The sequence below is a fragment of the Streptomyces tardus genome (genome assembly GCF_018101125.2).
Lineage (GTDB): Bacteria > Actinomycetota > Actinomycetes > Streptomycetales > Streptomycetaceae > Streptomyces > Streptomyces tardus.
In genome coordinates this window covers 2,777,801-2,826,401 of sequence record NZ_JAELVF020000001.1, presented here as the reverse complement: position 1 = coordinate 2,826,401, position 48,601 = coordinate 2,777,801, and the positions used below count along the sequence as shown (strand labels likewise).

The window sequence follows — 48,601 nt, the reverse complement described above, 5'->3', positions numbered from 1 at the left end:
CCCTTGCGGGCAGGCCCCGTCGGGCCGGACGCCGCATGGGCCGCGCCGGATTCGTCGGCGCCGCCGCCTTCGCGCTGGTCCTCGCCGTGCCGGGCGTCGCCTCCGCCGAGCCGCCGGGCAAGCTGCCGGAGCAGGCGAGCGAGTCCGAGCAGAGGTTCCAGCCGGTGTACGACTACGACACCGACGGCTGCTACGCCACCCCCGCCATCGGACCGGACGGCACCATCGCGGGCGGCCTGGGCATCGGCGGCGACATGAACGGCCAGTGCCGGGACGACTGGGACCTGGACAACGTCAACACCTACTCGCGCGAGAAGTGCAACAACGACTGGTGCGCGATCGTCTACAGCTCGTACTTCGAGAAGGACCAGGCCGCCCACGGAGGCGGCGCCGCGGGCCACCGCCACGACTGGGAGCACGTCGTAGTCTGGGTGCACAACGACGAGGTGCAGTACGTCTCCACCTCCGCCCACGGAGGCTTCGACGTGCACAACCGCGACTCCGTACGGTTCGAAGGGCCGAACCCGAAGATCGTCTACCACAAGGACGGCATCACCACCCACTGCTTCCGCCTGGCCAACGACAACGACGAGCCGCCGGAGAACCACCGCGGCGACTGGCGTCAGCCGGATCTCGTCGGCTGGGACGGATACCCCGAGGGCCTGCGCGACAAGCTCGTCCAGGCGGACTTCGGCAGCGCCACCCTGGGCATCAAGGACGACACCTTCAACTCCCACCTGGAGAAGGCGATGCCCGACGACATCCCCTTCGACCCCCACGCCTGACCCCGGGCACTCCCGGGCCCGCACCCCACCACCCGCCCGAGAGACCGAACCGCCGACTCCGCTCCGGAACGGCCCGCCCCGCGCGGGTCCGCTCCGGGGCGGAGTCGTTTCGGTGCGGACCCGCGCGGGGCGGACCCGTACCCACGACCCGTGACCGACGCACGCACGCACCCGCCACCCGTCCCGGGAATCGACTTGAACCTGACGCAGGTGTAGGTCCTAGCGTCTTCCACGTCGCCGGAAACCGACGACAACCACCCATAGAGGATGGTTCGACACCAACGAGGACATCATGGAGTGGAAGGTCGGCGAGCTCGCCCGGCAGACCGGACTGACCGTCCGCGCGCTGCACCACTACGAGCGGATCGGACTGCTGGAGCCCTCGGAACGCACCGCGGGCGGGCACCGCCTCTACGACGAGGCGGACGTCGCCCGGCTGTACCGCATCGTCACACTGCGCGGACTCGGACTCTCGCTGGAGTCCGTACGCACCGCGCTGGACGGGGAGTTGCCGCTGGCCGACCTGCTGCGCGAGCGACTGACACAGGTCGACCAGCAGCTCGACGCCCTGCGGCTGACGCGCAGCCGACTCCTGCTGCTGGCCGACGGCGAACGCGCCCACAACTCCGCCGATCTCCTCGCACTCATGGAAGAGGCGCACACAATGGACCAAAAAATGGGCGAGTACTTCTCCGCCGAGCAGTTGCAAGCGATGCAGGAGCGCCGCAACGAGGTCGGGGAGGAGGCCGTCGCCGCCGTGGAGCAGGAGTGGCCGGTGCTGATGGCCAAGGTGCAGGCGGAGATCGACGCCGGCACCGACCCGGCCGATCCCCGCGCCCAAGCGCTCGCCTCCCGCTGGATGGAGCTGGTCGCCTCCTTCCACGGCGGCGACAGCGCACTGCGCGACTCGCTCTACCGGATGCAGGCCGAGAACGCGGAGGCGCTGGCGCAGAACTACGGCGGCCCCACCCCGCAGATGCTCTCCTTCATCCAGCACGCCCAGAACACCACCCCCTGACCCCGACCCGACCACCACCCACCACCACCGCACACAACGACGGGGCCCGGGGACGTACGCCGGGACGTACGAACTCCCGGGCCCCGCGGCCGAGTCGACCCCGACCGTGCCGCGAACTAACCCCGAGGCATCGATCCGGCCACCGCCACACCCCAGAACTCAGTGAGCACTCTCAGCGCATCGGCAAACCCGCTACCCGTCTCCGTGAGTCCGTCCTCGATCTTCGGGTAGGCCACTTCCCAGTTGGGAGGAAGCTCGGCGGCACCACCCTTGAGGACCCAGCGAACTGCCGAGTCGGAGGCTAGGCGGGAGGCGACCCGCTCGAAGACGACGAGTCGACGGTGCCGTGCCAGGTCCGTACCGCCGTCCGCGGCGCTCGCCTTGAGGCGGGACTCCAGGGCTCTGCGCAGGGCCGTCGCGTCCTAGTACCGGCCGGTCACCGGGCTGCCCTGACCGCTCGCTCGACGGCGAGCTCTGCCCGGCTCCCGAGCCCCTGGGCGGCGTGCACGAGCCGCCGCCCGGTGGTGAGCCCTCGTTCCATCGCTTCGGTGACGGCGGAGTCGACGGCCTCCTGATCCAGCAGATCCTCTGCGCTCTCCACGATCGCCCGTACCGGCACAGTGAGCCGGTAGCCCTCCCTCTCCCCGATGTCCGCTTTTTCGAGCACCGCCCGGTGCAGCACCACGCTCGCGTGTCTTCTGCAAAAGCCCGGAGGAACGGTCAGATGCACCTTCGCGGGGTTTCCCACCCCGAGGTCGTGAACGGAGAGCGCCGTCGTGTGGGAGACCACGGCGCGTCCCTTGCTCCACAGGTGCCAGCGCACCAGATGGTCGTGCTCCCCCTGGGGCATGGCCTCGAACTCGCGGAAACGGTACGTACCGCGCTCGACGGAGAGCCAGTCCCCCTGCCGTGCGTGGTAGCTCTGCGACTGGTACGAGTAGCCCGCTACAAGGGCCCGTGCGGCGGTAAAACAACCCCGCTGCCGGCACGCGACGTCCCAGAGAACGGCTCTGGCACCCGGGGCTCTGGGTGGCATGCGATCTCTAGAGGCACGAACCTCAAAAGGATTCTGAGGTTCGTGCATCCGGCCTGCAAGAAACTCAAAATCTCTTTGAGGTTCTTGCAGCCCCGCCCGACCGGACCCACCCAGCCCGGCACCAGCGCACCCGGCCACCACTCACGACCACCGCACACGAAAACGGGACCCGGGGACGTACGCCGCGACGTACGAACTCCCGGGCCCCGAAGCCGAGTCGGCCCCGACCGTGCCGCGAACTAGCGGACGAAGACGCCCGCCGTGGAGGCGAGGTCGAGGAAGTACTGGGGCATGATGCCCAGCACCAGGGTGACCACGACACCGATCGCGATGGCGCCGGTGGTGAGCACCGAGGGGATGGCCACGGTGGGCCCGTCCGGTGCCGGCTCGCTGAAGAACATCAGCACGATGATCTTGACGTAGAAGAACGCGGCGATCGCCGAGGAGAGCACACCGACCACGACCAGCGGCGCGGCACCGCCCTCCGCCGCCGCCGCGAAGACGGCGAACTTGCCGACGAAGCCCGAGGTCAGCGGGATACCGGCGAAGGCCAGCAGGAAGATGGCGAAGACCGCGGCCACCAGCGGCGAACGCCGCCCGAGACCCGCCCACTTGGACAGGTGCGTCGCTTCGCCGCCCGCGTCGCGCACCAGCGTGACGACGGCGAAGGCGCCGACCGTGACGAAGGAGTAGGCGAGCAGGTAGAAGAGGACCGAGGAGATGCCCCGGTCGTTCATGGCGACCACACCGGCGAGGATGAAGCCGGCGTGTGCGATCGAGGAGTACGCCAGCAGGCGCTTCACATCGGTCTGGGTGATCGCGACGACCGCGCCGACCACCATCGACAGGATCGCGACGCCCCACATCACCGGCCGCCAGTCCCAACTCAGGCCCGGCAGTACGACGTAGAGCAGTCGCAGCAACGCGCCGAAGGCGGCGACCTTGGTGGCCGCGGCCATGAAGCCGGTGACCGGGGTCGGGGCGCCCTGGTAGACGTCCGGCGTCCACATGTGGAACGGCACGGCGCCCACCTTGAAGAGCAGACCCATCAGGATCATCGCCATGCCGACGAGCAGCAGCACGTCGTTGCTCATCGAGGCGGCGAGCGCCGGGGACGGGCTCTGCACGGTGCCGTCGACGACGTCCGCGATGACGGGGTACTGGACGCTGCCCGCGTAGCCGTAGACCAGCGCGATACCGAAGATCAGGAACGCCGAGGAGAACGCGCCGAGCAGGAAGTACTTGACCGCCGACTCCTGCGAGAGCAGCCGCCGGCGGCGGGCCAGCGCGCACAGCAGGTAGAGCGGGAGCGAGAAGACCTCGAGCGCGATGAAGAGCGTCAGCAGATCGTTCGCCGCCGGGAAGAGCATCATGCCGCCGACCGCGAAGAGCAGCAGCGGGAAGATCTCGGTGGTGGTCCAGCCGGCCTTGATGGCCGCCTGCTCACCCTCGCCGCCCGGCACCGAGGCCGGCTGGGCCGCGAAGGAGTCCACCCGGGCGCCGTGCGCGACGGGCTCCAGCCTGCGTTCGGCGAAAGTGCCGACCGAGACGAGCGCGACCACCAGGATCACGCCCTGGAGGAAGAGCGCGGGGCCGTCGACCGAGAGCGAGCCGATACCGACGACGGCCGCCTTGTCGGTGGCGTATCCGCCGACCGCCAGGCCCACCGTCGTGGCGAAGCCGCAGGCCAACGCCAGTCCGGACAGGCCCACTTGGAGGTAGTAGCGGGCGCTGCGCGGGGCGAATGCCTCGACCAGGATCGCCACCACCGCCGCCCCGAGCACGATCAGGGCCGGGGACAGCTGGAGGTACTCGATCGAGGGCGCTTCGGCGGCGTGTGTCCACAGGTTGTGGACAGCGCCGTCCGGGCTTGCGTTCAGTGCGCTCACTTGGCCGCCTCCGCGTCCGACTGTGCTGTTTCAGGGTCGGTCTTGCGCACATCCGACATGGTGTGCTCGACCGCCGGGTTGACGATCTCGGTCAGCGGCTTCGGGAAGAGACCGAAGAAGATCAGCATGGCGATCAGCGGTGCCACCACGGCGATTTCGCGGGGCCGCAGGTCCGGCATCTTCGCGATCTCGGGCTTCTCGACCGGCCCGGTCATGGTCCGCTGGTAGAGCAGCAGGACGTAGACGGCGGCCAGCACGATGCCCGCGGTGGCCACGATGCCGGCGACCGGATAGCGGCTGAAGGTACCGACCAGCACCAGGAACTCACTGATGAACGGCGCCAGTCCGGGCAGCGACAGGGTCGCCAGACCGCCGACGAGGAACGTGCCGGCGAGCACCGGAGCGGTCTTCTGCACCCCGCCGTAGTCGGCGATCAGACGCGAGCCGCGACGGGAGATCAGGAAGCCCGCCACCAGCATCAGCGCCGCGGTGGAGATGCCGTGGAAGACCATGTACAGCGTCGCGCCGCCCTGGCCCTGGCTGGTCATCGCGAAGATGCCGAGCACGATGAAGCCGAAGTGGGAGATGGACGCGTACGCCACCAGGCGCTTGATGTCGCGCTGGCCGATCGCCAGCAGCGCGCCGTAGATGATGCTGATCAGCGCGAGCGCGATCACCGCCGGAGTGGCCCAGGCGCTGGCCTCGGGGAAGAGGCCGAGGCAGAAGCGCAGCATCGCGAAGGTGCCGACCTTGTCGACCACCGCGGTGATCAGCACCGCGACCGGCGAGGTGGACTCCCCCATCGCGTTCGGCAGCCAGGTGTGCAGCGGCCACAGCGGCGCCTTGATCGCGAAGGCGATGAAGAAGCCGAGGAAGAGCATCCGCTCGGCGTTGGTACCCATGGTCAGCTCGCCCGAGGCGCGCGCCTCGGCGATCTGCTGCAACGAGAAGGTGCCCTCGCCGAGTTGGTCGGCGGTGACGACGTACAGCCCGACCACCGCCGCGAGCATCACCAGGCCGCCTGCGAGGTTGTACAGCAGGAACTTGACCGCGGCGTAGCTGCGCTGCTTGGCGCCCTCCTCCTCGCCGCGGCTGTGCGCGCGGTCGCCGAAGCCGCCGATGAGGAAGTACATCGGGATCAGCATGGCTTCGAAGAAGACGTAGAAGAGGAAGACGTCGGTCGCGGCGAAGGAGATGATCACCATCGCCTCGACCATCAGGATCAGCGCGAAGAAGCCCTGGGTGGGGCGCCAGCTCCGACCGGTCTTCTCGCCCTCGACCGGATCCGCGTCGTTCCAGCCGGCTGCGATGACGAACGGGATGAGGACGGCGGTCAGCGCGATCATCGCCACGCCGATGCCGTCCACGCCCAGTTCGTAGCGGACGCCGAAGTCGGCGATCCAGGAACGGGACTCGGTGAGCTGGTACCTGTCGCCGCCCGGGTCGAAGCGCATCGCCACGACGAGGGCGAGCGCCAGGGTGCCGAGCGAGACGGCGAAGGCGAGCCACTTGGCGACCGTGCGCCGCGCTGCCGGGACCGCCGCAGTGGCGACCGCGCCCAGCGCCGGCAGCACGGCTGTCGCGGTCAGCAGGGGAAATGACATGTCAGCCATGGATCAGACCGCCCTCATCAGCAGGGTGGCAGCGACGAGCAGTGCCGCACCGCCGAACATCGAGACCGCATAACTGCGGGCGAAGCCGTTCTGCGCCCGCCGCAGCCGCCCGGACAGTCCGCCGTAGAAGGCGGCGGTGCCGTTCACCGCACCGTCGACGATCTTGTTGTCGACGTACACCAGCGAACGGGTCAGGTGCTCGCCGCCGCGTACGAGGACCACGTGGTTGAAGTCGTCCTGGAGCAGGTCCCGTCGGGCCGCACGGGTCAGCAGGCTGCCGCGCGGGGCGACCACCGGGATCGCGGCGCGGCCGTACTGGAACCAGGCCGCGCCGACACCGATGAGCAGCACCACCACGGTCAGGCCGGTGATCACCGGAACGCTCAGCGGCGGGTGCCCGTGCTCGAACTGGGTGACGGGCTCCAGCCAGTTGACGAACGCGTCGCCCCACTTGAAGAGGCCGCCCGCGAAGACCGAGCCGAAGGCCAGCACCACCATCGGGATGACCATCGTCTTCGGCGACTCGTGCGGATGCGGCATGTTGCCCTCCGCGTCGGGCTGCCAGCGCTTCTCACCGAAGAAGGTCAGCAGCATCACGCGCGTCATGTAGTACGCGGTGATGGCCGCGCCGAGCAGCGTCACCACGCCCAGGATCCAGCCCTGGGTGCCGCCCTTGGCGAAGGCCGCCTCGATGATGGCGTCCTTGGAGAAGAAGCCGGAGAGGCCCGGGAAGCCGATGATGGCCAGGTAGCCGAGGCCGAACGTGATGAAGGTGACCGGCATGTACTTGCGGAGGCCGCCGTACTTGCGCATGTCGACCTCCTCGTTCATGCCGTGCATGACCGAGCCGGCGCCGAGGAAGAGACCGGCCTTGAAGAAGCCGTGCGTCACCAGGTGCATGATCGCGAAGGCGTAGCCGATCGGGCCGAGTCCGGCCGCGAGGATCATGTAGCCGATCTGCGACATCGTGGAGCCGGCGAGCGCCTTCTTGATGTCGTCCTTGGCGCAACCGACGATCGCACCGAAGAGCAGCGTCACGGCGCCGACCACGACGACCACGGTCTGGGCGTCGGGTGCGGCGTTGAAGATCGCGCCGGAACGGGTGATCAGGTACACGCCCGCGGTGACCATGGTGGCGGCGTGGATAAGGGCCGAGACCGGGGTCGGGCCCTCCATCGCGTCGCCGAGCCAGGACTGGAGCGGCACCTGGGCGGACTTGCCGCAGGCGGCCAGCAGCAGCATCAGGCCGATGCCGGTCAGCGTGGCCTGGCTCGCGCCGCTCGCCTCGACGTCGTCGAGCACCGGCCCGAAGGCGAAGGTGCCGAACGTCGTGAACATCAGGAAGATCGCGATGGCCAGGCCGGCGTCACCGACGCGGTTGACCACGAACGCCTTCTTGGCCGCGGTCGCCGCGCTCTTCTTGTGCTGCCAGAAGCCGATCAGCAGGTACGAGGCGAGGCCCACACCCTCCCAACCGACGTACAGCAGAAGGAAGTTGTCCGCCAGGACCAGCACGAGCATGGAGGCGAGGAAGAGGTTCAGGTAGCCGAAGAAACGGCGCCTGCGCTCGTCGTGCTCCATGTAGCCGATCGAGTACAGGTGGATGAGCGTGCCCACACCCGTGATCAGCAGGACGAACGTCATCGACAACTGGTCGAGCTGGAAGGCGATGTCCGCCTGGAACTCGTTCACCGGCACCCAGCTCCACAGGTGCTGGTGCAGGGCCCGGTCGTCGGTGTCCCGGCCGACCATGTCGAAGAAGAGCACCGCGGCGACCACGAACGAGACCGCGGCCAGCGCGGTGCCGAGCAGATGGCCCGTACGGTTCAAGCGTTGCCCGCCGCACAGCAGTACGGCTGCGCCCAACAGGGGCGCGGCGACGAGCAGTCCGATCAATGACTCCACTGGTTGCTACCCCTTACAGCTTCATCAGACTGGCGTCGTCGACCGAGGCCGAGTGACGGGAGCGGTACAGCATGACGATGATCGCGAGACCCACCACGACCTCCGCGGCGGCGACGACCATGACGAAGAACGCCATGATCTGGCCGTCGAGGTTGCCGTGCATGCGGGAGAAGGCGACCAGAGTCAGGTTCGCCGCGTTCAGCATCAGCTCGATGCACATGAAGACGACGATGGCGTTCCGCCTGATCAGCACACCGAAAGCACCGATGGTGAACAGAAGGGCGGCCAGATAGAGATAGTTCACCGGGTCCACTAACGGGCCTCCTCGCCGCTCGACTGCCCGTGGTCTGATTCACCGTCACCGGGCTTGTGCCCGGGCTCGACGCGGACCTGGTCCTCGGTCGGGCTGTCCTGCTCGGCGCCCGCGCGACCCTGGTCCGTACCGCCGGCGACGCCCTGGCTGCGCTGCCCGTAGCGGGGCTGGCCGTGGTAGTCGGCCGTGCGCTGTTCGAGGGCGGCAACCTGGTTGAGCTTCTCCGGGGAGACTTCGCGGATCTGGTTCCTGGCGCGCAGCGTCGGGCTCACCGTCAGCTCGGACGGAGTGCCGTCGGGCAGCAGTCCCGGCCGGTCGACCGCGTTGTGCAGGGCGTAGACGCCGGGGGCCGGCAGCGGCGGCAGGTGGTCGGAGCGGGTGCGCTCCTCGGCCTGCTGGCGCTGGGACTTGGCCATCTCGGTGCGCTCGCGGTGAGTCAGCATCGTGGCACCGACGGCCGCGATGGTCAGCAGCACGCCGGTGACCTCGAAGGCGACGACGTACTCGGTGAAGAGCCGTTCGGCGATGCTCGGGACGTTGCCGCCCTGCGCCTCGTTCGCCCGCTCGATGCCGGTGAAGGTGCCGAGCGCCGCCTGACCGATGCCCGCGACCAGCAGGATGCCCAGGCCCAGCGCACAGATCGCGGCCATCAGGCGCTGGCCCTTGAGGGTCTCCTTCAGGGAATCCGCGGCGCTCACGCCGACGAGCATCAGCACGAAGAGGAAGAGCATCATGACCGCGCCGGTGTAGACGACGATCTGGACGACTCCCAGGAAGTACGCACCGTTGGCGAGGTAGAAGATCGCCAGGATGATCATCGTGCCGGCCAGGCACAGCGCCGCGTGCACGGCCCGGCGCAGCAGGACCGTGCCGAGAGCACCCGCCACGGCGATCCCGCCGAGCAGCCAGAACTGCACTGCCTCGGCGCTGGAGGTGGTGGAAGCCAGCGTGCTCATGCCCCGGCCTCCTTGCTCGCGGCCTGCCGCTCGGCGGACCGCTCCTCGGCTGCCTCCCGGTCGGCGACGTCGTGCTGGCTGCGGGCCGCGGAGTCCACGTCCGCCTCCGGGTCGGGCGTCACCTCGCCCTTGGTCAGGGCGACTTGGCGCTCGGTGCCGGGGGCGGCCTCGGTGACCAGACCGCTGTAGTAGTCCTTCTCCGTCATGCCGGGGAAGATCGCGTGCGGCGAGTCGACCATGCCCTCGGTGAGCCCGGCCAGCAGCTCGTCCTTGGTGTAGATCAGCGACTCGCGGGTGCGGTCGGCGAGTTCGTACTCGTTGGTCATGGTCAGTGCCCGGGTGGGGCACGCCTCGACGCAGAGTCCGCACAGGATGCAGCGCAGGTAGTTGATCTGGTAGACGCGGCCGTAGCGCTCACCGGGCGAGTAACGCTCCTCCTCGGTGTTGTCCGCGCCCTCGACGTAGATCGCGTCGGCGGGGCAGGCCCAGGCGCACAGCTCGCAGCCGATGCACTTCTCCAACCCGTCGGGGTGACGGTTGAGTTGGTGCCTGCCGTGGAAGCGCGGCGCGGTCGGCTTCTTGTACTCGGGGTACTGCTCGGTGAGCCGCTTCTTGAACATGCCCTTGAAGGTCACGCCGAAGCCGGCAACCGGATTCTCGAAATCAGCCATCGTCGGACTCCTTGCTGGCGGCGCTCTTCGGCTCGGCGGCACCGGTTTCCGAGCCGCCCGCGGCGACGGTCACCGGCTCACGGTCCGCACGGGACCTCCTGCGCGGCACGGGTGGCAGGGTCTGCCCCGGCAGCGGCGGTACGGGGTAGCCGCCGGCCATCGGGTCGAAGGGCTTGGCCCCCTCTTCCTCCTCCTCGGCCGACCGCAGCGACTCCTCGGCCTTCTCCCTGCGGTCGCGGAACAGGTCGACGATGAAGGAGATGACCAGTACACCGAGCACCGCTCCGGCGACCCAGAGGATGACCTGGGTGAAGTCGTGCCCCTCGTTGCGCATGGCGCGCACGGTGGCGACGAGCATGAACCAGACCAGCGAGACCGGGATCAGGACCTTCCAGCCCAGCTTCATGAACTGGTCGTAGCGGATACGGGGCAGGGTGCCGCGCAGCCACACGAAGAGGAAGAGGACCATCAGCAGCTTCACGACGAACCACAGCATCGGCCACCAACCCTCGTTGGCGCCCTCCCAGAAGGTGGAGATCGGCGCCGGTGCGCGCCAGCCGCCGAGGAAGAGCGTCACCGCGAGCGCGGAGACCGTGACCATGTGGATGTACTCGGAGAGCATGAACATGGCGAACTTGATCGACGAGTACTCCGTCTGGAAACCCGCGACCAGGTCGCCCTCGGACTCCGGCATGTCGAACGGCGCGCGGTGCGCCTCGCCGACCATCGCCACCATGTAGATGAGGAAGGAGATCGGCAGCACGACGGCGAACCAGGTGTCCGCCTGCGCCCCGACGATCGTCGAGGTCGACATCGAGCCGGAGTGCAGGAAGACGGCGGCGAAGCTGAGCCCCATCGCCACCTCGTAGGAGATGATCTGGGCCGTCGCACGCACGCCGCCGAGCAGCGGGTACGTCGAGCCCGAGGCCCAACCGGCCAGCACCACGCCGTACGCGGCGATGGAGGCGGTGGCCAGGATGAAGAGGATCGCCACCGGCATGTCGGTCAGCTGGAGCGCCGTACGGGTGCCGAAGATCGACACCTGATTGTCCGCCGGACCGAAGGGGATCACCGCGATGGCCATGAAGGCCGGCGCGGCGGCGAGGATCGGCGCCAGGACGTAGACCAGCTTGTCCGAGCCCTTGACGATGACGTCTTCCTTCAGCATCAGCTTGATGCCGTCGGCGAGCGACTGGAGCATGCCCCAGGGACCGTGCCGGTTGGGCCCGATCCGCAGCTGCATCCAGGCGACGACCTTGCGCTCGAAGACGATGCAGACGAGCACGGTCACCATCAGGAACGCGAAGCAGAACACCGCCTTGAGGGCGATCAGCCACAGCGGGTCCGTGCCGAACATCGACAGGTCCTCCGCGGCGAGGCTCACCGCGGGGGCGTGGGGGACGGGGCTCACTCGTGCACCTCCGGCGCGTTGTCACGGATGGCCGGTGCGCTCTCGTCCGCCGGTTCGGCCGGGGCGATCCGGACCAGCTCTCCGGTCCGGGCGCCGGTGTCGGCGGTGACGCCGCGGCCCGCGGAGTTGAGCGGGAGCCAGACGACCCGGTCGGGCATCTCGGTGATCGCCAGCGGGAAGCCGGTGGTGCCCGACGGTCCGGTCACCTCCAGGAGTTCGCCGTCGGCGACGCCGATCTCCCGGGCGGTGGCCGGCGAGAGACGGGCGACCGCTGCGTGCCGGGTGCCGGCGAGCGCCTCGTCGCCGTCCTGGAGGCGGCCACGGTCGAGCAGCATCCGGTGCCCGGCGAGCAGAGCCTCGCCGACGCCCGCGGCGGGCAGTGCGACCGCCGCGGTGTCGGGCCCGTCGGCGTGGCCGCCGGTCCAGCCGCCGAGGCGGTCGGACTCGGCGCGGATCGTACGCACGTCGGGCAGGCCGAGGTGTACGTCCAGCGCATCGGCCAGCATGTTGAGCGCGCGGGCGTCGGGGAAGACGAAGCGGCGCGTCATCTGGTCCGGCTTGATCGCCGCCTCGAACGGCCTTGCGCGGCCCTCCCAGTTGAGGAAGGTGCCGGACTTCTCCATCACCGCGGAGACCGGGAGCACGACGTCGGCGCGGTCGGTGACCTCGCTCGGCCGCTGCTCCAGGCTGACCACGAAACCGACGGCCTCCAGCGCCTCGCGCGCCCTGACCGGGTTCGGCAGGTCGATCACCTCGACGCCGCCGACGACCAGCGCACCGAGCTCCCCGGTGGCGGCGGCCTCGACGATCTGGTCCAGGTCCCGGCCGGGCGTGCTCGGGAGTTCGCCCACGCCCCAGGCGGCGGCGGTCTCCTCGCGGGCCCGCGGATCGGTGTCGGGACGACCGCCGGGCAGCAGCCCGGGCAGTGCGCCCGCCTCGATCGCGGCCCGGTCGCCAGCCCGGCGCGGAATCCACACCAGAGTGGCGCCGGTGGCCTGCGCGGTGCGCACCGCGGCGGTCAGACCGCCGGGCACGGCCGCCAGCCGCTCGCCGACGATCAGCAACGCCCCCTGCTCGCGCAGGGCTTCGGCGGCGCGCGCCCCGGGCCCGTCGAGCCCACTGCCCTCGGCGAGGGCGGCCAGCCACTCGGGCTCGGTGCCGGGCGCGGCCGGCAGCAGCGTGCCGCCCGCCTTGGTCAGACCCCGGGTGGCATGGGTGGCGAGGGAGAAGGTGCGCTGGCCGTGCACGCGGTGCGCCTTGCGCAGCCGCAGGAAGACCCCCGGCTCCTCCTCCTCGGCCTCGAAGCCGACGAGGAGCACGGCCGGGGCCTTCTCCAGCGCGCGGTGGTCGATGCCGGTGCCGTCGAGGTCCAGGCCGCGTCCCGCGATGTGCGAGGCGAGGAACCCGGCCTCCTCGGCGCTGTGCCGACGGGCTCGGAAGTCGATGTCATTGGTGCCGAGCGCGACCCGGGCGAACTTGGCGTACGCGTAGGCGTCCTCGTACGTCAGCCGGCCGCCGGGCAGCACACCGGTGCGACCCCTGGCGCCGGCCAGGCCGCGGGCGGCGGCCTCCAGCGCCTCGGGCCAACTGGCCTGCTCCAGCTCGCCGTTGTCCGGGTTGCGGACGAGCGGGGTGGAGATGCGGTCGGGGCGCTGCGCGTAGCGGAAGCCGAAGCGGCCCTTGTCGCAGATCCACTCCTCGTTGACCTCGGGGTCGTCCGCCGCCAGCCGCCGCATGGTCTTGCCCCTGCGGTGGTCGGTGCGGGTGGCGCAGCCGCCCGAGCACTGCTCGCACACCGACGGCGAGGAGACCAGGTCGAAGGGGCGCGAACGGAAGCGGTACGCCGCCGAGGTGAGCGCGCCGACCGGGCAGATCTGGATGGTGTTGCCGGAGAAGTACGACTGGAAGGGGTCGCCCTCGCCGATGCCCACCTGCTGGAGCGCGCCGCGCTCCAGGAGTTCGATCATCGGGTCGCCGGCGATCTGGTTGGAGAAGCGGGTGCAGCGTGCGCACAGCACGCAGCGCTCGCGGTCCAGCAGCACCTGCTTGCTGATCGGCACCGGCTTCTCGAAGGTGCGCTTCTTGCCCTCGAAGCGGCTGTCCGCGTCGCCGTGCGACATGGCCTGGTTCTGGAGGGGGCACTCGCCGCCCTTGTCGCAGACCGGGCAGTCCAGCGGGTGGTTGATGAGCAGCAGCTCCATCACCCCGCGCTGGGCCTTGTCGGCGACGGGCGAGGTGAGCTGGCTGCGCACCACCATGCCCTCGGTGCAGGTGATGGTGCAGGAGGCCATCGGCTTGCGCTGGCCCTCCACCTCGACGATGCACTGGCGGCAGGCGCCGGCCGGGTCGAGCAGCGGGTGGTCGCAGAAGCGCGGGATCTCGACGCCGATGAGCTCGGCGGCCCGGATGACGAGCGTGCCCTTGGGAACGCTCACCTCCACGCCGTCGATGGTCAGCGTGACCAGGTCCTCGGGCGGTGCCGCGTCGCCTTCGCCGCCGGAGGCTTTGGCGCTGGTCGTCACAGTCACGCGTTCACCTCCAGGTGAGCGTTGTCGGAGCCGTTGTCGGCCCAGACGGTCGACTTGGCCGGGTCGAAGGGGCAGCCGCGGCCGGTGATGTGCTGCTCGTACTCCTCGCGGAAGTACTTCAGCGAGGAGAAGATCGGGCTCGCGGCACCGTCTCCCAGCGCGCAGAACGACTTGCCGTTGATGTTGTCCGCGATGTCGTCGATCTTGTCGATGTCGGCCATCTCGGCCTTGCCGGCCTCGATGTCGCGGAGCAACTGGACGAGCCAGTACGTGCCTTCGCGGCAGGGCGTGCACTTGCCGCAGGACTCGTGCGCGTAGAACTCCGTCCAGCGGGTGACGGCCCGCACGACGCAGGTCGTCTCGTCGAAGCACTGGAGCGCCTTGGTGCCGAGCATCGAGCCGACGCCGCCGACGCCCTCGTAGTCGAGCGGCACGTCGAGGTGCTCCTCGGTGAGCATCGGGGTGGAGGAGCCGCCCGGCGTCCAGAACTTCAGCCGGTGTCCGGACCTCATCCCGCCGCTCATGTCGAGCAGTTGGCGCAGCGTGATGCCGAGCGGGGCCTCGTACTGGCCGGGCGTGGTGACGTGCCCGGACAGCGAGTAGAGCGTGAAGCCCGGGGACTTCTCGGTGCCCATCGAGCGGAACCAGTCCTTGCCCTTGTTGATCAGGGCCGGAACGGAGGCGATGGACTCGACGTTGTTGACCACCGTCGGGCAGGCGTAGAGGCCCGCGACCGCCGGGAAGGGCGGGCGGAGCCTGGGCTGGCCGCGGCGGCCCTCCAGGGAGTCCAGCAGCGCCGTCTCCTCACCGCAGATGTACGCGCCGGCGCCGGCGTGCACGGTGATGTCCAGCGGCTTGCCGCTGCCGAGCGCGTCCGGGCCGAGGTAGCCGGCCTCGTACGCCTCGCGCACCGCCTCGTGCAACCGCCGCAGCACGGGGACGACTTCACCGCGGAGGTAGATGAAGGCGTGCGAGGAGCGGATCGCGTGGCACGCGATGATCATGCCTTCGATCAGCGAGTGCGGGTTGGCGAAGAGGAGCGGGATGTCCTTGCAGGTGCCGGGCTCGGACTCGTCGGCGTTGACGACGAGGTAGTGCGGCTTGTTGTCGCCCTGCGGGATGAACTGCCACTTCATGCCGGTCGGGAAGCCGGCACCGCCACGGCCCCGCAGACCCGCGTCCTTGACGTAGGCGATCAGCGCGTCGGGGTCCATGGCGAGCGCCTTGGCCAGGCCCTCGTACCCCTCGTGGCGCCGGTAGGTCTCCAGCGTCCAGGAGTCGGGCGCGTCCCAGAAGGAGGAGAGGACGGGAGAGAGCAGCTTCTCCGGTGATTCGGTGGCCGTCATCGGTCCCCCTCGGTGGAGTTGCCGGTGGTGCCGGGGCCCGCGGGGTCCGACTCGGAGGTCTCCTGCGGAGCGTCGTGCGAGCTCGGGTGGCTCGCCGGCGGCTGGTCGTCGGCCGGCAGGTCGACCTCGGGCACGGACTCCGCGCGCGGGCTGACCACCTTGGGTGCGCTGACCTCGCCCTTGGCCAGTCGCAGACCGGCCAGTGAGGCGGGGCCGGCACCGCCGGTGGCCTCGACGGCGCCGGGGCGCTCGTCGGGGAAGCCGGCCAGGATGCGGGAGGTCTTCTTGAAGTCGCAGAGCGGGGCGCCGCGGGTGGGTCGCACCTCGCGTCCGGCGCGCAGGTCGTCGACGAGCTGCTTGGCGGACTCGACGGTCTGGTTGTCGAAGAACTCCCAGTTGACCATCAGCACCGGGGCGAAATCGCACGCCGCGTTGCACTCGATGTGCTCCAGCGTGACCTTCCGGTCGTCGGTGGTCTCGCCGTTGCCGATCTCCAGGTGCTGCTGGAGCTCCTCGAAGATGGCGTCGCCGCCGAGCACCGCGCAGAGCGTGTTGGTGCAGACACCGACCTGGTAGTCGCCGCCGGCCTTGCGCCGGTACATCGAGTAGAAGGTGGCGACTGCGGTGACCTCGGCGGTGGTGAGTTCCAGCGTCTCCGCGCAGAACCGCACACCGGTGCGGGTCACATGGCCCTCCTCCGACTGCACCAGGTGCAGCAGCGGCAGCAGCGCGGAACGGCTGTCGGGGTAGCGGCCGACGATCTCGGCGGCGTCCGCGGCGAGGCGCTCGCGCACCTCGGCCGGGAAGTCGGGGGCGGGCAGCTGCGGCATGCCGAGGCTGACGTCCGTCATCGGTCGACACCTCCCATCACGGGGTCGATGGACGCGACGGCCACGATGACGTCGGCGACCTGGCCGCCCTCGCACATGGCCGCCATGGATTCCAGGTTGGTGAAGGAGGGGTCGCGGAAGTGGACCCGGTAGGGACGGGTGCCGCCGTCGGAGACCATGTGCACGCCGAGTTCGCCCTTGGGCGACTCGACCGCCGTGTACGCCTGTCCCGGCGGTACCCGGAAGCCCTCGGTCACCAGCTTGAAGTGGTGGATCAGGGCTTCCATCGAGGTGCCCATGATGTTCTTGATGTGGTCGAGGGAGTTGCCCAGGCCGTCCGGGCCGAGCGCGAGCTGCGCGGGCCAGGCGATCTTCTTGTCCTCGACCATCACCGGGCCGGGCTCCGCCAGGCGCTCGATGCACTGCTCGATGATCCGCAGCGACTGGTTCATCTCCTCCAGGCGCAGCAGGAAGCGGCCGTAGGAGTCGCAGGTGTCGGTGGTCGGAACCTCGAAGTCGTACGTCTCGTACCCGCAGTACGGCTGCGCCTTGCGCAGGTCGTGCGGCAGGCCCGCGGAGCGCAGGATCGGGCCGGTGGCGCCGAGTGCCATCGCGCCGGCGAGGTCGAGGTAGCCGATGTCCTGGAGCCGCGCCTTGAAGACGGGGTTGCCGGTGCAGAGCTTGTCGTACTCCGGCAGGTTCTTCTTGATCTTCTTGAGGAACTCGCGGAGCGCGTCGATGGTGCCGGGCGGCAGGTCCTGGGCGAGTCCGCCGGGCCGGATGAACGCGTGGTTCATCCGCAGGCCGGTGATCAACTCGAAGAGGTCCAGCACGAGTTCGCGGTCGCGGAAGCCGTAGATCATCACGGTGGTGGCGCCGAGCTCCATGCCACCGGTGGCGATGCACACCAGGTGGGAGGAGAGGCGGTTGAGCTCCATCAGGAGCACCCGGATGACGTCGGTGCGGTCGGAGATCTGGTCCTCGATGCCGAGGAGCTTCTCCACGCCCAGGCAGTACGCCGTCTCGTTGAAGAACGGCGTGAGGTAGTCCATCCGCGTCACGAACGTGGTGCCCTGCGTCCACGTGCGGTACTCGAGGTTCTTCTCGATACCGGTGTGCAGGTAGCCGATGCCGCAGCGGGCCTCGGTGACCGTCTCACCGTCGATCTCCAGGATCAGCCGCAGCACTCCGTGGGTGGAGGGGTGCTGGGGACCCATGTTGACGATGATCTTCTCGTCGTCGCTCTTGGCCACGGCGGCGGCGACCTCGCCCCAGTCCCCACCGCTGACGGTGTAGACGGTGCCTTCGGTCGTCTCGCGCGCGGTCGCCTCGGAGGCGTGGATCTCCCGCTCCGAAGTGTGCTTTTCCTGTGAGGTGCTGCTCATCAGCTGTACGACCTCCGCTGATCGGGCGCCGGGATCTGGGCGCCCTTGTACTCGACCGGAATGCCACCCAGCGGGTAGTCCTTGCGCTGCGGGAAGCCCTGCCAGTCGTCGGGCATCATGATCCGGGTGAGGGCCGGGTGGCCGTCGAAGATCAGACCGAAGAAGTCGTAGGCCTCCCGCTCGTGCCAGTCGTTGGTCGGGTAGACCGAGACGACCGAGGGGATGTGCGGATCGGCGTCCGGGGCGCTGACCTCCAGCCGGATGATCCGGTTGTGGGTCAGCGACCGCAGGTGGTAGACGGCCCGCAGCTCGCGGCCCGTGTCGCCGGGGAAGTGCACCGCGCTGACGCCCGTGCAGTACTCGAAGCGCAGGGCGGGGTCGTCGCGCAGCGTCTGGCAGACGCGCACCAGGTGCTCGCGGGCGATGTGGAAGGTCAGTTCGTCGCGGTCGACGACCGTCTTCTCGATCACGCTCTCCGGCTCGACGTCCTGCTCTTCCAGGGCGCCCTCCAGCTCGTCGGCGACCTCGTCGAAGTACGAGCCGTACGGGCGGCTGCTGCCGCCGGGCAGGCGCACGGTGCGCACCAGCCCGCCGTAGCCGGAGGTGTCGGTGCCGTTGCGCGCGCCGAACATGCCCCGGCGCACGGCGATGACGTCGCCGAGGTCCTCGCGCTGTGCGGGCACCGTGCTCTCGGGGCCCTCGGGCTCCTGAGCGTCACCGGCGGACGCGCCGGGCGAAGAGCCCTTCTTCTCGGGCGACTTGTCCGCGCTCATCGCAGCAGCCCCTTCATCTCGATCGTCGGCAGGGCCTTCAGGGCCGCTTCCTCCGCCTCGCGGGCCGCCTGCTCGCGGTTCACGCCGAGCTTCTCCTCCTGCATCTTCTGGTGCAGCTTGAGGATGGCGTCGAGCAGCATCTCGGGGCGCGGCGGGCAGCCGGGCAGGTAGATGTCGACCGGTACGACGTGGTCGACGCCCTGGACGATGGCGTAGTTGTTGAACATGCCGCCCGAGGAAGCGCAAACGCCCATGGAGATGACCCACTTGGGGTTCGGCATCTGGTCGTAGACCTGCCGCAGCACGGGCGCCATCTTCTGACTGACGCGGCCGGCCACGATCATCAGGTCCGCCTGCCGGGGCGAACCGCGGAAGACCTCCATGCCGAAGCGGGCCAGGTCGTACCTGCCCGCGCCCGTGGTCATCATCTCGATGGCGCAGCAGGCGAGGCCGAAGGTCGCCGGAAAGACCGATGACTTGCGCACCCAACCCGCGGCCTGCTCCACCGTGGTGAGCAGAAAGCCACTGGGCAGCTTCTCCTCAAGTCCCATCTGAAATCGCCTCTGCTCTCAGGTCCTGGGTGCTGTGCGTGTCGTCGCGCGCGGGGCGCGGGGGTGGCGCGCTCGGGTCAGTCCCACTCCAGACCTCCTCGCCGCCAGTCGTAGGCGTAGGCGACACCGATGAGGCCGACGAAGATCAGCATCTGCACGAGGCCGAACATCCCGAGGGCGTCGAAGTGGACGGCCCAGGGGTAGAGGAAGACGATCTCCACGTCGAAGACGATGAACAGCATCGCGGTGATGTAGTACTTCACCGGGAAGCGCCCGCCGCTCTCCGGCATGGGGGTGGGCTCGATACCGCACTCGTAAGCGTCGAGCTTGGCGCGGTTGTAGCGCTTGGGCCCGATCACCGAGGCCGCCACCACGGAGAACACCGCGAAGGCCGCACCCAGAGCTCCGAGCACGAGGATGGGGACGTACGCGTTCACCGCTCCTCGCTCCTTCCAGTCGCCGCTGACTAGTGGGTATGCGGGCCCGCTCACCGCTTCTCGCCGGGGTGGCGATACGCCAAGGTCGCGCGTATGTGAGGCAGTTCACAAGCCCAATGCGCCTCGCATCCTATGCCCCGGACCTTGTGACCTGCGACACGGGGTGCAGGACTCAGTTTGTGATCTCTGCCACCCGGCTTCACTTCAACTTTACTCGCGCGTAACGATCTTCATACGCAAAGCACCCAATTACTCACGACGGGTGAGGAGTTCGTTTGTCTTTGCAGCTCAGAGCCCGAATCACCTACCTTGGCTTGGTCAATACATGCAACTTTGCAATGTGAGAGAAGGCGTGTTAGGTAAGCCTTCCTTCACCTCGGCGGGAGCCTCCGCGGCGGCCTCGCGAAGAGCCGTCGACCGCGTTCACCCGCAGTCGCGACGCATCGGCCCGGACGCGGGGAAGCGGGCGCAATGTCACAAGGCGTCACCGTTCGTGAATGCCCGCACATTCACGAGCAGACGAGGCGCCCGACCCACCCCGTCGGCGCGGGTCGGAACGACTCGTTCGCGGTGTCGCACCCACCCCCGGTTCGACTCCCTCTCCTCCCTCCCCTTTGCCCCTCTCCCTCCGGACGTTTGCGTCGAGAAGAAGCGAGAAGGAGAGGAGGAGAGCCACGGACTCGCGGCACACATCGACCGGTTGCCCCACTCCGCACGCACCCCTCAGACAGCGCCGACTGCGAGCCGGCCACGGAACGCCGGGCCCGTCGTTCAACTCCGTTCGTGGCGCGGGCAGTTCACCGCAGGGATCCCCTCACAGAGCCGCCCCCGGAAGCTCCGGCGGGGCTTCGCCGAGCCGAGCGAGGCGGGAGCGAAAGGGGGTAAAACGCCCCACAGTTCGCGCCTGAAGTGCCCCCGAGTGGGGCCTTTTTGACTCAGTGGGAGATTTGCGCAGCACTCGATGCCGCCCGAGATGTGACCTGCAGCACACCCCGGCGTCGACAGTGACTGTCGTGCTGGCGTTATCGGGCCGAGACATGCTAGGCGTGTCGCGCGAGCCGACATATCGGGCAACTGCGTGGTCACGGCACCGTAGTTGGACATTGATCAGGTAAAGCTGACGACGTGACGGATACTCAAACACCCCATATCGGACGGCGGCACGCCCGTTGTGGCGCAAACCACCTTGCTTGAGCGGAACGTTCTCCCCCTGGTAGCCAGGACCCCATGTCCTCGAACGCTCACATACGCCGCCACCGGAAGCCCCGTGTTTCCTCCCGGAACTCGCTCCTCACCGCGGGTGTTGCCGGTGGCGTCTTCACGACCCTCGCGGTGACCGGCGCATCCGCCCCCGTCGCAGCCGAGAGCGGCGACCACGCCGACACCGCCGAACTGCCCACGCTCGGCTCCCAGGTCTCCACCGGCACCAACCAGGCGGTCTACGCGACGCAGAGCATCGCGGTGCAGTACGAGCTGGACGCTGCCAAGGCGGACGCCCAGCAGGCCGCGCAGAAGACCGCCGCCAAGGCCAAGAAGGCCGAGGAGGCGAAGAAGGAAGCCGCCAGGAAGGCAGCCGCTGAGGCAGCCGCCGAGCGCGAGACCGAACTGCGGGCCGCCCGCAGCGCCGAGCGCACCGCCCCGGACGGCCAGGGAGGCGGCTCCTCGGAGGCCGCCCCGTCCACCCCGGCGAGCGGAACCGCCGCTGCGGTCGCCAACTTCGCCCGCGCGCAGGTCGGCAAGGCGTACGTGATGGGCTCCACCGGCCCCAACGCCTACGACTGCTCCGGACTCACCACCGCCGCCCTCAAGCAGGCGGGCGTCAGCCTGCCGCGCACCTCGCAGGCCCAGTCGTCGGCCGGCACCGAGGTCGGCCTCGGCAACCTCCAGCCCGGCGACGTCCTCTACTGGGGCGGCAAGGGCAGCGCCACCCATGTGGCCATCTACGTGGGCGACGGCCAGTACGTCGGCGCCCAGAACCCCAGCTCCGGTGTCGCCATGCACCCGCTCAACTGGGGCGGCACCCCCTCGGGCGCCGTGCGCTTCCTCTGATCGGAGCCCGTGCCGGACGGCACCGCGCCCGGCAGCACCCGCCCGGCAACACCGCGTCGGGGCAGCACCGCATCGGGCAACACCGCGCCGGGCGGAATTGGTTGCGGGACACTCGTGCCGAGCGTTGCGTTACCGGATGTACTCGATCGCGCGGCCACGCCTTCGGGTACGCCTCAGGCCCTCGCCGGGAGACCGGCGGGGGCCTGTCGCCTGCCCCGCGCCCGTAAACGCCGCCCGTACGCCGCCCCGTGCCGCGTACGGGCCGCACGGAACGCCGCAGCACGGAACGCCGAACGGCGTCGTCCGTGCGGGCACGGACGACGCCGCGAGGGCGGGACGGGCGGGACGGGCGGGACGAGCCCGTCAGGCCTTGGGGGCCAGCTTCGTCAGCCCGTTGATGACGCGGTCCATCGCGTCGCCGCCGCTGGGGTCGGTGAGGTTGGCCAGCATCTTCAGCGTGAAGCGCATCAGCATCGGATGGGTCAGACCGCGCTCGGTCGCCAGCTTCATGATCTTCGGGTTGCCGATGAGCTTCACGAAGACGCGGCCCATCGTGTAGTAGCCGCCGTAGGTGTCCTTGAGGACCTTCGGGTAGCGCTGCATGGCCAGTTCGCGCTGGGCCGGGGTCTGCCGCGACTGTGCCTGGACGATGACCTCGGCCGCGATCTGGCCGGACTCCATGGCGTAGGCGATGCCCTCGCCGTTGAAGGGGTTGACCAGCCCGCCCGCGTCGCCGACCAAAAGCAGGCCGCGGGTGTAGTGCGGCTGCCGGTTGAACGCCATCGGCAGCGCGGCGCCGCGGATCGGCATGGTCATGTTCTCCGGGGTGAAGCCCCACTCCTCGGGCATCGAGGCGCACCACGCCTTGAGCACCTCGCGCCAGTCCAACTCCTTGTACGCCTTGGAGCTGTTGAGGATGCCCAGGCCCACGTTGGAGGTGCCGTCGCCCATGCCGAAGACCCAGCCGTAACCGGGCAGCAGCTTGTTCTCGCTGCCGCGCTTGTCCCACAGCTCCAGCCACGACTCCAGGTAGTCGTCGTCGTGGCGGGGCGAGGTGAAGTAGGTGCGCACCGCGACGCCCATCGGGCGGTCCTCGCGCCGGTGCAGGCCCATCTTCAGCGACAGTCGCGTGGAGTTGCCGTCGGCCGCGACGACCAGCGGGGCGTGGAAGGTGGTCGGAGTGCGCTCCTCGCCGAGCTTGGCGTGCACACCGGTGATGCGGCCCGTACGGTCCAGGATCGGCTCCTGGACGTTGCAGCGCTCGTACATCCGGGCGCCGGCCTTCTGCGCCTGGCGGGCGAGCTGCTCGTCGAAGTCGTCGCGCTTGCGGACCAGTCCGTAGTTCGGATACGCGGCCAACTCGGGCCAGTCGAGCTGGAGTCGGTGACCGCCGCCGATGATGCGCAGCCCCTTGTTGCGCAGCCAGCCGGCTTCCTCGGAGATGTCGATGCCCATGGACACCAGCTGCTTGGTCGCGCGCGGGGTGAGCCCGTCGCCGCAGACCTTCTCCCGGGGGAAGGCGGTCTTCTCCAGCAGCAGGACGTCGAGTCCCGAACGCGCGAGGTGGTACGCCGTGGCGGACCCGCCAGGCCCGGCCCCGACAACGATCACATCGGCGTGCTGCTCAGAGGCTGGTTTCGTGAGGGGCTCCGCCACGAGGACTCCCGCGAGATAGAGGCGCTGGACATCTGAAGTCTATGGGTCCCCCGCGCGCCGGTGGACGAGTGGGGCGCCGGCCCGGGTGGTCCGCCGGCCCGGGTACGGCGATGCGGGTACGGCGATGCGGGTACGGCGGCCCGGGTACGGCGATGCGCGGGCCCCGGTCAGTCGGCCCGGTGGCCGCGGTGCAGCGCGACGATGCCGCCGGAGAGGTTGCGCCAGGCGACCCGCTGCCAGCCCGCGTGCTGCAACCGCCCGGCCAGCGCGGGCTGGTCGGGCCAGCTGCGCACGGACTCGGCGAGGTAGACGTAGGCGTCCGGGTTGCTGCACACCGTGCGTGCCAGCGGCGGCAGCGCGCGCATCAGGTACTCGGTGTACACGGTGCGGAACGGCTTCCAGACCGGCTGGCTGAACTCGCAGATCACCACCCGCCCGCCCGGCTTCGTGACCCGCAGCAGCTCCGCGAGGGCGAGGTCGACGTCCTGGAAGTTTCGCAGCCCGAAGGAGTTGGTGACCGCGTCGAACGTGCCGTCGGCGAAGGGGAGTCGGGTGCCGTCGCCGGCGACGAAGGGCAGCTGCGGATTCCTGTGGCGCCCCTCCCGCAGCATCCCGAGCGAGAAGTCGCAGGCCACGGTGTACGCGCCGTCCTCCGCGTAGGGCAGCGCGGAGGTGCCCGTACCGGCCGCCAGGTCCAGCACCCGCTCGCCCGGGCGGGCGTTCACGGCGCGGGCGACGGCTCGGCGCCAGAGCCGGGCCTGGCCGAGGGAGAGCACGTCGTTCGTCAGGTCGTACCGGGCCGCGACATCGTCGAACATCGACGCGACCTCGTGCGGCTGCTTGTCCAGCGAAGCGCGAGTCATCTCCCCATTCTCCTCACCGCCACGGCCGGCGGCGCACCACCCCCGCCGCCGCGTGCCGCGCCTCACCGCTGTCGACGGCGGTGCGCGGCGACCCGGGTCCGGGTGGCACAGCCGGTCGAGCAGTAACGGCGCGCGCTGCCCGGCCCGGTGTCGAGGAAGAGCGTGCGGCAGCCGGCCGCGGCGCACTCCCCCCAGGCAACGCGTCCGCGCTCGGTGAGCAGCTGGGCCAGCGCCAGCGCGCCGGAGGCCAGGAACCACTCGCCCCAGCCGGCCTCCTCGCCCCGGTCGACGTGCAGATGCCAGGAGTGGCCGTCGTGGCGGGAGAGCCGGGGCGGGGCGCCGTGGCGCAGGAGCAGTTCGTTGAGCGCGTCGGCGACGCGGTCGGCGTCGCGCTCGGCGAGTACGTCGGCCAACGTGCGGGCGGCGTCCCGAAGTTCGTCGGCGTCGGCGTCGCTGAAGGCGTCGGCGGAGACGTCGGCGGAGCGTTCGCCGTGCCGCACCAGCAGCGCGGCCAGCTCCGCACGCGGGAGCAGCGGCGAGCGGCGTACGGCGTTGGCGGCCTCGACCAGCCGCTCGGCGGGACGGAACCCCCGCGGTCCGTCGTCGGCCGGTCGGTCCGGCTGCTGCGGCACGGTGCTTCTCCTTCCGGCTGCGCCCCGCCTGTTCCGCGAGGGCCGGGGGCTCACGACGGGTCGGGTCGGGTCGGGTCGGGTGTAACGTCTTGTCATGCTAAGCCATTACGCTGCGTACGGGCCGTGGGCAGCTCGGACCGTGGGCAGCACGGGCACCGCAGCTCGGCCCGTGGGAGCAGCCCCCACCGGACGAGCGGACACGACGAGCGAAGCCGGCGGCTGAACGGAGCCCGGCGAGACGTACGTACGGGGAGGCGTGGCGGTGCGCGGAGAGCGGGCGGGTGGGCTGCGCGACTGTCTGGCCACCGCGCTGCTCGCCCGGTCGGCGGACGAGGGCGTCGCCGTCGCGGTGGTGCTGCTGGCGCTGCACCGCACCGGCGGGGCGGCCGAGGGCGCGTTCGTCCTCACCGCCTGGATGGCGCCGCACGTCGTGGCCGCCCCGCTCGCGGGCGCCCTGCTCGCACGCGCCCGACGGGTACGACGCTGGTACGTTGCCGCGCTCGGCGGCTTCGCCGCGGCCATCGCGGTGCTCGCGGCCTGCCTCGGACAGGCCCCGGCACCGCTGACGCTCGCGGTGGCCGCACTCGGCGGCGCGTGCGGACCGGTGGTCTCGGGCGGACTGTCCAGCCTGCCGGCCGAACTCGTCCCGCCCGAACGCCTCGGCAGGGCCTACGGCTTGGACGCCGCCTCGTACAACGCGGCCTCCGTCGGCGGACCGGCAGCGGCCACCGTGATCGCGGTCGCGACCTCCCCCGCGTACGCGCTGCTCGCCCTCGCCGGCTCTGCGGCGCTGGCGGCCCTGCTCGCCCTGCGCCTGCCCGCCCGACGACCCCCGCCCGTCCCGCACCCGACCGCACAGCCGACCGGCGGCCACACGACGACCGGCAAACGCGAGGCGGCCGGCGGACGCGGACCGGACGGCGAGGCGCGGTACGGCGAGGCGCGGCCGGGCAGCGAACACGGGCCGGACGGCGAGGTCGGGCGGCAACTTCCGCCCTTCCGCGCGGATCTGGTCGCCGGGCTGCTGGCCGTCCGGCGGATTCCCCAGCTGCGCGCGATCACCACGAGCACCACACTGGCCTTCGTCGGACTCGGCGGGCTCGGCACCACCGCCGTACTGCTGGCGGAGGGGCGGGGTTCGCCCGGTGCGGGCGGTCTGCTGGTGACGGCGTTCGCGATCGGCGCGCTGTTCGGCTCACTTGCCTGCGCACGCTGGTGGCCGCGGGCGCCCGCACCCGCACTGGCCTCCTGGAGTCTGCTGGGCCTCGGACTGGCGCTCGCCGCCGCCTCGTTCACCTCGCACTGGGTGCTGTGCGTCGCGCTCTTCGCAGCGGCCGGTACGGCCGAGGGCCCGCTGCTCGGCGCCACGCTGCGCATCCGCGCCGACCACTCCCCGGCCCGGTTGCGCGCCCAGGTCTTCACCACCGCCGCCGGGCTCAAGATCTCCGCCGCCGCGGCCGGGGCTGCGCTGGTCGGTGTCGCGGCGGGCAGCGTCTCCCCCGGCACGCTGCTGCTGTGCCTCGCCGCCACCCAGCTCGCGGCCGTACCGCTGGGACTGCTCGCAGGCCGCGGGCGCCGCCCCGCCCGCTGAGGTACGCCGCACGAGACCCACCACGAACGCCCCGCACGAGCGGCGCCACACCCGCACCGACAGCCCGCACCGACGCGCGTACGGGCCGCCGACCAGACGGACAGAGCGGACAGAGCGGGCAGAGGGGGGCAGTGGACAGACCGGTCGGCAGGGGCTGCGGACCGACCGACCGACCGGCGCACAGGCGGCCGGTACCGCGTCGACGTCCCCGCCCGACGCGCCGCTCCCACACCCGCGTACCGTTTGTCCCGGCCTGTCGAGACTCCCGAGGTACTTCCTTGATCGCCCGCATATCCAAGCTCTCCCGCCGTACGCGCGTCCTTGTCGCGGTGGCGCTGGCCGCGCTGGTCGTGGCCGGCGCGCTCACCGTGCGGGCGGTGACCGCGGACGGTGGTTCCGGCGTCGATGTGGAGCCCGCCCCGCTGGCCGACGACCCCGCATGCGCACGGATCGAGAAGGGCTACCCGGACCGGCTGGACGGCATGGAACGCGATGCCACGGACGCGGCCGGCGCCGCCTCCTGGGGCGACGGCAGCGTCGTGCTGCGCTGCGGAATGAAGCGGCCGATCCCCTCGGCCGACTCCTGTGCGACGGTCGACGGCGTCGACTGGCTGTGGCGGGAGCGCGAGAGCGGCGACGGCCGCAAGGTGCTGCTCACCTTCGGCCGGGAGCCCGGAGTGCAGGCAACCATCGCCGACGAAGTCCCCGCACTGGATTCGGTGTTGATCGAAATCGGCAAGCTGGTCGAGCCGATCGAGCAGCAACGCGAGTGCCTGGACTGAGCCCCACCGCAGGTCCCGGCCGCGAAGTGGAGCGGCGAGGCTGCACGGGCCGCGCAGCCGGAGGAGCCCGGCGAAGAGGTCGCCTGCCACCCTCAACTCCTCAGCACCTTCGCGCCGTTCATGACGGCGGCCGGGCTTGAGGCTCGTCGCAGCGAGCAGGCAGAACACCCGCACAGGGTGTCAACTTCCGGAAAGGAAGACTCGCAGGGCGAAAGCCGTCCGGCCAACTCCCTTCAGCAGCTGCCCAGTTGAGGAAGACCGTCACAAATCGCACTTCGAGTGTGCGTGCGACCGCACACAGTTAAGTTCATGTGACACGCGTAGAAACATCTACCACCACGCGAGAGGACTCTGCATGAACAGGCGAAGACTTGCGGTCGCAGCGGCAGCGCTCGGGATCATCACGCTCATAGGCGCTGCCCCCGCGTTCGCGTATCAGACCGCGACGCTCAAGGGCACCGGCCAGGCACGGGTGTACAGCAACTCCACGAGCAAAGCCAAGGTAGGCGCGTGGGACGACGTTTCGGACCACAACCCGGTCTACGCGCGCTACTACCGCAAAGCGAGCCCCTCGACCCAGAGGAGCCTGTGGAACAAGGCAGGGGGCGGCACCGAAAGCTACTCGGGCACGGGAAGCTCGGTACTCAAGGCGAAGATCTGCGAGTCCCAGATGGCGCAGCCCGATGACTGCTCGGTGTACGTGGCGATGAAGTACTGACCGCGCGTGGGGTCGGGCCGCTGCGGCAGCACTGAGCCCGGCCGCCACCGACAGAAGCGTTCCGAGGTACCCGTCGCGTCGGGCCTGAACGAAGGCCGAGAGAACCCTGGTGAGGCAAGTGAACCCCGTACTGGAAGTCCGCGATCTGCGCTATTCCGTGGCAGGCAGGACACTGCTCGACGGGGTAAACCTCCTTCTTCCCGCCGGTCGGTCCCTGGCCGTCACAGGTCCCAGCGGATCGGGCAAGAGCACTCTGCTCAACTGCGTACTCGGCCTGATCCGCTGCGACGAGGGTGAAGTGGTCGTCGCAGGCCGGGACTTGACCACGCTGACGCCGAGGAGCCTGGCCAGGCACCGGCGAAGCACCGTGGGCATGGTGTTCCAGTTCGGCGAGTTGCTGCCGGAGTTGACGCCGGTCGAGAACGTCGCGCTCGCCGCGCTTCTGGCCGGTGTCAAGAGGGACGAGGCGTTCGGCCGGGCGCGCCGGCTGCTCACGGACCTCGGCGTGCCCGTGGGGGGAACGCCGACGGCGGAGCTGTCCGGGGGCGAGCGGCAGCGAGCCGCCGTGGCACGCGCCCTGGTCAACCAGCCACAACTGCTGCTGGCCGACGAACCCACGGGTTCGCTGGACGCACAGAACCGCGAGGCCGTGGCGGATCTTCTGTTCTCACTGCCGGAACAGTGGGGGTGCGCCGTACTGGTCGTCACACATGACACCTCCGTGGCGGCCCGCGCCCATGGCTGCTTCACGCTCCACGAAGGAAAGCTCCTCTCCCAGGGGTCCGCGGCGGAGAGCCGGCCGACCCTCGCCGAAGGCCGTGGCCGGTGAGTTCCGACAGGTCGCTGAACAGCCAACTGCTGCGCATGGGACGGTCCGCCGGCCGCGCCTCGGCCGACGGGCGCATCCGCTTGACGGCCTTGGTCGTCGCCACGTTCGCCACTGCCGTGACGCTGTTGTCGGTGGTGGCGGCGTGGGCCACCTACGAGCAGCGTTCGGAACGCGGCGCGGCTCGTACACCCGTGGTGCGGCTGGACGAGGGACAGACCCGCCAGGACGCACCACTGCGGATGCAGTTGTTCATGGACGACGTCCACGACCGCCAGGTCGAGGTCTTCTACGTGGATCCGGTGGACTCCGACGCACCGCTCCCACCCGGTGTCGAATCCTGGCCGCAGCCCGGTGAGGCAGTCCTGTCCCCCGCCCTCGTCACGGACGGAGTCGGAGACCGGTACGGAGACGTCATCGGCACCATCGCACCCGAAGGACTGGCGAGTCCGGGCGAGCGCTACGCCTACGCCCGGCACAGCAGTGAGCGCCTCGAAGCCGACAACTCCATCCTGGCGACGCACTTCGGGACAGAAAGCACAGGCGCGTTCGGTGTCGGCGGGTTCGGCGACCTCGCGCTCATACGCCCGCTCTCCACTTTCCTGATCCTCCTGACCGGAATGCTCGGGCTGCCTGCCGCCATGTTCGCGGTGGTGGCGACGCGGCTGGGAGCGGCGGGGCGCGACCGGCGGACCGCGCTGGTGGCGTCGCTGGGCGGCTCACGGCGCCAGCTCGCGCTGCTCAGCATCGGTGAGGCCGCCCCCGCTCTGCTCGCGGGCACCGCGCTCGCCGCGCCCCTCCTCCTCGCGGCGCTCGCGACCGATCTCACGGTTCCGGGCGTCGGCTACGTGCTTGCCGCTGCCGATCTGCGCGCCTGGGCCTGGCAGTTGACCGGTGCGCTGTTTGCCGCGCCCCTGCTCCTCGGGGCCCTGGTGGTGCTCATGCACCAGAGGTCGGGGCCGGGCCGGTCCACCAGGCCGCGAGCTCAGAGCCGGGGACGCCTCGTTCGGACGGGCGCACTCCTGTGTCCGGTCTTTCTGGGCATTCTGAGCTGGACGCCCACCGCCCTCGCCACCCACGGCGCCAGTACATCGGTCGTCCTGCTGTCCCTCCTGGGCACCGTCGGAGCCCTGGCGACGCTGCCCGCGGCCATCGCCGTGCTGCTGGCGGCTGCCGGGCGCGGTGTCGCGGCGCTCGGCCACCGGAAGGGGTACGCCGGTGCGCTCCTTGCGGGCCGATGGACCGGGAAGCACCCAGGCTTCCTCTCCCGCCTGGTCGCGGGGGTGGTCATCGCGGTGGGCCTGCTGAGCGTGGTCCAGGTCTACCCGAGCATGCACAGCGAGTCTGTCCGTGGGGCGCTGGAGGTGCGCGAGCGGTTCGGCCACAGCGTCGTCACGGTCGAGGTGCCGCGCGGCGCCGAGCGCGGGGCCGGGACCTGGCTGAGTGGGCTGCCCCGGGACTCGGAAGTCGCGGTCCTGGATTCGACTCTCGGTCTCGCCAACGGGGCGGGCGAGGTGAGAGAAGGGCCGAACGGTGAGCTTGTCGAGGTGAAGCAGGCCGTCAAGGTCCACGGCAGTTGCGACGCACTGCGAGGCCTCGGTCTGGACTGCCCTGCTTCGCGAAACGCGCGGAGCGTTCCCCTCTCCGACGCCACACCCGCCCTGCGGGCCCTGCTGCCCGACTCGGTCACAGAGGTGGGCGTGGCCCACCGTCCGCTCACCCCACGGGACGGCAACACGCTCGTCGTGTACTCCCCGAAGGGGGCGGCGCTGCCCCTGGGCGACCTGAAACGCGACGCGCTCGAAGCGATGGGCTCCAGCACCCTGGTGCAGGCAGTCGGACAGAGCTGGATCGGCGGCACTGCTCTCCTGTCCGCGCAGCTCCGCTGGGTGACGCTGCTCGGTGTGGTCGGGGTGGCGCTCGTGGCGCTGGCTTCCGCGCTGAACTGTCTCGCCGAAGTCATGCGGTTCGCCCGCTCGCTCGCGCCCGTGTCCGTGGTGAGCGGCAGTCGCCGGGTGTACGCGTCGGTCGCCGCGTGGACGCTCGCCCTGCCGCTGTGCGCCGCCGCGGTGCTGGGCACGGTGAGCGCGGTCTGGATCACCCTGCCCTACGTCACTCCGCCCCGTAACGGTGAGCTGCCGCCGCAGATGTTGACCGCCGCTCTGGCGGTGCTGAGTGTGCTGGCGGTCGTCGTCGCGAGCCTCGCCGCGCTGGCGGCGGTGCGGGAGTCGGGGCGCTGGCGCCCGCGCCACGACTGAACGCAGGCCACCGGCCGGTACGTCCCGTGCATCCCGTGCCGGGGGCTGCGGGGCGTCGGGCCGGGTGGGGGTCAGCGGGTGCGGTGGAGGAGGCGGCCGGCCAGGGCCGTGGCCAGGCAGCGGCCGTCGGCGGCCAGCACGGTGAAGTCGGCCCGGCTGCCGACGGTGAGCCGCGGCGTGTGGCCGAGGTCCCGGACCGGCAGCCCGGCACGGCGTACCGCGTTGCGGGCGGGCTCGGTGGTGAGCGGGCCCGCGAGGCAGGTGACGCCCGAGGCAAGCAGGCCCCGTACGCCGCGCCGGGCCGACTCGCCCCAGCGGGTCGGGGTCAACTCCAGTGCGGCCAGGGCGGCTTCGTCGGTGATCGGTGCGGAGCCCAGCTGCTCGGCCTCGCGCGGATCGGGATGGTAGGTGCGCTCCAGGCACCCGGCGGGGTCACGCTCGCAGCGGCCCGCGTCGAGGCGACCGGGCCAGCGGCGCGCCCGTGCCGCCGGGTGCGCCGCGGCCAGCTGCTCGGCCGGGCCCAGCGCGGCGATCAGCTCACCGTCGGCGAGCAGTGCGAGTCCGTCGTCCTCGCCGATGTGCAACGTCCGCACGGCGCCCCTCAGTTGGCGTCGACGAGCTTCAGCCCGGGGTGTGCGGTTCCGCCCTCGATCGCGGTGGAGGAGATGTGCGAGACCGCGCGGTCGTCCACCGGGTCGTTCTCCGGGTCGTCGTGGACGACGAGGTGCTCGTAGGTGGTGGCGCGCTGCGCGGGGACCCGGCCGGCGGCGCGGATCAGCCGGATCAGCTCCATCCGGTTGGAGCGGTGCCGGGCGCCTGCGGAGGAGACGACGTTCTCCTCCAGCATCACCGAGCCCAGGTCGTCCGCGCCGTAGTGCAGGGAGAGCTGGCCGACGTCCTTGCCTGTGGTCAGCCAGGAGCCCTGGATGTGCGCCACGTTGTCCAGGAAGATCCGGGCGATCGCGATCATGCGCAGGTACTCGAAGAGAGTGGCCTGCGTCTGCCCGCGCAGCTTGTTGTTCTCCGGCTGGTAGGTGTACGGGATGAACGCCCGGAAGCCACCGGTGCGGTCCTGCACCTCGCGGATCATCCGCAGGTGCTCGATCCGCTCGGCGTTGGTCTCGCCGGTGCCCATCAGCATCGTGGAGGTGGACTCCACGCCCAGGTTGTGCGCGATCTCCATGACCTCCAGCCACCGCTCGCCGGACTCCTTGAGCGGCGCGATGGCGGTGCGGGCGCGCTCGGGCAGCAGCTCGGCGCCCGCGCCGGCGAAGGAGTCCAGACCGGCCGCGTGGATGCGGCGGATGGCCTCCTCGGCGGAGACGCCGGAGATACGGGCCATGTGGTCCACCTCGGAGGCGCCGAGGGAGTGGATCACCAGCTGGGGGAAGGCTTCCTTGATCGCGGCGAAGTGCTTCTCGTAGTACTCGACGCCGTAGTCCGGGTGGTGGCCGCCCTGGAACATGATCTGGGTGCCGCCCAGCTCCACCGTCTCCGCGCAGCGCCGCAGGATGTCGTCCAGATCGCGGGTCCACACCTTCTCGCTCTTCGGCGGGGCGTAGAACGCGCAGAACTTGCACGCGGTGACGCAGGAGTTGGTGTAGTTGATGTTCCGCTCGATGATGTACGTCGCGAGGTGCTCGGTACCGGCGTAGCGGCGGCGGCGCACCGCGTCCGCGGCCTGGCCGAGCGCGTGCAGCGGGGCGTCCCGGTAGAGGACGAGCGCCTCTTCGGGAGTGATCCGGCCGCCTGCCGCGGCCCGGTCGAGTACGGACTGGATGTCGGCGTTCTCGGGCACCGGAACGGCTCCTTCCCCGGGGTGGTCACGACCGTCCCAGCGTACGCGAGCACCCACGAAGCCCTCGCCCGGCCTCACCCGGCGCCCCGCACCCGCCCGGCTGCCGCGGTACGGGGGCGCAGCGAGGCCCGGCAGCGGGACGGGCCCGGCGGCGGGACGGGCCCGCGCGCGGCGGGACGGGCCCGCGCGCGGCGGCCCGGCGGCTCAGTCGCCCGCGGCGCGTTCGCGGGCCTCCGCGGCGCGGGTGAAGTCGCCGCGCTGTACGCGCACGGCGAGCGGCACGTCGCCGAACGAGCCGTATCCGGTCGCCGCCCACAGGCTCTGCTCGGACGGCACGTCGAAGTACGGCACCGACCTGCCGCGGTGCCGGTCGGTGAGCGCCTCGGGCACCCGGCGGTGGCGCACCGCGCTCGCGCACTCCTTGCACGCCGCGACGTCCAGGGCCTCCCGGCTGCCGAGCGCCCGCCAGTTGACCCTGGTGTGGGCGCGGCCGTGCAGCGGGTGGAAGAAGCACAACGGCAGGCGGTGCGCGGGCAGTCGGGCGGAGGCACCGCCGCCGGCCCGGCGCCCCTTGCGCTGCCGGTCCTCGGCAGTGAGGGCGTCCCGGCCCTCGATGACCAGCGCGAGCGCACCGACCAGGTCGGGCAGCCCGCCGGCGGCGTCCAGCACCCGACCCGCGCTGTCGTACGCGTCCAGCGCCAGCCGCAGCGCCGCGGTGTCGTCCGCCGAAGCGCTTGTGGCACCCGAACCGCCCGGAGCACCGGGGGCGCTCGGGGTGCCCGGGGCGGGGCCCGCGGGGCGGTGGTCGCGCACCGCCTCGCCCAGAGCCAGCACCTGCTCCTGCGCCCGGCGGCGCACGGCGCCCTCGTCGGCCTCGCGCGCGGCCAGGTACACGTGCGGCGGGAGCTTGGCGAGCCCGGCGCCCGTTCTGCGCCGCCGCCGCAGCGTCCAGCCGAGCAGCCCGGCGAGCACCAGCACCAGGGCGACGAGTACCGCGACCAGCCACGCGCCGGGCCCACCTCCGTCGTCACCGTCGGTGGAGTACTTGAACGGGTTGTCCTCGCGGGCCTTCTCGTACTCGCGCATACCCGTACCGGCGTCGATGATCTCCACGGCGCGGCGGACCTGGTCCGCCATCGGCATGCGCTTCTCGTCGTGCCGCACCGAGACGGCCATCGCGGCGTAGTTGGCGTCGTAGCGGTTGTCGTCGGGCCACTCGAAGCCGCTGATGCTCTTGCCGTACCAGGAGTTGGGGGTGAGCAGGATCAGATGCTCGTCGTCGGCGACCTCCAGTCGGTCCCGCAGCGCGCCGGCGAACTGCTTGGCGTCGCCGCCCCAGCGATCCTCGGAGCGGAAGGTGACCAGCACGACCTTGAGGTTGATCCCGGTCTTCTCGATCTGCCGCGCCAGCTCCCGCTGTCGGGCGGCCGACACCAGGCCGCGGAAGCCGGCGTCGACGTAGACCGGCGACTGTGCCAGCCGCTCGGCGATCTCGCTGACCGCGACCGGCTCGGCGGACTGCCGCTGGGCGGGCTGGAGTGGGGACGGTCGGGCTGCCGCGGTGGGCGCGCAGAGCGTCATCAGCAGCGCTCCCACCACCAGGGGCAGCACACCGCGCAGCCGGCCGGCCGGACCCCACCGCCCGGCCGGGCGCGACCCCGTACCCGGGCGCGAGCCCGTACCCGGGCGCGACCCCGTACCCGGGCGCGAAGAGCCTGCGGCCGGCCGTGCAGAGCTAGCTGTGGACACCGAGTTGCTCCTTCACCTGCGAAACGAGTCCGGCGACCGTCACCTCGCCGTCGGCCGCCAGCGAGCCGAGCGGTCCGGCAACGCCGCTGTAGGGCACCGACCGCTCTCCCACGCTGCCGGGCAGCCGCAGCGCCCGCCGGTCGGCGGCGGCGCGGGCCTTCTGCTGCGAGGGGTTCCGCAGCAGAAGGGCGCAGGGCCCGCAGAGCGCGCGACTGCCGCGCGGCGCCACCGAGGAGGTGACCTCCAGGAGTTGCGGCGCCCTGCCGTGCAGCGGGTTCAGATGGCAGAGCCGCCCGACGCCCTTGCGCTGGGCGCGCGTTCCACCCGCGGTGGCGAGCGCCGTGCTGCCGGCCCTGACCAGTACGAGGGCGGTCGCGAGTTCCGTTTCGGGCACCCGCTTGGCCAGGCGCCAGTCACCGTGCTCGGAGAGCTGGAGCAGCGCGGCGTCCAGGCACTCCCACGCCTGCACCCTGGCCCGCTCGCTGCCCCGGAACTTCGGCAACTCCTCCTGGAGGTCGTCCAGTTCTCGTCCCAGAGCGGCTCGCAGCCAGCGTGCCGAAGGGTTCTCGGGGGTGTCCTCGTACGGCGAGGCGGTGGCTTCCGGTGTTCCGTCGCTCCCGCCGCTCCCGCCCCGCACCGCGCCCGAACGCCGCCGGGCCAGCGCCCACGCGCCGCCGAGGCCGAGCAGCACCAGACCGGTCACCCGCACCGACGTCCAGAACGGGCCGGAGAGCAGCGGCGCGAGGGTGTTCTCGGCGACCGGGTCGGGGACGTCGTACTCCGGCTCGGGCTGGCCGGGCGGCCCGGTTGGGGTGTCGGCCACATGCTCGACCAGCGCGGTCAGCTGCGCCGACAGGCTCGCCTCGCGCACATCGGCGTCGGCGCGGTCGGCACCGTCCGCGTCGTCGTCCGCGCCGTAGCGGACGGATTCGGGCAGCTGCCGCAGCGGTTCGGCCGCCAGCCGGGCGCCGTGGTTGGCGAGCCGGACGAAGCCGTAGGTCAGGCCGGAGGTGTCGACGAAGGCATACAGCCCGTCGCGACCCAGGGACTCCTGCACCCGGGCGAGGAACGCCTCCACGTCGCCGTCCGACTCGTCGTCGTACCCGGAGGGCATCAGCACGACGTACAGGGGCACGTCCAGCGCCTGTATCCGCCGGTCGAGCGCGCGCAGCCGCTTCGGACCCAGCGGCGGCGGCTGCTCCTCGTCGGCGTACACCGGGTTCTCGCGCAGCCCCGCGGCGACCCGGTCCACCCGCAGCGCCATATCGCGGGCGGTCGGGTCCGGCGAGCCGCCGGCCCGGGTCGCGGTGGCCAGCGCGCCGGCGCCGAACGGCACCAGCACGGCCAGCGCCAGCGCGCCGCCGGTGGTCGCGACGACCGCCCGCCGGATGCCGCCGCGTCCGCCGCGCGCCTCGCCCGTACGGCTGCGACGATGCACCTCGGCGACCCCGGCCAGCAGTACCAGGGCGGGGAGCAGCACGGTCCCGATCCCGGTCAGCACGGCGTGGGTTTGCCGGGCCCCGTGGTCGGCGTAGAGGTCGTCCGGGTCCTCGTCGCCCGAGTCGGGCCCTCTGCCGTCGCGCAGGTCGTCGACGAAGTAGCGGAAGTGGTCGAGCGCGGTGGCGTCGTCGGGCAGCCGGGAGGAGGCGCTGCGAGCCGCCCGTACGGCCGGCTCGCGGGCCTCGTCGGAGGTGGTCAGCACATCGACACCGCCGATGCCGCCGCCGTCCGCCTCGACCAGGACGTACATGCCGTCCTCGCCCAACTCCCGTTGGACCGCGCGCAGCAGGCGCTGCTCGATGGTGACCACCTCGTACGGCAGCACCAGCACGTACGTCGGCACCCCGGTCCGCTTCGCCTGCGCGCGGAAGTCTGGGGCCGCCGAACGCGGCATCACCCGCGGCGCCTGGTCGGTCAGGTACACCGGGGACTCGCGCAGCCGCTCCGCGTAGAACTCGGCCTGCGCCCGCTCCCGCCAGGTGGGCTCCCAGTACCCGTCGTCCTGTGCGGAGGACGGGGCCGCCGGAGCGGCAACTGCCGCGGATGCAGCCGATGTTCCCAGTGCCAGCCAGCCCAGTGCCAGCAGCGGAAGGAGCAGCCGAACGGCTCTTCGCGCGCGCATCGCACCCCTCCTTCGCCGCCTACGCCCGAGCCGGCGGGCAGCGGCCGGCGCGAGCTTCCAGGCTATGCCGCGGAATCGCCGAACGAACCTCCGGGTCAGTCGCCGTTCTTGTCCAACTCGCCGGTGGGGCGCCCGCTGCGGTCATCGTGCGAGCGGTAGGTCAGGGTGCCGTCCTTGCCGAGGAGGAGGTCGACTCTGGAGGAGCCCTCCGCGCAGACCTTCATTCCCAGCACCTCCGGGGAGTCCCCTTCGGAGAACTCGGTGAGTTCGAGCTTCCCCTCGGAGATCCGGTCGACCCGTGCGACGCCCTTGCACTGCACGCCCTGGAGCTCGTGCGTCGTACGGACCAGGCGCTCCTCGCGGTTGCCCGCCCTGATGGTGGTGGTGAGGTCGATCCGGTTGCCGCCCCGCGAGTTGATGACGCCGCGCCAGGTGCCGACCCACTTCACCGGCAGCGCCGCCGGGTCGTCGTCTTTCTCGGCGCCGCCTTTGCCGCCGCCGGAGTCCGTACCGGCGCTGGAACCGCCGCCCGAACCGCCGTCGCCGTCCGGCAGCATCAGGGTGATCCCGCCCGGCACCACGACCGTGGCGAGGACGAGCCCGGCGGCCAGCGCGATCCGCCGCCCCTTGTTCCACTTCGCCCGCGGCGGCTGCCGCACGATCGCGCCCGGCGGCGGGGTGTTGCTCAGGAGGGGCGCCGTGGTGCCGTGCCCCTGGCTCCAGCCGGGCCCCGGCGCGCCGGCCGAGGTCGCGGGGTGCTGCCGCGGATGCGCCACGAGATGCGGGTACGGAGTCGGCTGCGGAGGCGGCGTACCGTACGGCGACACCGGAGGCAGGGCGGAGCCCGGCGGGCCGAAACCGCCCAGCGGCGCGGCCGGGGTGTCCACCGAACCCGCCGCGCCCACCGAGGGCCGGGCCGGGCCGCCCGGCGACGACCGCGCGCCGCCCGAAGGCGGGGACGGCTCGGCCTCCAGCTCCAGCAGCGCCACCGCCCGCCGGCTGACCCCCTCCACCACCGGGGACGGCAGCCAGCCGGGGACGACCAGAGCCGCCGCGCCCGCGCCGCCGCTCAGCCGGTCCGCCAGCAGCGCCGAAGTGGGCCGCCGGGCCGGGTCCTTGTCCAGGGCGGCGGCCACCAGCTCGCGCAACTCGCCCGTCAGCGTGTGGAGTTCGGGCTCCTCGTGCACCACCTTGTACAGCAGCGTGGCCGAGCTGGACCCGGGGAAGGGCGGCTCGCCGGTCGCCGCGAAGGCGAGCACCGCACCCAGCGAGAAGACGTCCGCCGCCCGGTCGGTGTCCCGGCCCAGCACCTGCTCCGGAGACATGAATCCCGGCGAGCCGACGGAGACCCCGGTCGCCGTCAGCGAGGCGGTCGCGTCGGTCGCCCGGGCGACCCCGAAGTCGATCAGTCGCGGCCCGTCCAGGGTCAGCAGCACGTTGGACGGTTTGACGTCCCGATGCACCAGGTCCAGCCGGTGCACCGCGGTCAACGCCTCGCCCAGACCGGCCCCCAGCGCCCGTACGGTCCGCTCGGGCAGCGCGCCCTGCGCCTCTACGGTCTGCTGCAGCGAGGGCCCGGCGACATAGCCGGTGGCGACCCACGGCGTCGACGCGTCGGGGTCGGCGTCCAGCACCTTTGCCGTCCAGTCGCCGCCGACGCGGCGCCCCGCCTCGATCTCCAGCCGGAACCTCGCCCGGAACTGCTCGTCGGCGGCGTAGTGCGCGCGCACCACCTTCACCGCGACCGTACGACCGCCCGGGCTGCGCCCCAGGTAGACCAGGCCCATACCTCCGGCGCCGAGCCGCCGCAGCAGTCGGTACTCGCCGATCGAGCGCGGATCGTCCTCCCCCAGCGGCTGCATCTGCTGTCCCACTCCCTGTTCGAACGTCGGCGCAAGCCTAGGGCCTGCCGTCCGGATCTTCGCCGGGCTCGCGTCGCGCGCGGGGGAACGGACGGGCGCGCGGGGACAGTTCGGCGGACGGGGTCGGTGCAGTGCGGAGGGGCGGTGCGGAGGGCGGCGGACGGTCACCGGCGGGCGGTCACCAGCGGGCGGTGTCGGCAGCAGGGGCGGGCAGCAGGTCGACGCGCACGTCCGCCGGATATTCGGTGCCCTCCGCCGTGCGCCGTGCGAACTCGCGAATACCGGCGAGTTGCCGGTCGCCGAGCCGGAAGTCGAGAGTGGTGAAGTAGCGGGCGAGCAGTTCGGCGTCGAAAGACTCCCAACGCGCCGCCTGCTCGGCGACCTTGGCGACTTCCTGGAGCGAGAGATCGCGCGAGGCGAGAAATGCGCGATGGACCTCGTGGACCGTCTCCGCCTCGTTCGCCAGGAAATCCCGACGGGCCGCCCACACCGCGAACACGAACGGCAGCCCCGTCCACTCCTTCCACATCCGCCCCAGATCGTGCACCCGCAGACCGAGTTGCGGCGCGTCGTGCAGCGAAGCCCGCAGCGCCGCGTCGCCGATGAGCACCGCGGCCTGTGCCTCCTGCATCATCAGGCCCAGGTCCGGCGGGCAGGTGTAGTAGTCCGGAGCGATCCCGTACCGCTCGGCGAGGAGCAGCTGGGCCAGCCGCACCGAGGTGCGCGACGTCGACCCGAGCGCGACCCGCTGCCCGTCCAGCTCCTCCAGCGGCCCCTTGGAGACGATGACGCACGACATCACCGGGCCGTCGCAGCCGACCGCGATATCGGGAAGGGCAATGAGTCGGTCGCTATTGCGCAGAAATTCAACAACAGTGATCGGGCCGATATCGAGGGACCCGTTCACGAGCTGTTCACTGAGCTTTTCCGGAGTGTCCTTGGTGAGCTCCAGATCGAGCAGACTGCCGGTCCGCGCGAGCCCCCAGTAGAGGGGCAGACAGTTCAGGAACTGGATGTGCCCGACTCGCGGGCGGGACCGGGGTGCGTTCGGTTGTGCGCTCACACCTCGGAGCGTACGCCTGCACCGCCCGCGACCCTCCGAGCGGTGCCCGGCTCGCCGACCGGCCGCGTGTCAACCTGCTCCTCTACCCACGTCAGCGCCGCGCAGAACCCTCGCGACACCACCTTGCAAGTACGCTCGCAGCGATCTTTCAACCCTTCCCTCTCGCCTACTCAGCGTGCTAGGCTCGCCGCAAGTTGCAGTTTGGTTTCCCTTGCAGTACAGAGCCTGCGGACCTTGTGACCGCAGGCTTTCGTCATTTTCAGACTTCTTGCAGGTTCTGGAGCAGGGCGACCCTTAATAGGCCCAAGGAGGGCTTATGGCTACCGGAACCGTGAAGTGGTTCAACGCCGAGAAGGGCTTCGGCTTTATCGCTCAGGAAGGCGGAGGCCCCGACGTCTTCGTCCACTACTCCGCAATCAACGCCAACGGCTTCCGTTCTCTTGAGGAGAACCAGGCCGTCAGCTTCGATGTGACCCAGGGCCCTAAGGGCCCTCAGGCAGAGAACGTCACCACTCTCTGATCTGAAGCTTCAGCACCTGCTGAGCACCAAGGAGCCCCCGCTGCCAGCGGGGGCTCCTGCATGTGTGCCCGACACCGGCCGGGCACGCGGCCCCGGCCGAGCGGGGCACGGCCTTCGGGCGCCGTGCCCCGTACCGCCCGGCGGCACGGCGCACGGCGGCGGAGCGGCCGAACCGGCCTCAGGCCAGGGAGAGTTCGTAGCGACGGCCGCGGGTGCCCCGGTGCGGGATCGTGAACGACTCGACGTGCCGCATCTCCAGGCGCTCGGCGACCGCGGCCGAGCGGTGATTGCCCTCGGCGACCATGGCGACCGCCCGCGGCACGCCCATCTCCTTCAGCCGGCGCAGCGTCTCCTGCGCGCAGCGGGTCGCGTACCCCTGGCCCCAGTGCTCGCGCCCCAGACGCCAGCCGATCTCGATCTCGCCCACCGGGCCCCAGTCCTGCGGCTGCCAGGGCTGGGCACCGACGAACCCGAGAGGAACACCGCTCGGGCTCAGCACCGTCCAGAGGCAGTAGCCCAAAGTGGCGTCGTGCGCACGCTGGCGGGCCGTCAACTCCTCGTAGACGGCGACCGAATGCCCCCTGCCGCCGTGGAACTCCATGACCTCGGGGTCATTGAACAGCTCGTGCCAGACGTACGCGTCCTCTTCCGTCGGCACCCGCAACGTGAAGCCCACGACGCTCCTTTCCGACCTGACCGGACCGGCGCCGGTCGCACCGCGACTGGTTGAGCAGTACCCACCGACACGCCCGCGCCACCTTCCCCGCGGAAGGAGGTCGCGAGTACGTACCCACTCCCCGGCGCGTCCAACCCCGACGCGCACGGACACCCGGCACCGGCGGTGGGCACACGGCCCGGGCGGGCGCCGGGCCGGTCAGTCGCCCGAGTCGAGGCCGTCGCGCTCGTAGAGGGCGGCGATGTCGGAGGAGAACTCGCGCAGGATCGCCGCCCGGCGCAGCTTCAACGTCGGTGTGACATAGCCGCGTTCGGCCGTGAACTGGATGGGGAGGACCGCGAAGCGGCGGATGGACTCGGCGCGCGAGACCAGCTTGTTCGCCTCGTTGACCGCCTGCTGGATGTTGTCCCGCAGCTCCGCGTCGTCCACCAGCCGGTGCAGCAGCACGTCCTCCTTCTTGTGCATCCGCCGCCAGTGCGCGAGGCCCTCGGGTTCGAGCGTGACCAGTGCGGTGAGGTACGGGCGGTTGTCGCCGACGACCATCACCTGGTCGATGAGCGGGTGGGAGCGGAGCCAGTCCTCCAGGGGCGCGGGGGCGACGTTCTTGCCGCCGGAGGTGATCAGCAGGTCCTTCTTGCGGCCGGTGATCGTCAGATAGCCCTCGTCGTCGAGCGCACCGATGTCGCCGGTGGCGAACCATCCCCCGTCGTCGGTCTCCTTGGGAACGGTCTGCCGGCGGGAGTCCCAGTAGCCGTAGAAGACCTGGCCGCCGCGCAGGAGTATCTCGCCGTCGTCGGCGATCCGGACGGCCATGCCCGGCATCGGCCAGCCGACCGTTCCGGGCTTGGGGCGCAGCGGCGGGGTCACGGTCACGGCGGCGGTGGTCTCGGTGAGGCCGTACCCCTCGTACACCTCGATACCGGCGCCGGCATAGAAGGCGCTGAGCCGCTCGCCGAGCGGTGAGCCGCCGCAGATGACGTAGCGGACGTTGCCGCCGAGCGCCGCGCGGATGCGCTTGTAGACCAGCGAGTCGTACACCCCGCGGGCGGCGCGCAGACCGAAACCGGGGCCCTTCCCCTCGCCCTTGAGGCTCTGGCTCCACGCGTCGCCCCAGCGCGAGGCGATTCTGGCGGCCCGGTCGAAGGACGTGCCCCGACCCATCTCCTCCGCCGTGGCGCGCGCCGTGTTGAAGACCTTCTCCAGCACGTACGGGATGGCGAGCAGGAAAGTGGGCCGGAAGGTGCGGAGGTCCGCGAGGAGTTGCTCGGACTGCATGCCGGCGACGTGGCCGAGTCGCACTCGCGCCCGCAGGCAGACGATCGCGACCAACCGGCCGAAGACATGGGCGAGGGGCAGGAAGAGCAGCGTGCCGGTGGACTGGCCGGTGACGCCGCGCAAGACCGGGCCGAGCAGGTTCACGGCGTTGTCGACACCGGCGAAGAAGTTGGCGTGGGTGACGACGCAGCCCTTGGGGCGGCCGGTGGTGCCGGAGGTGTAGATGAGGGTGGCGACCGTGTCTGGCTGCTGGGCACGGCGGCGTTCGTGGACCAGGGCGTCGGGTATGTTCCGGCCGGCGGCGGCGAGTTGGCCGACGGCACCGTTGTCCAGCTGCCAGAGGTGCTCCAGATCCGGTACGGCGCCGCGCAGCGCGCTGACCTCGCGCACGCCCTCGACGTCCTCGACGACCATCCCGGAGACATAGGCGTCCTGGAGCACGGTGCGGATCTGCGAGCCCGAGGAGCCCGGGTAGAGCGGGACGGTGATCAGACCGGCGGACCAGGCGGCGAAGTCGAGCAGGTTCCACTCGTAGCGGGTCTGCGACATGATCGCGAGCCGGTCGCCCGGCTGGAGCCCGCTGGCGATCAACCCCTTGGCCACCGCGAGGACTTCGGCGGCGAACTCGCCGGAGGTGACGTCGTACCAGCGGCCGGCCTCGTCCTTGCGGGAGTAGACCACGTCGGCCGGTGCCTCGGCCGCGTTGATGAACGGGATGTCCGCGAGCGAGCCCTCCCGCACCGGCGGGGCGAGCGGCGGCAGTTCGGCCTCGCGCACCACCCCGCCGATCTGGCGGAGGTCGGGGCGGCGGAGAACTTCCGGGAGGTCGAGGGCGGCCTGGTTCGGGTCGTGGCCCGCGGGCGAACGTTGCGCGGACATACGGCCTCCCTCCCAGCACTCGTGCTGTTGACAGAGTTTCAACACTTACTGAGGAGTAGGGTCTCGTGCGCGCGCGTATTTAGCCAGTCCCGGGAGAGGACGGGGTGGGACTTTCACCGGACGGGCACGGAACAACCGGTGGTCCCGCGCGTACTTGAGCGGAACCGGGCGGCAACGCACAGACAACAGCACGGCGCCCACCGGACGTTGACCGGTGGGCACCGTGCTGCTTCGAGGAGGACCGTACGGCAGGCGACCGGAAACGAGGTCGCCGCCCGTACGCGGAGGCGGTCCGGACCGCCGGAAGGCGGCGGCTTCAGGAAGCCGGGACCGGATCTGGCCGGGAGCCCGAGGGCCCGCCCGTACCCCCGTCGGAACCGCCGCCCGTACCGCCCTCGGAGCTGCCGCCCGTACCGCCTTCGGAGCCTCCCGGGGAGCCGGCCTCGTCGGCGCCGCTCTCGGCCTCGATGTCGAAGCTCTTGGCCGAGTTGTACGTCTCCAGGTCGAGGATCTCCTCGCGCGCGGCGACCAGCACCGGCACGGCCGCCTGCCCGGCCACGTTGGTGGCGGTGCGGATCATGTCCAGGATCGGGTCGATGGCGAGCAGCAGGCCCACGCCTTCCAGCGGCAGACCCAGTGTGGAGAGGGTCAGGGTCGTCATGACCACCGCACCGGTCAGACCGGCCGTCGCCGCGGAGCCGATGACCGAGACCAGCACGATCAGCAGGTAGTCCTGGATGCCGAGGCTCACCTCGAAGATCTCCGCGACGAAGATCGCGGCCAGCGCCGGGTAGATCGCCGCGCAGCCGTCCATCTTGGTCGTCGCGCCGAACGGCACGGCGAAGGAGGCGTACTCCTTCGGCACCCCGAGGCGTTCGGTGACCTTCTGGGTGACCGGCATCGTGCCGACCGAGGAGCGCGAGACGAAGGCCAGCTGGATCGCGGGCCAGGCACCGCGGAAGAACTGCAGCGGGCTGACCTTGGCGACCAGCGCCAGCAGCAGCGGGTAGACGCCGAAGAGGATCAGCAGGCAGCCGATGTAGACGTCGAGGGTGAAGGTCGCGTAGTCGCCGATCAGGCCCCAGCCGTACTCGTTGATCGCGTTGCCGAGCAGGCCGAGAGTGCCCAGCGGGGCGAGGCGGATGACCCACCACAGCGCCTTCTGGAGCAGTGCGAGCACGGACTCGCCGAAGGTGAGCAGCGGGTCGGCCTTGGCGCCGAGCTTGAGCGCGGCGACACCGGTCACCACGGCCATGAACACGATCTGCAGCACGTTCAGCTCGGTGAACGGCGTGATCACGTTCTCCGGGATGATGCCGGTCAGGAAGTCCAGCCAGGAGCCCGAAGTCTCCGGCGCCTCACCGCTCTTGGGGTCGAGCTTGCTGCCCGAACCCGGGTTGTTCAGCAGGCCGATGGCGATACCGACGCCGACCGCGATCAGCGAGGTGATCAGGAACCACAGCAGCGTACGGCCGGCGAGCCGGGCCGCGTTCGAGACGTTGCGCAGATTGGTGATGGAGATGGCGATGGCGAAGAACACCAGCGGCGCCACCGCCAGCTTCAGCAGCTGGACGAAGATGCCGCCGATCCGCTCCAGCGCGGTGCCGAGCCAGGAGATGTCACCGCTGCGGGCCAGCCAGCCCAGCAGCACGCCGAGCACCAGACCGGCCAGGATCTGGGCCCAGAACGGCACCTTGGGTATGCGTGCGAGCAGACCCCGCGATTCGGCGGGTCTCGGCGCGGACGTCGGGGACGAGGAGGACACGGGCACACTCCGGGTGCGTGGAAGGAGACGGACAGCGGTGGGGAGAACAGCGGTGCGCCGCCGGGGCGCGGACGGGGGCCGACCGGGAGGCGCTGCGGGCCGGCCGGGCGGGTTCCCGGCTCGCGGTCGGCCGGGGCGCGGTCGGCCGCGATGCGGGAGAACGGTCGGCGGTGGAGACCCGGATGGCCGGGACGCCCGCGCCGACCGGCTGCGTCAGCCGCGGCGGCAACAGCCGGGGCGAGCCCGGCCGGTACAGGGGGGACATGCCGCGACGACACAGCGGCAGAGGTCGACATGCAGCCGCGCGACGAGCGTCGCGCTCGCTGGTGCGGGTCGTACGGCTGCGTCTGTCATGGCCACCACGCTAACACCCAGGCTTTGATGCACTCAAAGGCAAACTTTCACTGAGGAACTCGTGGAAGCACAACACCCCGACCGGGATAGAAGATTCCCGTCGGGGTGCGCGAAGGTGAGTGACGAGCGTTACAGCGCCGGACCCCGGACGCTCCGCCCGGCGCCCGGCTGTAACGGCAGCGGCCGTATCAGGCGCCGTCCTCGCGGCTGCGGTTCTCCGCCAGCCTGCCCTTGAAGCTCGACGAGGCGCGCTCGACCTTGGGCACGATCTGCTCGGACATCGCGTCCCGCTGCTTGCGCAGCAGTACGAGGCTCAGCGGCGCGGAGATCAGGATGGCCAGCGCGAAGAGCCACAACGGATTGGACTTGCCGATGCCCTCCGGGATCACTCCGACCCAGGCCAGCGCGGCCAGCAGCGCGAAGGTGCCGACGAACAGCGCCAGCCGCAGCAGGGTGTAGTACAGGGTGGCGCGCGCCGCGGTCGGCTTCCCGCCCGCGGCAGGCGCGGCACCGGGCTCGTCGGCGGACTCGCCTTCGATCCCGTCGGCCGGCATGCCTGCGGCCTTGCCGCCAGTCTTGCCTTCGGCCCTGTCGGCAGCCTTGCCTGCGGGCTTGCCTTCGGCCCTGCCCGCGGAGTTGCCTTCGGCCTCGTCGACGGGCTCGCCCGAGCGCGGCGTGCTCTGTGTGCTGGTCACTGCGGATCATCCTTCTGCTGCGGGTCTGCTGACTGCGGTACGGACCTGACGCACGCACCGGACGTACGGGCCGGAACGCACCGGACGCACGCCCTCGCGCGCTTCACCGGGAACGCTCGCGGACGGTCGCCCTCAGGAGAGCGTCAGCCACATCGTGACGTCGTCGCGGTACTCGTCCTCGCCGACCTTGATGGCGCCGGGCACCCGCCCGACCTCCTTGTAGCCGCACGCCTCGTAGAAGCGCTCGTTGCCCTGGTGGCTCCGGCAGGTGAGCCGGATGGCCCCGACCCCCTCGAAGCCGCGCACCTCGTCGGCGACCGCGGACATCAACTCCCGGCCCACGCCCCGGCCCTGGAGATCGGGGTGGACCATCACGGTGTAGAGCCACACCCAGTGTCGCATCAGGGAGCGGCGGTTGAAGGTGATGTAGGCGGTGGCCTTCACCTCACCCTCGGCGTCGAAGCCCACCAGCTGACGAGTACGCCCCTCGGAGACCGCGGCGAAGTGCATGATCACCTCGGACCGGGTCTCCGCCGGGGTGACGGGCGGCAGGAAACCCACCGCACCGCCGGCGTTGGTGACGTCCGCCCAAAGCCGGCTGATCCCGGTCGCGAGCTGCTGGTCGGCGACCGGGTCCAGCTCGTACCGCAGCACCACGGTCAGAGCCTCATCGGCTGCGGCGACTCGCGGCGCTGCGGGTCGGGGCCCGGGTACTCGCGGAGGATCTCGTACCTGGTGTTGCGCTCCACCGGCCGGAACCCCGCGTCGGTGATCAGCTCCAGCAGGTCCTCGCGGCCGAGCTTGTCGGGGGTGCCGAAGTTGTCCGCGTCGTGAGTGATCTTGTACTCGACGACCGAGCCGTCCATGTCGTCCGCGCCGTGCTGGAGGGCGAGTTGGGCAGTCTGCACGCCGTGCATCACCCAGAACACCTTCACGTGCGGGACGTTGTCGAACAGCAGCCGGGAGACCGCGAAGGTCCGCAGCGCCTCGGCACCCGAGGCCATCGTGGTGCGCGCCTGGAGCTTGTTGCGGACCTTGCCGTCCTTCAGATCGACGAAGTCGTGCTGGTAGCGCAGCGGGATGAAGACCTGGAAACCGCCGGTCTCGTCCTGGAGTTCACGCAGCCGCAGCACGTGGTCGACGCGGTGGCGGCGCTCCTCGATGTGGCCGTAGAGCATCGTGCACGGGGTCTTCAGACCCTTCTCGTGCGCGAGCCGGTGGATGCGCGACCAGTCCTCCCAGTGGGTGCGGTGGTCGACGATGTGCTGCCGCACCTCCCAGTCGAAGATCTCCGCGCCGCCGCCGGTCAGCGACTCCAGCCCGGCCTCGATCAGCTCGTCCAGGATCTCGCTCGCGCTCAGCCCGGAGATCGTCTCGAAGTGGTGGATCTCGGTCGCGGTGAACGCCTTCAGCGAGACCGTCTCCGGGAGCGCCTCCTTGAGCGCGCTGAGCGAGCGCGGGTAGTAGCGCCAAGGCAGCGTCGGGTGCAGGCCGTTGACGATGTGGAGCTCGGTGAGGTTGTCGCCCTCCATCTCCCTGGCCAGGCGTACGGCCTCCTCGATGCGCATCGTGTACGCGTCCTTCTCGCCCGGCTTGCGCTGGAAGGAGCAGTACGAGCAGGAGGCCGTGCAGACGTTGGTCATGTTGAGGTGGCGGTTGACGTTGAAGTGGACGACGTCGCCGTTCTTCGCGGTGCGCACCTCGTGGGCGAGGCCGCCGAGCCAGGCGAGGTCGTCGGACTCGTAGAGAGCGATGCCGTCCTCGCGGCTCAGTCGCTCACCGGAACGGACCTTGTCCTCCAGCTCCCGCTTGAGTCCAGCGTCCATGCGTCGCGCCTCCCAAATCTCGCCGGCGCAGTCTCGCGCGACTGCGTGCCCATGCGAGCGTACGCCAACCGGTTTCGGCGCAATCCTCCCGGTGCGCCGCGCGCGGGGCCGGCCTCCGGAGACGCCGGCGGGACCGCACCCGGACGCCGCCCGGACGCCTCGGGACGCCCCTGAACCTGCGGGGCCTGCGGGGCCTGCGGGGCCTGCGGGGTCAGTCCTCGGGACGCTCGCCGACGCGGTTCTCCCACTTGGTGGAGAGCACGATCGTGGTGCGGGTGCGCGAAACGCCCTTCGTCTGGGAGAGCCTGCGGATCGTGCTCTGCAACCCGTCGACGTTGTTCGCCCTGACCTTGAGCATGTACGAGTCGTCCCCGGCGATGAACCAGCAGTCCTCGATCTCCCCCAGCGACTCCAGCCGCACCGCGACCTCCTCGTGGTCGGTGGCATCGCTGAGCTGGATGCCGATCAGCGCGGTCACCCCGAGCCCCAGCGAGGCGGCGTCGACGGTCGCGCGGTAACCGGTGATGACGCCCGCGGCCTCCAGCCGGTTGATGCGGTCGGTGACACTCGGCCCGGAGAGTCCGACGAGTCGGCCCAACTCGGCGTACGAGGCCCTGCCGTTCTCGCGCAGCGCCTGGATGAGCTGTCTGTCCACCGCGTCCATCGGTCCCGCGCCCCTTTTCGTCGTCATCCCGTCGTCGCCGTACGGCCCGTGCCGCACGGTGTGCCGCCCGACGACGGGCCCCGCACGACCTGCCGTCAGAAACAAAATCCGGAACTGAATCTAAGGCATCGGACTGCCTGAGCCTGCACTACCCAGTCCAGAGCGCGTTCATGAGCGTGCCACCGATCCAGGAGTGGCCGATCAGCCGCCCGTCGCCCCCCGTGCGGCGCCGCCCAACTCGCCCTCCCAGCGCCGGTAGAGCCCGTGCGCGACACCCACCGCGTCCAGCACCCGGCCGGCCACGAAATCCACCAGGTGCTGGATGTGGGTCGCTCCCGCGTAGAAGGCGGGCGAGGCCGGCAGCACCACCGCGCCCGCCTCGTCGAGGGCGACCAGCTGCCTGAGGGTCTGACCGCTCAGCGGCGCCTCCCGCACCGCGACCACCAACGGCCTGCGCTCCTTGAGCGTCACGCTCGCCGCGCGCTGCAACAGGTCCTTGGACAGCCCGAGCGCGACGCCAGCCACACACGC

General features: G+C 70.9%; 41 protein-coding genes (1 of these 41 only partly in view). 9 read left to right on the top strand and 32 right to left on the bottom strand.

Annotation, left to right across the window (positions count from 1 at the left end; translation table 11 throughout):
- Positions 1–35: 35 nt before the first annotated feature.
- Positions 36–785, top strand: a complete 750-nt coding sequence (locus JGS22_RS12100) for an NPP1 family protein (RefSeq protein ID WP_211040507.1) — start codon at positions 36–38, stop codon at positions 783–785.
- 292 nt (positions 786–1,077) lie between these two features.
- On the top strand, positions 1,078–1,803 hold the full coding sequence (locus JGS22_RS12095) for a MerR family transcriptional regulator (protein ID WP_211040488.1): 726 nt from the start codon (positions 1,078–1,080) through the stop codon (positions 1,801–1,803).
- Between the two features lie 436 nt (positions 1,804–2,239).
- Here JGS22_RS12095 and JGS22_RS12090 read toward each other — a convergent pair whose 3' ends face one another.
- The 15 genes from JGS22_RS12090 to JGS22_RS12020 all read right to left on the bottom strand — a co-directional run bounded on the left by JGS22_RS12090 (position 2,240) and on the right by JGS22_RS12020 (position 19,447).
- Positions 2,240–2,839, bottom strand: a complete 600-nt coding sequence (locus JGS22_RS12090) for a type IV toxin-antitoxin system AbiEi family antitoxin domain-containing protein (protein ID WP_211040489.1) — start codon at positions 2,837–2,839, stop codon at positions 2,240–2,242.
- A 239-nt stretch (positions 2,840–3,078) separates the two neighbouring features.
- Complete coding sequence (nuoN, locus tag JGS22_RS12085) at positions 3,079–4,728, bottom strand: NADH-quinone oxidoreductase subunit NuoN (protein ID WP_372454236.1); 1,650 nt, start codon at positions 4,726–4,728, stop codon at positions 3,079–3,081.
- Complete coding sequence (locus tag JGS22_RS12080; protein ID WP_211040509.1) at positions 4,725–6,332, bottom strand: NADH-quinone oxidoreductase subunit M; 1,608 nt, start codon at positions 6,330–6,332, stop codon at positions 4,725–4,727. The genes nuoN and JGS22_RS12080 overlap by 4 nt, the downstream gene beginning before the upstream one ends.
- Before the next feature lie 12 nt (positions 6,333–6,344).
- Positions 6,345–8,246, bottom strand: coding sequence for an NADH-quinone oxidoreductase subunit L (gene nuoL, locus JGS22_RS12075; RefSeq protein WP_211040490.1), 1,902 nt, complete (start codon positions 8,244–8,246; stop codon positions 6,345–6,347).
- A gap of 13 nt (positions 8,247–8,259) precedes the next feature.
- On the bottom strand, positions 8,260–8,559 hold the full coding sequence (gene nuoK / locus JGS22_RS12070) for an NADH-quinone oxidoreductase subunit NuoK (protein ID WP_211040491.1): 300 nt from the start codon (positions 8,557–8,559) through the stop codon (positions 8,260–8,262).
- Positions 8,559–9,515, bottom strand: a complete 957-nt coding sequence (locus tag JGS22_RS12065) for an NADH-quinone oxidoreductase subunit J (RefSeq protein ID WP_211040492.1) — start codon at positions 9,513–9,515, stop codon at positions 8,559–8,561. Before JGS22_RS12065 ends, nuoK begins: the two co-directional genes overlap by 1 nt.
- On the bottom strand, positions 9,512–10,186 hold the full coding sequence (gene nuoI / locus JGS22_RS12060; RefSeq protein ID WP_211040493.1) for an NADH-quinone oxidoreductase subunit NuoI: 675 nt from the start codon (positions 10,184–10,186) through the stop codon (positions 9,512–9,514). Before nuoI ends, JGS22_RS12065 begins: the two co-directional genes overlap by 4 nt.
- On the bottom strand, positions 10,179–11,543 hold the full coding sequence (gene nuoH, locus JGS22_RS12055) for an NADH-quinone oxidoreductase subunit NuoH (RefSeq protein ID WP_211040510.1): 1,365 nt from the start codon (positions 11,541–11,543) through the stop codon (positions 10,179–10,181). The genes nuoI and nuoH overlap by 8 nt, the downstream gene beginning before the upstream one ends.
- Positions 11,544–11,593: 50 nt before the next feature.
- Complete coding sequence (locus JGS22_RS12050) at positions 11,594–14,125, bottom strand: NADH-quinone oxidoreductase subunit G (RefSeq protein ID WP_211040494.1); 2,532 nt, start codon at positions 14,123–14,125, stop codon at positions 11,594–11,596.
- Positions 14,122–15,471, bottom strand: a complete 1,350-nt coding sequence (gene nuoF / locus JGS22_RS12045; protein WP_211040495.1) for an NADH-quinone oxidoreductase subunit NuoF — start codon at positions 15,469–15,471, stop codon at positions 14,122–14,124. The genes JGS22_RS12050 and nuoF overlap by 4 nt, the downstream gene beginning before the upstream one ends.
- A complete protein-coding gene (gene nuoE, locus JGS22_RS12040) occupies positions 15,468–16,322 on the bottom strand; it encodes an NADH-quinone oxidoreductase subunit NuoE (protein ID WP_211040496.1) in 855 nt (284 codons plus the stop codon). Before nuoE ends, nuoF begins: the two co-directional genes overlap by 4 nt.
- Positions 16,319–17,686: an NADH-quinone oxidoreductase subunit D gene (locus JGS22_RS12035; protein ID WP_211040497.1), complete on the bottom strand. Its 1,368-nt coding sequence runs from the start codon at positions 17,684–17,686 to the stop codon at positions 16,319–16,321. The genes nuoE and JGS22_RS12035 overlap by 4 nt, the downstream gene beginning before the upstream one ends.
- Complete coding sequence (locus tag JGS22_RS12030; protein ID WP_211040498.1) at positions 17,686–18,459, bottom strand: NADH-quinone oxidoreductase subunit C; 774 nt, start codon at positions 18,457–18,459, stop codon at positions 17,686–17,688. The genes JGS22_RS12035 and JGS22_RS12030 overlap by 1 nt, the downstream gene beginning before the upstream one ends.
- Positions 18,456–19,010 (bottom strand): NuoB/complex I 20 kDa subunit family protein, encoded by a 555-nt coding sequence (locus tag JGS22_RS12025; RefSeq protein ID WP_211040499.1) that lies wholly within the window; start codon positions 19,008–19,010, stop codon positions 18,456–18,458. Before JGS22_RS12025 ends, JGS22_RS12030 begins: the two co-directional genes overlap by 4 nt.
- 77 nt (positions 19,011–19,087) lie before the next feature.
- Positions 19,088–19,447 carry an NADH-quinone oxidoreductase subunit A gene (locus tag JGS22_RS12020; protein WP_211040500.1) on the bottom strand — a complete coding sequence of 120 codons (360 nt, stop codon included), beginning with the start codon at positions 19,445–19,447 and terminating at the stop codon, positions 19,088–19,090.
- Between the two features lie 1,227 nt (positions 19,448–20,674).
- On the opposite strand from JGS22_RS12020, the gene JGS22_RS12015 reads away from it, so the two are divergent.
- Positions 20,675–21,496, top strand: a complete 822-nt coding sequence (locus tag JGS22_RS12015; RefSeq protein WP_211040501.1) for a C40 family peptidase — start codon at positions 20,675–20,677, stop codon at positions 21,494–21,496.
- A 363-nt stretch (positions 21,497–21,859) separates the two neighbouring features.
- On the opposite strand, the gene JGS22_RS12010 is transcribed toward JGS22_RS12015, so the two are convergent.
- The 3 genes from JGS22_RS12010 to JGS22_RS12000 form a co-directional block, all read right to left on the bottom strand.
- Positions 21,860–23,152, bottom strand: coding sequence for a geranylgeranyl reductase family protein (locus JGS22_RS12010; RefSeq protein ID WP_211040502.1), 1,293 nt, complete (start codon positions 23,150–23,152; stop codon positions 21,860–21,862).
- 167 nt (positions 23,153–23,319) lie between these two features.
- Positions 23,320–24,015 (bottom strand): demethylmenaquinone methyltransferase, encoded by a 696-nt coding sequence (locus JGS22_RS12005; RefSeq protein WP_211040503.1) that lies wholly within the window; start codon positions 24,013–24,015, stop codon positions 23,320–23,322.
- A gap of 62 nt (positions 24,016–24,077) precedes the next feature.
- Entirely contained in the window at positions 24,078–24,647 is a 570-nt protein-coding gene (locus tag JGS22_RS12000) for a CGNR zinc finger domain-containing protein (protein WP_308405628.1), read from the bottom strand.
- A 262-nt stretch (positions 24,648–24,909) separates the two neighbouring features.
- Between JGS22_RS12000 and JGS22_RS11995 the strand changes: the two genes are divergently transcribed.
- The 5 genes from JGS22_RS11995 (at position 24,910) to JGS22_RS11975 (ending at position 30,822) form a co-directional block, all read left to right on the top strand.
- Positions 24,910–26,238, top strand: coding sequence for an MFS transporter (locus JGS22_RS11995; protein ID WP_308405627.1), 1,329 nt, complete (start codon positions 24,910–24,912; stop codon positions 26,236–26,238).
- Positions 26,239–26,516: 278 nt separating this feature from the next.
- The gene (locus JGS22_RS11990; RefSeq protein WP_236073127.1) at positions 26,517–27,020 is read left to right on the top strand and encodes a DUF3515 family protein; all 504 of its coding nucleotides are present in this window, start codon (positions 26,517–26,519) and stop codon (positions 27,018–27,020) included.
- A 355-nt stretch (positions 27,021–27,375) separates the two neighbouring features.
- The gene (locus JGS22_RS11985; RefSeq protein WP_211040505.1) at positions 27,376–27,738 is read left to right on the top strand and encodes a hypothetical protein; all 363 of its coding nucleotides are present in this window, start codon (positions 27,376–27,378) and stop codon (positions 27,736–27,738) included.
- A 109-nt stretch (positions 27,739–27,847) separates the two neighbouring features.
- Positions 27,848–28,567, top strand: a complete 720-nt coding sequence (locus JGS22_RS11980; RefSeq protein ID WP_308405626.1) for an ABC transporter ATP-binding protein — start codon at positions 27,848–27,850, stop codon at positions 28,565–28,567.
- Positions 28,564–30,822: a hypothetical protein gene (locus JGS22_RS11975; RefSeq protein ID WP_211040506.1), complete on the top strand. Its 2,259-nt coding sequence runs from the start codon at positions 28,564–28,566 to the stop codon at positions 30,820–30,822. Before JGS22_RS11980 ends, JGS22_RS11975 begins: the two co-directional genes overlap by 4 nt.
- Positions 30,823–30,893: 71 nt before the next feature.
- Here the strand turns inward: JGS22_RS11975 and JGS22_RS11970 are convergent, their stop codons facing one another.
- The 6 genes from JGS22_RS11970 to JGS22_RS11945 all read right to left on the bottom strand — a co-directional run bounded on the left by JGS22_RS11970 (position 30,894) and on the right by JGS22_RS11945 (position 39,416).
- Entirely contained in the window at positions 30,894–31,415 is a 522-nt protein-coding gene (locus JGS22_RS11970) for a hypothetical protein (RefSeq protein ID WP_216814954.1), read from the bottom strand.
- An 8-nt stretch (positions 31,416–31,423) separates the two neighbouring features.
- Positions 31,424–32,620, bottom strand: a complete 1,197-nt coding sequence (gene mqnC / locus JGS22_RS11965) for a cyclic dehypoxanthinyl futalosine synthase (RefSeq protein WP_216814953.1) — start codon at positions 32,618–32,620, stop codon at positions 31,424–31,426.
- Positions 32,621–32,824: 204 nt separating this feature from the next.
- Positions 32,825–34,231, bottom strand: coding sequence for a hypothetical protein (locus JGS22_RS11960; RefSeq protein WP_308405625.1), 1,407 nt, complete (start codon positions 34,229–34,231; stop codon positions 32,825–32,827).
- Between the two features lie 124 nt (positions 34,232–34,355).
- Positions 34,356–36,491, bottom strand: coding sequence for a hypothetical protein (locus tag JGS22_RS11955; RefSeq protein ID WP_211041762.1), 2,136 nt, complete (start codon positions 36,489–36,491; stop codon positions 34,356–34,358).
- A gap of 95 nt (positions 36,492–36,586) precedes the next feature.
- On the bottom strand, positions 36,587–38,365 hold the full coding sequence (locus JGS22_RS11950) for a serine/threonine-protein kinase (RefSeq protein ID WP_308405624.1): 1,779 nt from the start codon (positions 38,363–38,365) through the stop codon (positions 36,587–36,589).
- A gap of 166 nt (positions 38,366–38,531) precedes the next feature.
- Positions 38,532–39,416, bottom strand: a complete 885-nt coding sequence (locus JGS22_RS11945; protein WP_211041764.1) for a menaquinone biosynthetic enzyme MqnA/MqnD family protein — start codon at positions 39,414–39,416, stop codon at positions 38,532–38,534.
- A 316-nt stretch (positions 39,417–39,732) separates the two neighbouring features.
- Here JGS22_RS11945 and JGS22_RS11940 point away from each other — a divergent pair, with 316 nt between their 5' ends.
- A complete protein-coding gene (locus JGS22_RS11940; protein WP_211041765.1) occupies positions 39,733–39,936 on the top strand; it encodes a cold-shock protein in 204 nt (67 codons plus the stop codon).
- A 178-nt stretch (positions 39,937–40,114) separates the two neighbouring features.
- Here the strand turns inward: JGS22_RS11940 and JGS22_RS11935 are convergent, their stop codons facing one another.
- From JGS22_RS11935 to JGS22_RS11900, 8 genes are all read right to left on the bottom strand, one after another.
- A complete protein-coding gene (locus tag JGS22_RS11935; protein ID WP_308405623.1) occupies positions 40,115–40,612 on the bottom strand; it encodes a GNAT family N-acetyltransferase in 498 nt (165 codons plus the stop codon).
- Between the two features lie 198 nt (positions 40,613–40,810).
- Positions 40,811–42,766 carry an AMP-dependent synthetase/ligase gene (locus tag JGS22_RS11930; protein ID WP_211041766.1) on the bottom strand — a complete coding sequence of 652 codons (1,956 nt, stop codon included), beginning with the start codon at positions 42,764–42,766 and terminating at the stop codon, positions 40,811–40,813.
- A gap of 316 nt (positions 42,767–43,082) precedes the next feature.
- Positions 43,083–44,531 carry a dicarboxylate/amino acid:cation symporter gene (locus JGS22_RS11925; protein WP_211041767.1) on the bottom strand — a complete coding sequence of 483 codons (1,449 nt, stop codon included), beginning with the start codon at positions 44,529–44,531 and terminating at the stop codon, positions 43,083–43,085.
- Positions 44,532–45,073: 542 nt separating this feature from the next.
- Positions 45,074–45,580 carry a DUF4229 domain-containing protein gene (locus JGS22_RS27100; RefSeq protein ID WP_308405622.1) on the bottom strand — a complete coding sequence of 169 codons (507 nt, stop codon included), beginning with the start codon at positions 45,578–45,580 and terminating at the stop codon, positions 45,074–45,076.
- Between the two features lie 132 nt (positions 45,581–45,712).
- On the bottom strand, positions 45,713–46,237 hold the full coding sequence (locus JGS22_RS11915) for a GNAT family N-acetyltransferase (protein WP_211041768.1): 525 nt from the start codon (positions 46,235–46,237) through the stop codon (positions 45,713–45,715).
- Positions 46,238–46,239: 2 nt separating this feature from the next.
- Positions 46,240–47,406 (bottom strand): aminofutalosine synthase MqnE, encoded by a 1,167-nt coding sequence (gene mqnE / locus JGS22_RS11910; protein WP_211041769.1) that lies wholly within the window; start codon positions 47,404–47,406, stop codon positions 46,240–46,242.
- Between the two features lie 211 nt (positions 47,407–47,617).
- The gene (locus JGS22_RS11905; RefSeq protein WP_211043780.1) at positions 47,618–48,070 is read right to left on the bottom strand and encodes an Lrp/AsnC family transcriptional regulator; all 453 of its coding nucleotides are present in this window, start codon (positions 48,068–48,070) and stop codon (positions 47,618–47,620) included.
- A gap of 201 nt (positions 48,071–48,271) precedes the next feature.
- On the bottom strand, positions 48,272–48,601 hold the 3' end of the coding sequence (locus tag JGS22_RS11900) for a UbiX family flavin prenyltransferase (RefSeq protein WP_372454235.1). 381 nt of this gene lie beyond the right edge of the window; only the last 330 of its 711 coding nucleotides appear in the window; its start codon lies beyond the right edge, outside the window — the gene reads right to left on this strand; the stop codon is at positions 48,272–48,274.

Excerpts from the sequence above, each read along its gene's own strand:
- JGS22_RS12035 (WP_211040497.1), bottom strand. The coding sequence starts at position 17,686 with ATGAGCAGCACCTCACAGGAAAAGCACACTTCGGAGCGGGAGATCCAC.
- JGS22_RS11940 (WP_211041765.1), top strand. The coding sequence starts at position 39,733 with ATGGCTACCGGAACCGTGAAGTGGTTCAACGCCGAGAAGGGCTTCGGC.
- JGS22_RS12015 (WP_211040501.1), top strand. The coding sequence starts at position 20,675 with ATGTCCTCGAACGCTCACATACGCCGCCACCGGAAGCCCCGTGTTTCC.
- JGS22_RS12095 (WP_211040488.1), top strand. The coding sequence starts at position 1,078 with ATGGAGTGGAAGGTCGGCGAGCTCGCCCGGCAGACCGGACTGACCGTC.
- JGS22_RS12030 (WP_211040498.1), bottom strand. The coding sequence starts at position 18,459 with ATGAGCGCGGACAAGTCGCCCGAGAAGAAGGGCTCTTCGCCCGGCGCG.
- JGS22_RS11985 (WP_211040505.1), top strand. The coding sequence starts at position 27,376 with ATGAACAGGCGAAGACTTGCGGTCGCAGCGGCAGCGCTCGGGATCATC.
- JGS22_RS12005 (WP_211040503.1), bottom strand. The coding sequence starts at position 24,015 with ATGACTCGCGCTTCGCTGGACAAGCAGCCGCACGAGGTCGCGTCGATG.
- nuoE (WP_211040496.1), bottom strand. The coding sequence starts at position 16,322 with ATGACGGACGTCAGCCTCGGCATGCCGCAGCTGCCCGCCCCCGACTTC.
- JGS22_RS12065 (WP_211040492.1), bottom strand. The coding sequence starts at position 9,515 with ATGAGCACGCTGGCTTCCACCACCTCCAGCGCCGAGGCAGTGCAGTTC.
- JGS22_RS12100 (WP_211040507.1), top strand. The coding sequence starts at position 36 with ATGGGCCGCGCCGGATTCGTCGGCGCCGCCGCCTTCGCGCTGGTCCTC.
- nuoI (WP_211040493.1), bottom strand. The coding sequence starts at position 10,186 with ATGGCTGATTTCGAGAATCCGGTTGCCGGCTTCGGCGTGACCTTCAAG.
- JGS22_RS12090 (WP_211040489.1), bottom strand. The coding sequence starts at position 2,839 with ATGCCACCCAGAGCCCCGGGTGCCAGAGCCGTTCTCTGGGACGTCGCG.
- mqnE (WP_211041769.1), bottom strand. The coding sequence starts at position 47,406 with ATGGACGCTGGACTCAAGCGGGAGCTGGAGGACAAGGTCCGTTCCGGT.
- JGS22_RS12025 (WP_211040499.1), bottom strand. The coding sequence starts at position 19,010 with ATGGGACTTGAGGAGAAGCTGCCCAGTGGCTTTCTGCTCACCACGGTG.
- JGS22_RS11905 (WP_211043780.1), bottom strand. The coding sequence starts at position 48,070 with ATGGACGCGGTGGACAGACAGCTCATCCAGGCGCTGCGCGAGAACGGC.
- nuoH (WP_211040510.1), bottom strand. The coding sequence starts at position 11,543 with ATGTTCGGCACGGACCCGCTGTGGCTGATCGCCCTCAAGGCGGTGTTC.
- JGS22_RS11955 (WP_211041762.1), bottom strand. The coding sequence starts at position 36,491 with ATGCGCGCGCGAAGAGCCGTTCGGCTGCTCCTTCCGCTGCTGGCACTG.
- nuoF (WP_211040495.1), bottom strand. The coding sequence starts at position 15,471 with ATGACGGCCACCGAATCACCGGAGAAGCTGCTCTCTCCCGTCCTCTCC.
- JGS22_RS12080 (WP_211040509.1), bottom strand. The coding sequence starts at position 6,332 with ATGTCATTTCCCCTGCTGACCGCGACAGCCGTGCTGCCGGCGCTGGGC.
- JGS22_RS11930 (WP_211041766.1), bottom strand. The coding sequence starts at position 42,766 with ATGTCCGCGCAACGTTCGCCCGCGGGCCACGACCCGAACCAGGCCGCC.